This is a genomic window from Phosphitispora fastidiosa, assembly GCF_019008365.1.
Classification (GTDB): domain Bacteria; phylum Bacillota; class Thermincolia; order Thermincolales; family UBA2595; genus Phosphitispora; species Phosphitispora fastidiosa.
In genome coordinates, this window is the sequence record NZ_JAHHUL010000003.1 from 230687 (window position 1) to 288357 (window position 57671).

General features: G+C 47.1%; 50 protein-coding genes, 1 CRISPR repeat array and 1 riboswitch (2 of these 52 running past the window's edge). Of the genes, 38 read left to right on the forward strand and 12 right to left on the reverse strand.

Going from position 1 to position 57671, the window contains the following annotated elements:
• The 7 genes from Ga0451573_RS05075 to cas2 all read left to right on the forward strand — a co-directional run.
• Positions 1-214, forward strand: the 3' portion of a protein-coding gene (locus Ga0451573_RS05075; protein WP_231682801.1) for a hypothetical protein. 1490 nt of this gene lie to the left of the window's left edge; only the last 214 of its 1704 coding nucleotides appear in the window; its start codon lies off the left edge, out of view; it ends in the stop codon at positions 212-214.
• A gap of 67 nt (positions 215-281) precedes the next feature.
• A complete protein-coding gene (gene cas7i, locus Ga0451573_RS05080; protein ID WP_231682802.1) occupies positions 282-1148 on the forward strand; it encodes a type I-B CRISPR-associated protein Cas7/Cst2/DevR in 867 nt (288 codons plus the stop codon).
• Positions 1149-1168: 20 nt separating this feature from the next.
• Positions 1169-1906, forward strand: a complete 738-nt coding sequence (gene cas5, locus Ga0451573_RS05085) for a CRISPR-associated protein Cas5 (protein ID WP_231682803.1) — start codon at positions 1169-1171, stop codon at positions 1904-1906.
• A gap of 9 nt (positions 1907-1915) precedes the next feature.
• Entirely contained in the window at positions 1916-4237 is a 2322-nt protein-coding gene (gene cas3, locus Ga0451573_RS05090) for a CRISPR-associated helicase Cas3' (RefSeq protein WP_231682804.1), read from the forward strand.
• 26 nt (positions 4238-4263) lie between these two features.
• Positions 4264-4764 carry a CRISPR-associated protein Cas4 gene (gene cas4 / locus Ga0451573_RS05095; protein ID WP_231682805.1) on the forward strand — a complete coding sequence of 167 codons (501 nt, stop codon included), beginning with the start codon at positions 4264-4266 and terminating at the stop codon, positions 4762-4764.
• An 11-nt stretch (positions 4765-4775) separates the two neighbouring features.
• A complete protein-coding gene (gene cas1b / locus Ga0451573_RS05100; protein ID WP_231682806.1) occupies positions 4776-5768 on the forward strand; it encodes a type I-B CRISPR-associated endonuclease Cas1b in 993 nt (330 codons plus the stop codon).
• Between the two features lie 21 nt (positions 5769-5789).
• Positions 5790-6053, forward strand: a complete 264-nt coding sequence (gene cas2, locus Ga0451573_RS05105) for a CRISPR-associated endonuclease Cas2 (protein WP_231682807.1) — start codon at positions 5790-5792, stop codon at positions 6051-6053.
• 197 nt (positions 6054-6250) lie between these two features.
• Positions 6251-10577: a CRISPR direct-repeat array (repeat unit 30 nt; unit sequence GTTTTCAGCTTACCTATAAGGAATTGAAAC).
• A 39-nt stretch (positions 10578-10616) separates the two neighbouring features.
• On the opposite strand, the gene Ga0451573_RS05110 is transcribed toward cas2, so the two are convergent.
• The 3 genes from Ga0451573_RS05110 to Ga0451573_RS05120 are packed head-to-tail and all read right to left on the reverse strand — an operon-like array spanning position 10617 to position 12824.
• Entirely contained in the window at positions 10617-12212 is a 1596-nt protein-coding gene (locus Ga0451573_RS05110; protein ID WP_231682808.1) for a putative ABC exporter domain-containing protein, read from the reverse strand.
• Positions 12205-12402 (reverse strand): ATP-binding cassette domain-containing protein, encoded by a 198-nt coding sequence (locus tag Ga0451573_RS05115; RefSeq protein WP_231682809.1) that lies wholly within the window; start codon positions 12400-12402, stop codon positions 12205-12207. Before Ga0451573_RS05115 ends, Ga0451573_RS05110 begins: the two co-directional genes overlap by 8 nt.
• Positions 12399-12824: an ABC transporter ATP-binding protein gene (locus Ga0451573_RS05120; protein WP_231682810.1), complete on the reverse strand. Its 426-nt coding sequence runs from the start codon at positions 12822-12824 to the stop codon at positions 12399-12401. Before Ga0451573_RS05120 ends, Ga0451573_RS05115 begins: the two co-directional genes overlap by 4 nt.
• A gap of 249 nt (positions 12825-13073) precedes the next feature.
• Positions 13074-13245, forward strand: a riboswitch (cobalamin riboswitch).
• 203 nt (positions 13246-13448) lie between these two features.
• On the opposite strand from Ga0451573_RS05120, the gene Ga0451573_RS05125 reads away from it, so the two are divergent.
• The 9 genes from Ga0451573_RS05125 (at position 13449) to Ga0451573_RS05165 (ending at position 23731) form a co-directional block, all read left to right on the forward strand.
• A complete protein-coding gene (locus Ga0451573_RS05125; protein ID WP_231682811.1) occupies positions 13449-15014 on the forward strand; it encodes an ABC transporter ATP-binding protein in 1566 nt (521 codons plus the stop codon).
• Complete coding sequence (locus Ga0451573_RS05130) at positions 15001-15762, forward strand: energy-coupling factor transporter transmembrane component T family protein (protein ID WP_231682812.1); 762 nt, start codon at positions 15001-15003, stop codon at positions 15760-15762. The genes Ga0451573_RS05125 and Ga0451573_RS05130 overlap by 14 nt, the downstream gene beginning before the upstream one ends.
• A gap of 12 nt (positions 15763-15774) precedes the next feature.
• Positions 15775-16341: a hypothetical protein gene (locus Ga0451573_RS05135; protein WP_231682813.1), complete on the forward strand. Its 567-nt coding sequence runs from the start codon at positions 15775-15777 to the stop codon at positions 16339-16341.
• Between the two features lie 204 nt (positions 16342-16545).
• The gene (locus Ga0451573_RS05140) at positions 16546-17922 is read left to right on the forward strand and encodes a UbiD family decarboxylase (RefSeq protein ID WP_231682814.1); all 1377 of its coding nucleotides are present in this window, start codon (positions 16546-16548) and stop codon (positions 17920-17922) included.
• A gap of 36 nt (positions 17923-17958) precedes the next feature.
• Positions 17959-20133, forward strand: coding sequence for a hydantoinase/oxoprolinase family protein (locus Ga0451573_RS05145; RefSeq protein WP_231682815.1), 2175 nt, complete (start codon positions 17959-17961; stop codon positions 20131-20133).
• The gene (locus Ga0451573_RS05150) at positions 20130-21851 is read left to right on the forward strand and encodes a hydantoinase B/oxoprolinase family protein (RefSeq protein ID WP_231682816.1); all 1722 of its coding nucleotides are present in this window, start codon (positions 20130-20132) and stop codon (positions 21849-21851) included. Before Ga0451573_RS05145 ends, Ga0451573_RS05150 begins: the two co-directional genes overlap by 4 nt.
• Before the next feature lie 90 nt (positions 21852-21941).
• On the forward strand, positions 21942-22634 hold the full coding sequence (gene uppS / locus Ga0451573_RS05155) for a polyprenyl diphosphate synthase (protein ID WP_231682817.1): 693 nt from the start codon (positions 21942-21944) through the stop codon (positions 22632-22634).
• Between the two features lie 48 nt (positions 22635-22682).
• Entirely contained in the window at positions 22683-23192 is a 510-nt protein-coding gene (locus tag Ga0451573_RS05160; RefSeq protein ID WP_231682818.1) for a DUF3231 family protein, read from the forward strand.
• Between the two features lie 23 nt (positions 23193-23215).
• Complete coding sequence (locus Ga0451573_RS05165) at positions 23216-23731, forward strand: DUF3231 family protein (RefSeq protein WP_231682819.1); 516 nt, start codon at positions 23216-23218, stop codon at positions 23729-23731.
• On the opposite strand, the gene cls is transcribed toward Ga0451573_RS05165, so the two are convergent.
• The gene (gene cls, locus Ga0451573_RS05170; protein ID WP_231682820.1) at positions 23732-25207 is read right to left on the reverse strand and encodes a cardiolipin synthase; all 1476 of its coding nucleotides are present in this window, start codon (positions 25205-25207) and stop codon (positions 23732-23734) included.
• 195 nt (positions 25208-25402) lie between these two features.
• Between cls and Ga0451573_RS05175 the strand changes: the two genes are divergently transcribed.
• The 6 genes from Ga0451573_RS05175 (at position 25403) to Ga0451573_RS05200 (ending at position 34664) form a co-directional block, all read left to right on the forward strand.
• Complete coding sequence (locus Ga0451573_RS05175) at positions 25403-29140, forward strand: EAL domain-containing protein (protein ID WP_231682821.1); 3738 nt, start codon at positions 25403-25405, stop codon at positions 29138-29140.
• Positions 29141-29207: 67 nt separating this feature from the next.
• On the forward strand, positions 29208-29753 hold the full coding sequence (locus Ga0451573_RS05180; RefSeq protein WP_231682822.1) for an outer membrane protein assembly factor BamB family protein: 546 nt from the start codon (positions 29208-29210) through the stop codon (positions 29751-29753).
• Positions 29754-29978: 225 nt separating this feature from the next.
• Positions 29979-30212: a hypothetical protein gene (locus Ga0451573_RS05185; RefSeq protein ID WP_231682823.1), complete on the forward strand. Its 234-nt coding sequence runs from the start codon at positions 29979-29981 to the stop codon at positions 30210-30212.
• A gap of 259 nt (positions 30213-30471) precedes the next feature.
• The gene (locus Ga0451573_RS05190; protein ID WP_231682824.1) at positions 30472-31686 is read left to right on the forward strand and encodes an S-layer homology domain-containing protein; all 1215 of its coding nucleotides are present in this window, start codon (positions 30472-30474) and stop codon (positions 31684-31686) included.
• Between the two features lie 70 nt (positions 31687-31756).
• Entirely contained in the window at positions 31757-33937 is a 2181-nt protein-coding gene (locus tag Ga0451573_RS05195) for a DNA topoisomerase III (protein WP_231682825.1), read from the forward strand.
• Positions 33938-34037: 100 nt separating this feature from the next.
• Positions 34038-34664, forward strand: coding sequence for a peptidylprolyl isomerase (locus Ga0451573_RS05200; RefSeq protein WP_331459380.1), 627 nt, complete (start codon positions 34038-34040; stop codon positions 34662-34664).
• Positions 34665-34707: 43 nt separating this feature from the next.
• Here Ga0451573_RS05200 and Ga0451573_RS05205 read toward each other — a convergent pair whose 3' ends face one another.
• Entirely contained in the window at positions 34708-35460 is a 753-nt protein-coding gene (locus Ga0451573_RS05205; RefSeq protein ID WP_231682826.1) for an acyl-[acyl-carrier-protein] thioesterase, read from the reverse strand.
• Positions 35461-35594: 134 nt separating this feature from the next.
• Here Ga0451573_RS05205 and Ga0451573_RS05210 point away from each other — a divergent pair, with 134 nt between their 5' ends.
• Entirely contained in the window at positions 35595-36467 is an 873-nt protein-coding gene (locus tag Ga0451573_RS05210) for an aldose epimerase family protein (RefSeq protein ID WP_231682827.1), read from the forward strand.
• A 305-nt stretch (positions 36468-36772) separates the two neighbouring features.
• Here Ga0451573_RS05210 and Ga0451573_RS05215 read toward each other — a convergent pair whose 3' ends face one another.
• Positions 36773-37249: a metal-dependent transcriptional regulator gene (locus Ga0451573_RS05215; protein WP_231682828.1), complete on the reverse strand. Its 477-nt coding sequence runs from the start codon at positions 37247-37249 to the stop codon at positions 36773-36775.
• A 235-nt stretch (positions 37250-37484) separates the two neighbouring features.
• Here Ga0451573_RS05215 and Ga0451573_RS20220 point away from each other — a divergent pair, with 235 nt between their 5' ends.
• A complete protein-coding gene (locus Ga0451573_RS20220; RefSeq protein ID WP_353740063.1) occupies positions 37485-37580 on the forward strand; it encodes a zinc finger domain-containing protein in 96 nt (31 codons plus the stop codon).
• 1 nt (position 37581) lies between these two features.
• Here Ga0451573_RS20220 and Ga0451573_RS05220 read toward each other — a convergent pair whose 3' ends face one another.
• Positions 37582-38247, reverse strand: coding sequence for a SanA/YdcF family protein (locus Ga0451573_RS05220; RefSeq protein WP_231682829.1), 666 nt, complete (start codon positions 38245-38247; stop codon positions 37582-37584).
• 216 nt (positions 38248-38463) lie between these two features.
• Here Ga0451573_RS05220 and Ga0451573_RS05225 point away from each other — a divergent pair, with 216 nt between their 5' ends.
• The gene (locus tag Ga0451573_RS05225) at positions 38464-38796 is read left to right on the forward strand and encodes a cupin domain-containing protein (protein ID WP_231682830.1); all 333 of its coding nucleotides are present in this window, start codon (positions 38464-38466) and stop codon (positions 38794-38796) included.
• Between the two features lie 103 nt (positions 38797-38899).
• Here Ga0451573_RS05225 and Ga0451573_RS05230 read toward each other — a convergent pair whose 3' ends face one another.
• Both Ga0451573_RS05230 and Ga0451573_RS05235 read right to left on the reverse strand, forming a co-directional pair.
• Positions 38900-39460, reverse strand: coding sequence for a hypothetical protein (locus tag Ga0451573_RS05230; RefSeq protein WP_231682831.1), 561 nt, complete (start codon positions 39458-39460; stop codon positions 38900-38902).
• A 98-nt stretch (positions 39461-39558) separates the two neighbouring features.
• Positions 39559-40443, reverse strand: a complete 885-nt coding sequence (locus Ga0451573_RS05235) for an HD-GYP domain-containing protein (protein ID WP_231682832.1) — start codon at positions 40441-40443, stop codon at positions 39559-39561.
• Between the two features lie 156 nt (positions 40444-40599).
• Here Ga0451573_RS05235 and thrC point away from each other — a divergent pair, with 156 nt between their 5' ends.
• The 7 genes from thrC to Ga0451573_RS05270 all read left to right on the forward strand — a co-directional run bounded on the left by thrC (position 40600) and on the right by Ga0451573_RS05270 (position 48771).
• Entirely contained in the window at positions 40600-42099 is a 1500-nt protein-coding gene (thrC, locus tag Ga0451573_RS05240) for a threonine synthase (RefSeq protein WP_231682833.1), read from the forward strand.
• A 142-nt stretch (positions 42100-42241) separates the two neighbouring features.
• Entirely contained in the window at positions 42242-42931 is a 690-nt protein-coding gene (locus tag Ga0451573_RS05245) for a response regulator transcription factor (protein ID WP_231682834.1), read from the forward strand.
• Positions 42932-42946: 15 nt separating this feature from the next.
• Positions 42947-44347, forward strand: a complete 1401-nt coding sequence (locus tag Ga0451573_RS05250) for a sensor histidine kinase (protein WP_231682835.1) — start codon at positions 42947-42949, stop codon at positions 44345-44347.
• A 107-nt stretch (positions 44348-44454) separates the two neighbouring features.
• Entirely contained in the window at positions 44455-45060 is a 606-nt protein-coding gene (locus Ga0451573_RS05255) for a GerMN domain-containing protein (protein ID WP_231682836.1), read from the forward strand.
• 229 nt (positions 45061-45289) lie between these two features.
• Positions 45290-46237, forward strand: a complete 948-nt coding sequence (gene uvsE, locus Ga0451573_RS05260) for a UV DNA damage repair endonuclease UvsE (RefSeq protein ID WP_231682837.1) — start codon at positions 45290-45292, stop codon at positions 46235-46237.
• A 106-nt stretch (positions 46238-46343) separates the two neighbouring features.
• Positions 46344-47711, forward strand: coding sequence for an RsmB/NOP family class I SAM-dependent RNA methyltransferase (locus tag Ga0451573_RS05265; protein WP_231682838.1), 1368 nt, complete (start codon positions 46344-46346; stop codon positions 47709-47711).
• Between the two features lie 340 nt (positions 47712-48051).
• A complete protein-coding gene (locus Ga0451573_RS05270; RefSeq protein WP_231682839.1) occupies positions 48052-48771 on the forward strand; it encodes a pseudouridine synthase in 720 nt (239 codons plus the stop codon).
• Position 48772: 1 nt separating this feature from the next.
• Here the strand turns inward: Ga0451573_RS05270 and Ga0451573_RS05275 are convergent, their stop codons facing one another.
• Positions 48773-50179, reverse strand: coding sequence for an ATP-binding protein (locus Ga0451573_RS05275; protein WP_231682840.1), 1407 nt, complete (start codon positions 50177-50179; stop codon positions 48773-48775).
• A 196-nt stretch (positions 50180-50375) separates the two neighbouring features.
• Between Ga0451573_RS05275 and Ga0451573_RS05280 the strand changes: the two genes are divergently transcribed.
• Positions 50376-51254 carry a diacylglycerol/lipid kinase family protein gene (locus Ga0451573_RS05280; RefSeq protein WP_231682841.1) on the forward strand — a complete coding sequence of 293 codons (879 nt, stop codon included), beginning with the start codon at positions 50376-50378 and terminating at the stop codon, positions 51252-51254.
• A gap of 69 nt (positions 51255-51323) precedes the next feature.
• Here Ga0451573_RS05280 and Ga0451573_RS05285 read toward each other — a convergent pair whose 3' ends face one another.
• Together Ga0451573_RS05285 and Ga0451573_RS05290 are read right to left on the reverse strand one after the other, a co-directional pair.
• Positions 51324-51953 carry an SdpI family protein gene (locus Ga0451573_RS05285; RefSeq protein WP_231682842.1) on the reverse strand — a complete coding sequence of 210 codons (630 nt, stop codon included), beginning with the start codon at positions 51951-51953 and terminating at the stop codon, positions 51324-51326.
• A gap of 19 nt (positions 51954-51972) precedes the next feature.
• Positions 51973-52227 (reverse strand): autorepressor SdpR family transcription factor, encoded by a 255-nt coding sequence (locus Ga0451573_RS05290; protein ID WP_231682843.1) that lies wholly within the window; start codon positions 52225-52227, stop codon positions 51973-51975.
• A 312-nt stretch (positions 52228-52539) separates the two neighbouring features.
• Here Ga0451573_RS05290 and Ga0451573_RS05295 point away from each other — a divergent pair, with 312 nt between their 5' ends.
• The 5 genes from Ga0451573_RS05295 to Ga0451573_RS05315 form a co-directional block, all read left to right on the forward strand.
• On the forward strand, positions 52540-52737 hold the full coding sequence (locus Ga0451573_RS05295) for a cold shock domain-containing protein (protein ID WP_231682844.1): 198 nt from the start codon (positions 52540-52542) through the stop codon (positions 52735-52737).
• 390 nt (positions 52738-53127) lie between these two features.
• Positions 53128-53925 carry a putative porin gene (locus Ga0451573_RS05300; protein ID WP_231682845.1) on the forward strand — a complete coding sequence of 266 codons (798 nt, stop codon included), beginning with the start codon at positions 53128-53130 and terminating at the stop codon, positions 53923-53925.
• A 198-nt stretch (positions 53926-54123) separates the two neighbouring features.
• Positions 54124-54801, forward strand: a complete 678-nt coding sequence (locus tag Ga0451573_RS05305; RefSeq protein ID WP_231682846.1) for a response regulator transcription factor — start codon at positions 54124-54126, stop codon at positions 54799-54801.
• Positions 54798-56267 carry a sensor histidine kinase gene (locus tag Ga0451573_RS05310; RefSeq protein ID WP_231682847.1) on the forward strand — a complete coding sequence of 490 codons (1470 nt, stop codon included), beginning with the start codon at positions 54798-54800 and terminating at the stop codon, positions 56265-56267. Before Ga0451573_RS05305 ends, Ga0451573_RS05310 begins: the two co-directional genes overlap by 4 nt.
• 64 nt (positions 56268-56331) lie before the next feature.
• Positions 56332-57671: the 5' portion of an efflux RND transporter periplasmic adaptor subunit gene (locus Ga0451573_RS05315; protein ID WP_231682848.1), read on the forward strand. It continues 460 nt past the right edge of the window; the window shows 1340 of its 1800 coding nt (coding positions 1-1340); the start codon lies at positions 56332-56334; the stop codon falls past the right edge of the window.

Below are 57671 nucleotides of genomic sequence, written 5' to 3' on the forward strand. Positions count from 1 at the left end.
AGATATGTTTGTGTTACGTAAAACGCGAACCGTTACAGATTTTCTTGAACAATTAAACCGTATCCAGTTCAGGTATAATTTTACCGTTTCTAATCAGATTCTAAATGGTGTTTTACATGAACCTGCAGTCGAATTTGAAGATTTTAAAGCTTATTGTCTAATGGCAGCCTTAAATACTTACAATAACTTTAAGCGTCCACAGATTAAGGAGTAAAACTAAAGGAAGAATGTGAACACGGCTAGAAGTTTTTAAAATAACGATTGAAAAGGAGTGGCTTTTTATGCAGGCAAAATGTTTAACTATTACATACCTAACAAAGGCATCTTATGCGTCATTAAATGGAGGGGACAAAGAAGCTGACAATATTTCCAGCATAAAAAAAATTCAAATGAGTGATGGCAAGGAGTATCCATACAAGTCCTCACAGGCTATCCGCCGCGACTTGCGGGAGCAATTGGCCGTATTAGGTGAAGAGCTTTCTGAAACAGAAACTGCAAAGCAGGATAAAGGGGCTGCCACTACGCAGGGTAAGCCTCAGCAGTTTATTGACGATGATTTATTTGGTTTTATGCAAGCTGATAAAGTGACCATCAAACGGACGAGCCCGGTACGGGTATCACCTTTGATTGCTTTAGAGCCTTACCGGGGAGAACTGGATTTCGCTACAAACTATATGGGAGTTAAAGCAGGAGGGAATCCAAATATTTTTGAGAGTGAAATACACTCCGGTTTTTATCGCGGTACTATTTTAGTTGAGCTTGATCGAGTTGGAATTGCTGATGCAAGTAATTATGAACTAAATCTATCAAACAATGAAAAAAAGCGGCGGGTTTCAGTGTTATTAGATGCGATTCAGACCTTATGGGGTGTGGGGAGACAGAGTCGTTTCTTAGCAGATATATCTCCTAAGTTTATTTGTGGAGCATTATTAACGGTAAAAAATCCGATTTTCCTGGAGTGTTTGACTACTAATGACAGCTTGGTTAATATGCCACTAATTGAGTCAACAGTAAATGATTTTAAGAACGTGGTTAAAGATTGGGTTTTAGGAGAACGTAAAGGGTTTTTTGAAAAAGATTTAGAGCAGGCTTTACCAATGGGTGAAGCTTTTGTGAAAATGAAAAAATGGTTAGACGAAGTTTATTAATTTTGAAAGGAGGCAGAACAATGTACGGTTTTTCTGTCGTTCTTTCTGCTGAGACGGCATCCTTTCGTGATCCATCCGGACAACTTTATCATGCCACATTTCCATTACCACCTTTATCTACTTTGATAGGTATTGCCGGGGCCGCAATAGGTATGGATTTTCAACAGATATGGGAATTTTTCAAAAAGAACGATATCCGATCTGGGGTTAAAGATATTAACGAAAAAGTCACAGGTAAGGGGATAGACCTTTGGAAATATCAAAAAATTGTTAGCAAGGAAACCAGAGGAGATATTTTAAAAAGAGAATTCCTTTTCCAGGTAACTTATGGCTTATATTATGGGTGCAATATTTTAAGTGTTTTGGAGGAAATGCGTAAGGGATTTGTTTCCCCGGCATGGGCTTTATCACTGGGCAGTAGTGATGATATAGCCATAATTAAGGCGGTGTCAGAAATTCAGGTTGTATCTGAAGGGACGGTAGATGTGACAGGTATCAAAAAAACCTTGATACCCGGTGATTATTCGAAAGATTATTCTTTTGACTGGCAGACTATTAAAAACACTCCGGTTCGTACTACCCTCGAATTGCCTGTGGTAAAACAACTCCCTGTCGATTACGTATTCACTGAAGATGGAGAACGAAAAGGAAGTAGTTATAAACCATTTACTTTTCTTACCGGTGTACAGCAGTTGAAAAGCCCTTGTCAGGTTTTTAATTTTGAAAATAAAAAAATACCTTTGATTCCGGTTGGTTAGGTGCTGTGTATGTATATTTATTATGCCAAACCAAATAAGGACGAAACTGGTACGTATAAGTATCATGTGGGTGAGTGTTACCGGATATGGGAAGAGTTGACATACAGCCGGGTGCAAGCCCTCACTTACATTTGCCGTGCCTTGGATGTTTCGCTTGCTGAATTTCAAAGTAAAACAAAAAGAGCCATTTTGTTGCATGATGCGGGTAAATTGTTGCCTCCTTTTCAACAACAAATGAAAAGGCTAATTGCAGAGAAAACCGTTGATGCGAAATTATTTTTCCGTCATGAATTGGCCTCTGCCTGGATTATGTTTATCTCTGGTTTTAATGATTTTAAGAAAAATGAATATTTGATTCCCTGGGAATTGTTGGCGGTATTAGGACACCATAAGAATTTACAATTGGACTGGCATAGTTTTGACCGTGAAAGGGCCATGGGCAGCCTGCCTGGCTTAAATGAACAAGAAATTGCGTATGTGATTGAAGTTGCTCAGTGTTTTGGAGTAAACCTTGAAATTGATATTGCAATGGTAGCAAAAACTTTTGCCAAAAACAAATGGCTTAAAAAATTATTATATGAACTACAGGGTCGATTAATTTCAACAAAAATAAGCGAAAAGCCTTTTAATGAGAGGCAAAAAGTAAGGGTGTTGTATTCTTTAAGCCGAGGTCTATTGATGAACTGCGATTGGTTAGCTTCTGCGAAAGAGACTGAAAAGTTACCTGTAAATCATCAAATGACCAGTGATATTTTAAAGGGAAGAATCAAAGGGAAGGTTACTAAAGAGGGTAAGGACTATTATGAACGGCCTTTTCATAAGAAGTGTGAAGAACAAGATGGGCATATTTTGGCAATTGCTCCAACCGGTACAGGGAAAACGGAAGCCTCTTTGTTATGGGCGACAAATGGTGAACCGACTAAAATAATCTTTCTTATGCCCACCATGGTAACTTCTAATATTCTCTATGAGCGGATCAAAACACATTATTTTTCTGAAAATGAGTGTGGATTAATTCACTCCAGTGCGGATACCTTTTTTGCACAACAAAAGGGTGTAGAAGAAGCAGATAATAAGACTGAAAATGCACGAAGGATGTTATCCTATTTCAGGGCATTTATGGCTCCTGTTATGGTGGCTACGGTAGACCAAGCGTTGACAAGTGGTTTTAATACGGGACACTGGTGCCAAAAAGAGTGGGCCTTTGTTGGTAGTCGGGTAATATTTGATGAGATTCACGCTTATCAGTCGTATACTCTTGGTTTAATTACAGCTACTATAGAAAAAGTGAAATTGTTGGGTGGCAAGGTTTGTGTGATGAGTGCCACAATGCCTGCCTTCCTGCGCCGGCATTTTCAAAAAATGCTGGGATTAAGTAACCCTATCGTTGCAGAAGAAGTTATGGGACGGAAAAAATGTCATTGGGAATATAGAGATGATGATGTTGATAATATGACAGAAGAAATCCTTGGATATTTAGAAAAAGGTAAAAAAGTAGCTGTTGTATTTAACAATGTCCAGGCTGCTCAAATTGCCTATCGAAAGTGGGAAAAAATATGGTTAAAAGATAAGGTGCTCTGTTATCACAGTAACTATACTATGAAGGACCGCCAGGAGCATGAAGGTAAATTATTAAGAGAAAAGGATGGTGAAGGCAGGTCCATTGACTTTGATTTGGTTATCGCTACTCAGGCTATTGAAGTTTCATTAGATATTAGCTTTGATATCATGTATAGTGAATGTGCTCCTTTAGACAGCTTAATTCAGCGAGCAGGTCGTTGTAACCGTCTTAACTTGGAAGGGGTTTATAAGTTTATTGTTTTTCCGGCTTCGAAAATTGCCCGAGATTTTGTTTATAATAGTTCGTTACAAATACTCGAAAGGACTGTTGAAGTGGTTAAAGATAACCAGGAACAATTAAGTGAACAAAAACTTCAGCAAATGTTGGAATTCGTATATGATGGTTTCGAATTAGGTCTTAATAATAAAGAATACATGGAAGGGTACAAAATTACTAAAGAAATTGCCGGTGCAGTTGATCCACAAGGATTTATTTTTGATTTGCCCATTAGTGATGATAAAGTAACTCGTAAATTTGATTTAATTAAAGTAAGTATAATCCCCCTGTGCTACTATGATGAAGTGAAAGAACTTTGGGAACGTAAAAAATATTCCCGGTTGCGTTTATATGAAGCGCCAATTACTGAGTGGAAAAGGAAAAAGTTAAAATGGAAAGACAACCCCATGGGTTTGCCAATCTATGAAGTCCCTTATAATAGAAATGAGGGGATTATTGACAGCGATGATGACCTTACCACTCGAATGATTTAACATGGGGGAAAAAAAGGGGTGGTTATGTGAATGACCTCCACGTCACCGGTACTCTCATCTGGTACTACTATATCTGCCACCGCGAAGTGTGGCTGATGGCCCGCAATGTCGTGCCTGACCAGGATAACGCTAATGTTGATTTAGGCCGTTTCATCCATGAAGATACATATCAGCGTGAGAAAAAGGAAATCAGTTTCGGCAACATCAAGCTTGACATAGTAAAAAAGGGTAAAGACGGCCTGGTCATCGGTGAAGTAAAAAAGAGCAGCAAATTTGAGGCCAGCGCCCGGATGCAGTTAGCATATTACCTGTCGGAACTGGACAGAGCTGGTCTTAAAGCCAAGGGTGAACTTTGTTTTCCCAAGGAAAAGAAGCGGGAAACAGTTGAACTGACTGTTGAACTAAAAACCCGGTTAGATTCAGCGGTACGGGATATTTTACGGATTGCTTATCTTGATCGGCCTCCTGAGCCGGTCAGGATAAAATTCTGCAAAAACTGCGCCTATGCTGAATTCTGCTGGTCATAGCAGGTGATTAGATGAAAAAAATTATTTACATATTTTCGAATGGGGAGTTAATGAGGCAGGATAATACCCTTAAATTTCACTGTGAGGAAACCAACCGGTTTCTTCCGATTGAGGACATCAGTGATATATTTGTTTTCGGGGAAGTGAACATCAACAAAAAGCTTCTGGAACTACTATCACAGAAGGAAATTGTTATGCATTACTTCAATTACTATGGCTACTACATGGGTACTTTTTATCCGCGGGAACATTTGAATTCCGGGTATATGATTCTGAAGCAGGCTCAAGTTTACCAAGATACTGAAAAAAGAATGGAAATTGCCCGAGCTATCATAAGAGGAGCTTTAAAAAATATCAGGCAGGTATTGAAATATTACAGTAACCGGGGCAAAGACCTGGAAAAAGATATTCAGCGAATCGGGGAATTTGAACAGCAGATTGACGATTGTTCGGATATTTGTGGGCTTATGGCTGTAGAAGGCAATGCCAGGGAATGTTATTACAAAACTTTTGACATAATCATTGACAACAAAGATTTTATTTTTGAACAAAGGACAAGACGTCCACCCAAGAATCACCTAAACAGTCTAATCAGTTTTGGTAATTCCATCATGTATACTATAGTCCTCAGTGAGATTTACAAGACCCACCTTGACCCAAGGATTGGCTTCCTTCATGCTACCAATTTCCGCAGGTTTTCACTCAACTTGGACATAGCAGAGATTTTTAAGCCTATCCTTATAGACCGGGTAATATTCTCCCTGCTCTCAAAAAAGATGATTGCTAAGAAAGATTTTGAAAGTGGGTTGGAGGGAATTATGATCAAAGATAAAGCAAAAAAACTGTTTGTGGAGGAATTGGACAATAAGCTGAAAACTACAATCAAACACCGCGATCTGGGGAGAGAAGTCTCCTATAGAAGGTTGATCAGGTTGGAATTGTACAAACTGCAAAAGCACCTGATGAGCGAAAAGGAGTATGAACCCTTTGTAGCCAGATGGTAAAAATAGCCGGTAGGTGATGGAATGTTCGTTATTTTGGTATATGATGTAAATACAAAGCGCGTCAGTAAAGTGCTGAAGCGGTCCCGGAAATACCTGAACTGGGTGCAGAACTCCGTCCTGGAAGGGGAAATCAGTGAAGTGAATTTTAAAAAATTGAAGACGGAACTGCAAAAAATCATTAACATTGAAGAAGATTCCTGCTTGTTTTATACCTTTCGAACTCTCAAATATTCTGAACGGGAAAGTATTGGAATAAAAAAAGGGGGAGAGGGAGTTATCATCTGAATTAAAAATGTCGTCTAAGTGCAATAACGTATTTTTTCCGGAGGATCGACGACAAATGTAAATATTGGATCAAGCCTTGATATACGAAGACTTGCATAAATGTGACCATCATGAAATACCTGTAATATAAAATATGACAAAATTATCCGGTGACGCATAAACCGTACTGTTACTGAATTTTTGCATCCCCGGAACGGGTTTTCAGCTTACCTATAAGGAATTGAAACTTTTATAAGGTGGTCTCACACCATCAACTTTAACACCAGTTTTCAGCTTACCTATAAGGAATTGAAACACTAAAGCCGGGGTGATACCTGATGATAGCTGGCAACGTTTTCAGCTTACCTATAAGGAATTGAAACGATGATCAGTGATATCAAAAAAGTAACATCTGAAGAAGGTTTTCAGCTTACCTATAAGGAATTGAAACTCCAGAGTGCTCCGATTCATGAAGTAGGCCTGGACTGTTTTCAGCTTACCTATAAGGAATTGAAACGCCCAGTGATCCGCGATATCTGCAAACTGTTCCTCCGTTTTCAGCTTACCTATAAGGAATTGAAACATCAAAACTATAACTATTTCAAACGTAACCTCGCCAAGTTTTCAGCTTACCTATAAGGAATTGAAACCGTGAAACAATTAACCGGGAAGAAGTACCGGCTAGAGTTTTCAGCTTACCTATAAGGAATTGAAACCTGTAATTCTCCGACCCAAACGCGGCCATTTCGGTTGTTTTCAGCTTACCTATAAGGAATTGAAACAGCAGCGGCCCCCACGTTTTAAACTCTTCCACGTTTTCGTTTTCAGCTTACCTATAAGGAATTGAAACTGCAACCAAGTCCTTAACTTACCTGCCGACCTACTATTGTTTTCAGCTTACCTATAAGGAATTGAAACTCCTCGGCGAAGGCCCCCTGCGTGATGACTTTGGTTTTCAGCTTACCTATAAGGAATTGAAACCCCTGGACCTGGACAACATCCAACCTGGTCAGACCCAGTTTTCAGCTTACCTATAAGGAATTGAAACCTTTACATATTGCTTCAGGTGCTGTTTTACCGTTAAGTTTTCAGCTTACCTATAAGGAATTGAAACAGTCCATCCAGTACTCAGGTAATAGATGCCACTGGTTTTCAGCTTACCTATAAGGAATTGAAACTTGAAAAAGACAGCACCGAAACCACTGGAACAGTAGGTTTTCAGCTTACCTATAAGGAATTGAAACCCGGAAATTCCGCCACAAAGGCACCGACATACACCGTTTTCAGCTTACCTATAAGGAATTGAAACATACCTTCAGACATTGAAGACTTACAGGAGGCTTTACGTTTTCAGCTTACCTATAAGGAATTGAAACATCGCAGTCAACAGCGCCTCAGTATCACCCATAGCCACAGTTTTCAGCTTACCTATAAGGAATTGAAACAAGACAATTCTTCCATAATGCCGATAAGACAGGCTTTAGTTTTCAGCTTACCTATAAGGAATTGAAACAAGCATTTGCAATTTGCTTCAAGGGTGTTTCGTCGGGTTTTCAGCTTACCTATAAGGAATTGAAACTTTGAGAATCCACCCGTCACTCTTGGGTCAGCTACGGTTTTCAGCTTACCTATAAGGAATTGAAACGGATAAACAGCACGGTATCTGTTTCATAAAGAGCTAAGTTTTCAGCTTACCTATAAGGAATTGAAACCCTTTGTAATCCAGTTTATAACTTCTGCTTTTGTAGCAAGTTTTCAGCTTACCTATAAGGAATTGAAACCCAAATGGGGGGCCGCTGCTGCCGCCGCAGCCGGTACAGTTTTCAGCTTACCTATAAGGAATTGAAACTTTGGAGCGGAAGATAGAGGACCTGAACATGTCTCTGGGTTTTCAGCTTACCTATAAGGAATTGAAACCTGAAAAAGAAGTAGATTTTCCAGACCCTTCTTTAGTTTTCAGCTTACCTATAAGGAATTGAAACTGGCCCGCTGTCGAACTACATGCTCACCATTTTCTCCGTTTTCAGCTTACCTATAAGGAATTGAAACGGATAAACAGCACGGTATCTGTTTCATAAAGAGCTAAGTTTTCAGCTTACCTATAAGGAATTGAAACCCTTTGTAATCCAGTTTATAACTTCTGCTTTTGTAGCAAGTTTTCAGCTTACCTATAAGGAATTGAAACCCAAATGGGGGGCCGCTGCTGCCGCCGCAGCCGGTACAGTTTTCAGCTTACCTATAAGGAATTGAAACTTTGGAGCGGAAGATAGAGGACCTGAACATGTCTCTGGGTTTTCAGCTTACCTATAAGGAATTGAAACTCAGCACAGGTATTGATATCACCAAAAAAAATGTCACAGTTTTCAGCTTACCTATAAGGAATTGAAACTAGATTATATGCCACAGATAGAAATAATTTTTGAAACGTTTTCAGCTTACCTATAAGGAATTGAAACAGTATTAATGTTCCTGCAGCTGCTGTAACGGTCATAGTTTTCAGCTTACCTATAAGGAATTGAAACGGCAGCGCATCAAGCCTTTGCCTAATTTCGGCTATGTTTTCAGCTTACCTATAAGGAATTGAAACCGAAGCGGACAAGCGTCTTGAGGGCTATTCCCCATGGTTTTCAGCTTACCTATAAGGAATTGAAACCCAAAAGGAGGCTGGTGTGGTGGTTTGGTCAAACGACAAGTTTTCAGCTTACCTATAAGGAATTGAAACGCTGATAAGCGTTGTGGTCAGCGGCAGAAACCAAATCGTTTTCAGCTTACCTATAAGGAATTGAAACGTTGGTGCTAAAAGGAGTCTTGCAACAAAATATCCGTTTTCAGCTTACCTATAAGGAATTGAAACTTACAAAATCAAAGAGGAGCAGCACAAAAACGCTGAGTTTTCAGCTTACCTATAAGGAATTGAAACACGAGGGCCGCCTATCCACCAGTACCTATGCCACTTATGAGTTTTCAGCTTACCTATAAGGAATTGAAACCCTACTAGATACGCAGCGCCGATGAGCAGAAACATGGTTTTCAGCTTACCTATAAGGAATTGAAACTCGTTCCTGTAATCCTGAATCATCTGGAACACCTGGGTTTTCAGCTTACCTATAAGGAATTGAAACATGCTGCACGGGTCAGTATTGCAGCCCGCGACGGTTCGGTTTTCAGCTTACCTATAAGGAATTGAAACATCTTCCTCGGGCAGTAATATTGTTGTAGCCGACCTGTCCGGTTTTCAGCTTACCTATAAGGAATTGAAACATGCTCTTGTTACGTTTTGTCAACAAAAATGTAACATTAGTTTTCAGCTTACCTATAAGGAATTGAAACGATGAAGGACAGGCCACACTTGATAGCAGGAGTTTTTGTTTTCAGCTTACCTATAAGGAATTGAAACCCGGCAATTACTACATTCCCCGCAATGCCCCCAACATTGTTTTCAGCTTACCTATAAGGAATTGAAACGTCAGCCATGCCTCACATACAGCACAAACTGCCTTGTTGTTTTCAGCTTACCTATAAGGAATTGAAACGCGAATTTTGTCAATGCTTATCGCAATATTTATTTGATTGTTTTCAGCTTACCTATAAGGAATTGAAACATCACAACAACGCAGCATCTAAATCATGCTATGATGCACATAACCGCGTTTTCAGCTTACCTATAAGGAATTGAAACAACTCAGCTTTAGACTCTCTGGACAGGATGGTTAAGTTTTCAGCTTACCTATAAGGAATTGAAACTGGTCTTTGAACTTCACCACATTAACACTTTGTTTAAAGTTTTCAGCTTACCTATAAGGAATTGAAACCTGGTCGGGGTGTAGACCTTGACCTCCTGGCCGTGAGTTTTCAGCTTACCTATAAGGAATTGAAACTTTTCATTAATCTGGCGGCTTCACTAAAAGAATATCCCTGTTTTCAGCTTACCTATAAGGAATTGAAACTTAGATGACCTTGTGGATGTGCCAAAACAACCGAAGGTTTTCAGCTTACCTATAAGGAATTGAAACCAGGCCAACGGTGAGCAAGCCGATAAGGCACTCAAGTTTTCAGCTTACCTATAAGGAATTGAAACTTTTCCATTAATCTTCATCCTCCTGTTCTCCGCATTCGTTTTCAGCTTACCTATAAGGAATTGAAACATCCACCAATATCTCCCATCTCTCAAATTGTCAAAGTTTTCAGCTTACCTATAAGGAATTGAAACCGGCGAAGCTCAACTTTCAACTGATAATGGTGTTGCGTGTTTTCAGCTTACCTATAAGGAATTGAAACTTTTTTCCAGTATATGAGCCTTCCTGGTAGTCACCACGTTTTCAGCTTACCTATAAGGAATTGAAACACGGCATCGATTGAAATAACGGCAGAGGCGGTGAATGCCGTTTTCAGCTTACCTATAAGGAATTGAAACTGGGAGATGTAAGCAGGATGAGAAAAAGTTTTTAGTTTTCAGCTTACCTATAAGGAATTGAAACTTGTGTTTTGTATTGGCCAAATAACAAAGGATATTATGTTTTCAGCGTACCTATAAGGAATTGAAACCGAAAAGTGAGAGCGTTCGCCTCACTATAATATTCGCAATCACCGCCATTCGACGTAATTGTAAATTTTACTGCTCAGGGCCAGCATGATAAGGATAATCACCGCATTTGCCAGGACGACACCCTGGAAAAATGCCAATGGAGTGCGGAATATAAAGGCCATAATCCCCCCGGCGGCCAGACCGGGCAGCAGCAGTAATATAATCTGCAGCATCATAAAGAGGGGAAATAATGCCTTCTGGTCAATGGCATCAGGGAATACCGCCCGGGTAATGAACCCTGACAGGAGAGTAATAGCATAGAAACTTATCACAAATAAGACCATAGTGCCCACTGTTACAAGATCTGCCTTTATCCATAACAAAAGGGCTAGATTTAATACCAGCACATTGATAGCCATTCTGATGATATCCTGCAGGTTTACAGCGGTTATTTTTTGGAGCGGGCTTCCGGGCATCAAATAGATGTAAGGCTTACCCCATTCGGTGAACCTGTTCTGCCAGGCTGAAAAAATAAACAATAAATAGGCAGCAATACCGTTGGTAACATAAAGAGGAACGACACCGGCCGGGAACCTGCCGGCCATATATCCCACCCCAAGTCCTGTGGCCAGTGCGGCTATGGTAAGAAAGCCAAAGTATCGGTGCAGGTCAACGCGGCTTGACTCCACCCTGGCCTTCCAAACCAAAGCCTGTGGCCCGGTGCCTGCTTCCCTTACGGTGACCTGCTTCTTTTTGTAAAAGGAAAACATCTCCCTCTTTTCCAGCCCTTTTTTCTGTCTCTTCCTCAGCTCCCTCTTTTCGGTTGCGCCCAGGACATCCTCATAATAATCATCAGCTGTCCGGTATGAGAGCAGTATTAACGCCGCGAGCAGGATTAACTGCATTATTACGGCAATTGTACTAAAAGGACTGTATCTTGTCAGGGGAGCCATAAATGCGGCCTTACCCCAGCCGACTATAGGGAGATAATTAATAAATGGGGCATTTAATCCCCGGAGCAGTCCGGCGGCGGTTCCCCCGGATTGAATCACAATGATTGCTATATAGAGCAGGGCGGCAGCTGCCAACCCCAGAATTCCCTTTTGCAGTCCGGACTGTAATTTATACTTGCTGCCGATAAGAAAAATTAAAAAATTCAGTGGCGCCATCAATAAAATAGGTGTAATGTAACCCAGGTAAAATAAATGAACGTAATGCAGGTTTAGCCTGGTTCCCTGCAGTATGGTCGGTGTCAGGGCGAAAATAACTATCCCATACAGGAAAAACTGCTGCAGGGTTTGCTTAAGCATACTGTAGAGCAGAATCTTTTTTGGCGGCACAGGTGCGGGAAACAGGAAGTGAACATCACCCATTGAGAAAAAGGTGGCTGACTCCACTGTGCCACGGTAGGTATTATATAAAAGCAGGACTGTCATCAAGACCGTAAAGACGGCTCCAGTTACCTGGGGTCCCAGGGAAACCTGGGTTTCTGTGGGGCCATGCTTTATTCTTATCATAGTGGAAAAAACCAAAGAACCTATCCATAACAATCCCAACAGGTATGGTATGAGACGCTTGGGATTGTTTTTTATTTCTTTGATATGATTTTTTACTGTCCAAAGGTCTTTTTTTATCAGGAGACTGTAGTCATTCATCCCCGGTCACTCCCAAAAACAACTCTTCGAGAGAGTAATTTGCACCGTCCGCTAATTGAGAGCGCAAAGCATCAATATCCCCGTCAGCGATAATCTTGCCGTTTTTCATTACAAGTACCCGGTGACAGAGATTTTCAATACTGTCCAACAGGTGTGTGCTGACAAAAACGGTTTTCCCCTGTTCACTCAACTCCCGGAAAAGCAGTTTTGTTTCATCCCTTTGGAAAGCTCTTTGGCCAGCTTATCCTGTTTATCGAGCAGATCATATCTGGCAAAGAGTTTGGTCACTTTTTCGGCCCAGTCAGGGACATTATAGGCATAGGCAATAAACTGCAGGTGTTCCCGGACTGTCAGCATTTCATAGAGTTCCGGTGTTTCCGGCACATAAGAAAACCTTTTTTTAGCCTCCGTAGAGGTATTTACATGGCCGGCAATGGTAATTTCACCGCTATCCTTGCGCAGAAGTCCCGCTATGGTTTTCAGAGTAGTGCTTTTCCCAGCGCCGTTAGGCCCCAGCAGACCCACAATGGTGCCTGGGTCAAGGGTAAAACTGATATCATCTACCGCTGTGGTGTTTTTAAATTTCTTAGTCACATGGATAACTTTTAGCATTGGGTTCATTACATCCTTTTCAATAACAGTCCGGTGAATAAACGCTGCATAATAAGGCTTCTGCCATTTAATATGGCTTTCGAAATAGCCGTTGTCATTAATATTCTATCTAAAGTAGTTTTTTCCCTTTGAATTATACTATTTACATTGCCGGAAAAAGGCGGATGAAAGTGATGAACTTTTGTTTTTATTGCAAAAAATACGTTGACACAACCAGATGATATTTATAAAATAGAGACAAAGACAGTTAAATATCCAAGTGTTCCAGGTGCCCGCAAGGGAGAATAGGGAACCGGGTGCAAATCCCGGACGGACCCGCCACTGTGAAGGTTAGCCGCTGCCATACCACCCTTTAAAGGGGGAAGGGGCAGGAGAGGTGTTGACCCTGAGTCAGGAGACCTGCCCGGAACATACTAAGCCGTGTCTCGAGAGTAAGGCCGGCCTGGGTTGAGGGATGATGGAAAAATCCGCGCCAGTAGTTTATGGCGTGGTTTTTTGTTTATAATCAGCATTTTCCCTGCCAGGTCTGCCGGACACGGTTCAGGCCTGGATGAAGGTAAAGTCCGCGCTCATTTGATGGCGTGGATTTTTTCTGTTTTTAAGCATGGTGCAGGGGGGTGTGTTGTGTCCAAACTTGTTGACGTTTCTATTAAAAGCCTGGTTTTTGCAGGGCAGGATGTGCCGGCGCTCTCTGATATAGAGCTGGTGGTCACCCATGGGGAGTTTGTGGTAATTTCCGGGCCGGTGGCTTCCGGGAAAACAGCGCTGTGCCACTGCCTGACCGGGGCGGTACCTCATTTCTTCCCGGCACATATGGCAGGCAAGGTTACAGTTGCCGGGATCAACCTTGCTGAGGCTGTCCTGCCCGAAATGGCCGGAACAGTCGGTTATATGATGCAGGACCCGCAGAACCAGTTGTTCAGCACAACTATTGCTGAAGATGTTGCCTTTGGCCCTGGAAATATGGCCCTGGACAGAGCAGAGGTGAGCAGGCGGATTGACGAAGCGCTCGATTTCGTTGGATTAAGCGGGTTTGAGGACCGTTCCCCGGAGACGCTGTCCGGCGGAGAAGCACAAAGGGCGGTACTTGCCGGAGTGCTGGCAATGAAGCCAAAAGTGCTGGTTCTTGACCAACCGGCAGCCGAGATGGACCCGCCGGGAAGGAGGGATATTTATAAGAGGCTGGGCAGGCTGAGCCGCAGCGGTGACTGTGGTATTATTCTGGTCACAGACCATCCGGAAGAACTAAGTGAATACGGGACTCGTTTTATACTTATGCATGACGGGTGTATAGTTCAGGATTCGGCAAGGCCGGCACCGGTTATGTCTGGTGCTGCTGCGGGTTTTTCCCCAGGGTTGTTACAGGTCAGCGGTCCCGGGGAAACGGCAGCCTCTCTCGAAAACTGCAGTTATTCCTATGAGGGTTCTCTGCAAGGCTGCAGAGATGTCAGTCTTGAGATCAGGATAGGGGAAGTGGCCGCATTGGTCGGGCTAAACGGTTCGGGAAAGACTACCCTGGCGAAACACTTTAACGGCTTGGTTTCCCCACAGCAGGGTGTAGTAAGGGTGCTGGGCCGGGAGTTGAATAAAAACAGTATCTGGGATATTCGCCGGGAAGTGGGTTTTCTCTTCCAAAATCCCGACTACCAGATATTTGCCAACTCTGTTGAGGAAGAAGCTGCTTTTGCTCTGAAGATAAGGAAAATTCCCCGCGATGAGGTTATGCAAAGAGTGAACCGTGTCCTCAGGTTTACCGGACTTTTTGAGTACCGCAGCCGGCATCCCCAAAGGCTGAGCAGCGGTCAGAGGCAGCTCTTGGCTCTGGCCTCTATCCTGGCTGCTGAACCCAAAATCATTATTGCCGATGAACCCACTTCAGGACTTAACCGTGAAACAGCCGAGCTTATTATGCAGTTGTTGTCACAGGTGGCGGCAGAGGGGGGGGCTGTCCTTCTGGTGACTCATGACCTGGGCCTGGCAGCTCAATATGCCCACCGGATAGTGGGGATGTTCAAACACCAAATTTGTATCGATATCCCTACTGCCCAATTGAGTTCTCACCTGGAGGAGTTCCGCAGTATTGGGCTGGACTTTGGAACGGGGAGTAGTTTTGCAGCCGGGCGTATTTTGCGAACCGAGAGTAATCCCGGGGACGTTTTGGAGGGAGGGGCAGCCATTGGCGCTGTTTGAAGGATATAAAAACAGGGGTACATGGATTGACCGGCTTGACCCCAGGACTAAGCTCTCCTGGCTGACCCTGATTGTAATTCTGGCGGTGTTGAATTCCAATTACGGAGTTCTGGCTCTTTTGCCTGTAGTCGTTTTGCTCACTTCACTGGCGGCAGGGATATCCCTGCGGACCTTTTATCATCCCTTTGTGGTTCTGGGTCTGGCAGCGCTGCAGCTACTGGTTATCCAACTGCTTTTCTGCAGGGAAGGTTACCCAATATTGGTTTTAGGTCCCCTGGAAATATACAGCGGCGCTGTCCCGCTTGCTTTAACCGCAGTGCTGCGCCTCGCTGCAATTGTACTGGCGGGGATGCAGTTTTTACATTGGACTTCCCCGTCCGACCTGGTGCTGTTTCTGGTTAAGGTCGGTGTTCCCTACCGTTTTGCCATGCTGGCAGGATTGGCGATGAGGTTTTTGCCCCTGATGGAACACGAATTGGCATCAATCCTGGAGAGCCAGTCTGCCAGGGGGGTGCCAATGAAAAATCCCTTCCAAAAAATTACTGCCCTGCTGCCGGTGACCATGCCATTTCTTTTCCGGTCCTTCAGGAGAGCAGGGGAAACCGCTCTGGCCATGGAACTGCGCGGCTTTGGGCGACACCGGGAGAGGACCTTTCTTGACGAACTGAGAATCACGCGGGGGGAAACCCTTGCAATTCTTCTGATGGCTGCAGCCGGTTTACTGATAATTTACCATAATAACATTTAGGAGGTTGTCGTAATGAAAACAAATTCACAGGAAGTTAATGTATCTATGTTGGCCAAGTCTTTTTGGAGGACTGATACCAGGGCTCTTGTTGGAGCCGTGGTTTTGGGTGTGGCATTTGTGTTGGTCCAGCAGATTGCCCACCACATTGATGCCGTGGTATGGCCGCCGCTGGTTATCATTGGCGGGATTACCTGGGCTACCTTTACCGGACTGATTACCCTGGTATTCCGCCAGCCGGCAGGAATCATTATGGGAGAAATCCAGGCATTGATCGCAGTGGCTTCTGGGCTTTCCCCACTGGCCGTGTTTTTTATTCCTGCCAACGGGCTGGGTTCCCTGGCTTATTCCCTGGCAGCCCAAAAGTTGTCCATGGAAAAATGGAGCCATCATTTTATCGCCCAGTGCCTGGCCAATATTTCCGGGAATATATGTGTTGGAGCCGGGTTGTATGTTATCCTGAAGCTTCCCCTGACAGCAGTTTTGGTTTCTTCCGCTGTTACTGCAGCGGTTGGAATCATTGGAGCAACAATACTGACAAAAATGATTTACGATTCCCTGAAGAGGGCCGGATTGATATAACCGGCAGGCTTCCGGAAATGACCGTGGGTGCATATGGTGAGGCATTGTAGCGGTTTTCCGCACTGCCGCCTATGAGTCTAAACTGCAATCCCCCGGCAGCAAGACTCATAACGGCATCAGTGCAAGGAAAATCTCATACAACACCTCACCATATGCCACGGTCATTTCCGAGAAAGATTTATTTGTTAAATAAGGAGGCGGATTATGAACCAGGATTGGCGTGATCTGATTGAAAAACTTGAAGCAAAGGGTGAAGTTGTGCGGATTCCCGGTCATGTTTCCCGGGAATATGAGATTAGTACCCTGATGATGGATCTGCAAAAGAAGCACCGTTATCCGATGGTGATTTTTGAAAATGTTGCTGACAGTAGTTTCCCCGTAGTTACCAATGCCCTGGCTCCCCGCAGCCGTCTGGCGCTGGCTATGGGAGTGGCCGAAAAAGACCTGGCTGCGGAATATGGCCGCAGGATTCAGCTGCGGCCGGGTGTCAAGCGGATCGACAAGGCTCCTTTTCAGGCTAATCTCCTGGAGGGGGATCAGGTTGACCTGACCCAGCTTCCCATTCTGACCCATTTCCCTATTGATGCCGGACCGTATATCACTTCCGGTCTTTGTGTGGCCCGTGATCCGGAGACAGGGGCTGAAACCCTGGGGTTTCACCGCATGCAGCTTAAGGGGCGCAATAAACTGGGCATCAGTTTTCACTCCCGGCAGCGGCTTTGGGAGTATTTCCGCCGTTCCGAAGAGAGGGGCCAAAACCTGGAAGCAGCCGTAGTCATCGGGGTGCATCCTAATATTGCGCTAGGCTCAATGGCCCTGATACCATACCATGAAGGCAAGTACAGCGCCATTGGCGGCTTATTTGAAGCTCCTTTGGAAGTGGCCGGATGCCGGTCGGTAAACCTGGATGTCCCTGCCTGGGCAGAAATTGTGCTTGAGGGTGAAATCCTGGCCGGGGTTAGGGAGCAGGAAGGGCCTTTTGCCGAGTTCACCAATTATGCCTGCTACCGCAGTACGGAAAACGTATTCCGGGTCAAGACGATCCAATACCGGGAAAGAGCTATGTTCCATGACATCACTCCCGGAATGAGTGCAGAACACATCACTATTGTGGCTGTTCAGAGGGAAGGAGATGTCCTGAATGCCCTCAACCGAACCCTGCCAAATATTAAGGCTGTTCATGCCCCCTTTTCTTCCTGCGGCCTTTTTCACTGCTACATATCCATGAAAAAAATTGCCGAGGGTCAGCCCCAGCAGGCTATCTTTGCGGCTTTGGGTGTAGACCATAATATCAAAATGGTGGTGGTTGTCGATGAGGATGTAGATGTCTTTGATGAGCGGGAAGTCCTCTGGGCCATGGCTACCCGCCTGCAGGCAGACAGGGGGGTAACAATTGTTCCCCAGCACCTGGGGATGGGCTGCACCCTGGACCCGTCAACTGATGAACTGAGCCGGACGGCCAAAATGGGGATTGATGCTACCAAGCCGATGAGCGGCTATGTGCCTACAATTGAAATTGATGAAAACGTACGCAGCCGGGTCCGGAGGTTCTGGCCTGACCTGGGGCTGGCAAATGAATGACGGAGGACCGGCAAATGAATGACGGAGGACCGGCAGATGAATGATGGAGGACCGGCAGATGAAAGACAGATTGGGGGGAAAACCATGTTTCGGGTAGCCATTGACACTGGAGGGACATTTACAGATATTGCGGCTGTGAGCGAATCCGGACAGATGATGATGCTTAAGAGTCCAACTGACAGGGAGAACCCGGCGCAAGGGATAATTCTAGCCCTGGCGGAAATGGCAGGCTGTTGGGGACTGGACCTGACCGCTTTTCTGGAACAAACCGATCAGATTATTCACGGGACCACCCTTGCCCTGAATGCACTGCTGGAAGGACGCGGTTCCCGGACTGCCCTGCTGACCACTGAAGGTTTCCGGGATGCCCTGGAGATAAGGCGGTCACGCAGGGACAACCAGTGGGATTTGCGGGCTCCGGGACCCAGGCTCCTGGTGCCGCGTCGTTTGCGCCTGGGTATCAGGGAACGGGTGGACTACCGGGGGGAGGTTGTTATTCCCCTCGACCGGAAACGACTGCAGGATACGGCTGCCCTCCTTCAGGCAGAGGGCGTGGAGGCAGCAGCGGTTTGTTTCTTGTTTTCTTTTCAGAACCCGGCCCATGAGGAGGCTGCTGCGGCAGTACTCCGGGAGTTTCTGCCGGGGGTTTTTATTACCACTTCAGCTAAGGTGTCACCCCGGATCAGGGAGTATGAACGTACTTCCACGGTGGTCCTCAATGCTTATCTGACCCCCGTTGTGGCCGCCTATTTGAATATACTTGAAGAAAAACTGGCTGCTTACGGCTGGTACAGGCCTATTTATCTGATGCTTAACAGCGGCGGACTGACTGATGCCGGGACGGTAAAGAACTTTGCCGTAAAAACCCTTTTGTCAGGTCCGGCAGGGGGAGCACAGGGAGGACAGGGCTTGGCACAGGCCCTGCAAAAGCCTGATCTGGTGGTCGCTGATATGGGAGGAACAAGTTTTGATGTGACCCTGGTAGTGAACGGTAAGTGCAGGCAGGTGCCGGAAGCTGAGCTGGCCGGTCATCCGGTTACGTTACCAATGACTGATATCAGGTCCATCGGGGCCGGAGGAGGCAGTGTGGCTGCAGTTGATGAAAGCGGCCGGCTCATGGTGGGGCCGCGTTCGGCCGGCTCAGTACCCGGACCGGCCTGTTACGGGCGCGGGGGAACAGAACCGACTGTTACGGATGCCGCCCTGCTGCTGGGTTTGCTTAATCCGGAAAGTTTCCTGGGCGGCAGGCTTAGGCTGGATTATGACAGGGCTTTCGCTGCTGTCAGGGACATGGTGGCTGCTCCCCTGGGGCTGGACACAGCTAAGGCTGCCCTTGCCATATATCGCATTGCTGCAGCCAGAATGGCTGATGCCATCCGGCTGGTTACAGTCCAGCAGGGGCTTGACCCCCGGCAGTTCGCCCTGGTGGCTGCCGGCGGCGCTTTTCCGCTGTTTGCCGGTCTGATTGCCAATGAACTGGAGATGAGAGAAGCTATTATTCCCCTGCAGGGTCCTGTTTTCTGCGCTTGGGGCATGCTGGGGGCGGCCCGCCGGTTGGATATGTCCAGAACCTGCCTGGTATCATCAGAGGCTTTTGACTGCGGAAATCTGAATACTCTGGTTGGGGATATGCTGGCACAGGGGAATGCAGACCTGGACAGGTATGGGATTCCCATTTCGGAACGGGAAACGGAACTGACCCTGGAAATGAAATATCTGGACCAACATCACGAGATTAGTATCAATCCAGGGGAATCGAGGTTTGATTTATCATCTGTGAAAAAAATAAATAATACTTTCCATGAGCGCCATCGGGAACTCTTCGGTTATGACGAGCCCGGCAAGCCGTGGGAAATCGTCAATGTCCGGCTGGTATGCCGGGAGAAGGCCAGGGAATATGTGTACCCCGGTCTCAGCCATTTGACAGGGGATAACGGTAAAAGTCAGAAATGTCCTGTAACGGGGTCCCGTGAGATTATGATAGACCCCGCCGGATGGGAGACGGTAAAGGTTTATGGCGCTGCGGAGCCGCCGCTGGAGGTATCAGGTTCTGGCCTGCCGCCGGAGGTGCCTGGTCCGGCCCTGCTGGAGTTTACTTATACCACTGTCCTGGTCCCTGCCGGTTTTACTGCATTGGCTGGGGGGCATGGCTGTATTTCGCTGCAGCGTGAAGCAAATAATGTAAATAAGCGGAAGGAGGGTGGCCAATGAGCCCAGATACCGATACCCGTACAGAACGTATCATCCTCCAGGCGGTAATAGCCAACCGCCTGGACAGTATAGCCGGGGAAATGGGCCTGGTCCTGGAACGGTCGGCCCGTTCGCCTATTTTTGCCGAGGCCTGTGATTTTGCCTGTGGGATATGTAATGCCAGGGGTGAACTGGTGTCCCAGCTAAGCGGTATCCCTATTCTGGCCACAGCAGGTTCCTTTAGCGTCCAGGCAGTATTGGAACGTTATGGGGACACGATAGCGGACGGGGATGCATATATCGTTAATGACCCCTATTACGGAGGCAATCACCTGCCTGATATAGGCATAATCACTCCTGTATTCGCCGGGGGAGAATTGCTTTTTTTCTGTGTCAGCCGGGCACACCACGGGGATATCGGGGGATCAGCGGCAGGGAGCTATAACCCCAAGGCCACGGAGATTTTTCAGGAAGGGCTGCGCATTCCGCCCCTCCGGCTGGTCAACAGGGGCGTCATGGTGGAGGAAGTCCTGGACCTGATAACTTATAATACCCGGAATCCCGGGATGCTGCGGAGTGACCTGTTAGCCCAGACGGGGGCCAACCGGATAGGCCGCCGGCGCCTTCTGGAGATGCTTGAGCAATACTCGGCAGGCGTCATCTGCCGGACAGTTGAAGAGATCCTGGACCAGGCTGAAAAGCTGGCCAGGGAACGAATTGCAGCTTTGCCGGAGGGGATTTTTACCGGTGTTGAGTTAGTAGATGACGACGGTTTTCAGGAGGAGCCCATTCGTATCGAAGCCAGGGTCATAAAAAAGAGTGACAGCCTCACGGTGGATTTTTCGGGGACTGACTCCCAGGTCAGGGGGTTTGTGAATACATCAATTGTAACTACCACAACTGCAGCCTGTATAGCTGTATTATGGGTTCTGGGGCCTGATGTTCCCAGAAACGGAGGGGCTTTTCGGGCTATCACGGTTAATGCCCCCAGGGGCTCCCTGGTAAATCCACTGCCACCTGCCCCGGTCACCCTCTGCACCCTTACTCCGGCCGGAGAGGTTATTGCCGCTATTTTCAAAGCCCTGGCGGCAGCAGTTCCGGAGCAGATACCGGCAGGTTTTGGCCGGTACTGTGGTCCGTCATTTTACGGAGTGGACCCCCGTACAGAGAGGTTCTATGTTGGTTTCGCTTTCTGTGCCCTGGGGTCGGGCGGCGCTATGGACGGGTTGGATGGCAGTCCCTATATGGCACCGATATCCAATTACGGGGGAGTAAGGACACCAAATATCGAGTCCAATGAAGTGCAGTATCCGCATATTACCCTCTGTCACGAAATGGAGCCTGATACGGCAGGACCGGGACGTTATCGCGGCGGGCCGGGCATCAGGTATGCCATCCGGTTTTATGACCCCAAGCCGGGAATTGCTATGTTTGGTGATGGGATGAAGATTCCCCCATATGGCCTGAAAGGGGGAGAAACCGGGAGCCTTAACAGGGCATCCCTCTATACATGTGAGGAGGAGGTCCCGCTGCAGAGCAAGGAGAGTCCGCGGCAGCTGCAGCCCGGAGACTCAGTGATGCTGGTATCTTCAGGGGGCGGCGGCTGGGGCAGCCCTATGGAACGGGACCCTGAGCTGGTGCTGCAGGATGTGCGGGATGGCATTGTGTCAATTGAGGCAGCCGGGAGAGTTTATGGTGTGGTCATTGAGAAAACAGGCGGTCTGACTCCTGAATTCTGACTTCTTTTTGCAGCTTTGCTGTGGTATGGTATAACGTCAGCCAACCGGTAAATACTATATTTACTTAAGCATATCCATTGGAGGAAGGAAATGACCTGTTTGCAATTACCACAGTTTAATCGTCTGCCTAAGCACATTGGTATTATTCCGGACGGTAACCGCAGGTGGGCGGAGAACAATGGGCTGACCAAGGAATGCGGTTATGAAAATGGTATCGGGCCGGGGCTCCAGCTTTATGAGTTTTGTCGTGCCTTGGGTATCAAAGAGCTGACCTTCTATGGGTTCACCCAGGATAATACCAAGAGACCGCTTCCCCAGAAGAAGGCTTTTAAACAGGCCTGTATAGATGCTGTCCTCAAACTTTCAGAGTGTGATGCCGCGTTAAGGGTCATCGGTAATGCTGATTCCCCTTCGTTTCCACGCGAATTGATACCATACACCAACAGGGTTTCATTCGGCAAGGGTTCCATCAAGATTAATTTTCTGGTAAATTACGGCTGGCAGTGGGACCTGAATCATGGACTGAGCGGTGCGGCCGGGAAAGAGACCAAGGGGAAAGGCGTCCAGAGGGGTTTTTATAAACATCTGGCATCTTCCGATGTCTCCAGGGTGGATTTGATTATTCGCTGGGGAGGCCGCAGGAGGCTGAGTGGATTTTTGCCGGTGCAGTCGATATATTCGGATTTTTATATCATCGATGATTACTGGCCGGACTTCACTCCGGAACACCTCTTTGAAGCCCTCAGGTGGTATGAGGGGCAGGATATCACTCTTGGAGGATAATCAAAAGTGCATCTGACGTTAGGACTTTGTTAATAAGGGGCGTTTTTCATGGTTCAAATCGGTAATTTTCATGTCGGTGCAGCCGATGCGCTTAAACCGCCTGTGCTGAGCACAGGGGAAGTATATATCCTGTGGGATATGTTAGTGTCAAGATATGATGCCATAATGATAACCCAGACTTACCAGAACCTGGCCCATGACCCGGAGTTCCGCATGGTACTCACACAGGGGCTGGGCCGAATGCTGGAAAAACAGGTTGACAAACTGGAAGCGGAACTGGACAGGTACATGATCACATTGCCTCCGAGGCCTCCCAAAAGTGTTAACTATGAGGCCCAGTCCGGGGTTTTTCGCGATGAGTTTCTCTTCAGGAGAGTTTTTACAAGCATTCAGGACTTCCTTGACCATCATATCTGGGCAATAAGGGTAACTGTTATTAATGACCCACTGAGGCAGATGTTCATTCAGTTTGCCATTGATGAAGTTGAAGTCTTCGATGACCTGTGTAAATATGGTAAAGTGAAGGGCTGGCTTAGTATACCGCCAATGTCAAATTAATCGCACTGCAAAGGAGACCAGTTATGCAGATAGGCAACTTTCATATCGGACAGGCAAATAAGGCAAAAGAACCGGTAATGGCAGCTGGGGAGTCATATCTGTTGTGGGACAACCTGGTTATCAGGTATGACCTTGTTGAGATAATGCAGATATATCATAATGTTGCCCATGACCCTGACTTTAGAAATTTGCTGGCAGGGGACCTTCAGGTCTGGGAAAAGCAGATTAATGAGATTGAACAGGTGATGAACAAATATAAGCTGCCTATGCCTGAGAGATACCCTAAAAGCTCCAACTTTCCGGCTGACCCCGGCATCATTAAGGACCAGCTTCTGTTCAGAAGAGTTTTTACCACAGCCCAGGATGTTCTGGAATTGTGCATCCGGTCATTAAGGGCTTTTGTCGTTAATGACGAACTGAGAGAAATGTTTGCAGATTTTTTCATAAAAAAACTGCATGTATATGATGAGTTATGCCGATATGGCAAGCTGAAGGGCTGGATGGCAATACCGCCAATGATGCCAGGACAGAAAAATTGATTATAACAGTGGTGACAGGAGGCGGGCTGCGGATTGGCGAATTTTGCTCCAAAGCGGTCTGACGGCAAATTCTGCCGGATTGACCTGCTTTGCCAGGGCCAGGTCCCTGGCAAAATCTGTGTCCAGTTTGGCCACCAGCGCCCGGTCATAAATCATCGCATTAACCTCGAAATTGAGCTGAAAGCTCCTCATATCCAGGTTGGCTGAACCAAGAGATGCCACTTCCCCGTCAACAGAGATTATTTTGGCATGGATGAACCCCGGTTGGTAGAGATATACCTGGATGCCGGCCTCCATAAGTTCGTCAAAATAGCTCTGTGATGCCCAGAAAACAATTTTATGGTCAGGTATGCCAGGCAGAATTATTTTGACATCAACCCCGCTTAAGGCCGCTGTTTTCAGGGCCAGAGAAATACCCTCATCCGGGATAAGGTATGGAGTGGTAATTTTTATAGATCTATGAGCTGAGTTAATCAGCGCAAAATATGACTGGCGGATGGATTCCCAGTCAGAGTCCGGACCGCTGGCGGCAATCTGAATAGGCTGGCCGGCAAAGCTTTTCATCTCCGGGAAATATGAGGAATTGGTTTCGTCAGCAAGTTTCTCGTGACTGACAAACTCCCAGTCCAGCATAAAAATGACTTGCAGGAACTGTACAGCTGACCCCTCCAGCCGGAGGTGTGTATCCCGCCATTTCCCCAGCCTGGGGTGGTAGCCCAGGTATTCGTCGCCCACATTAAGCCCGCCAAGGAATCCAACCCTGCCGTCTATTACAATGATTTTCCGGTGGTTCCGGTAATTCAACTTATTATTGATATATGGCATGATTACAGGCATAAAGGGTTTGATTTCGATGCCGTTTTTCTGCATATCCCGGGTATATTTACCCGGAAGATACCAGCTTCCCACGGCATCATAGATGACCTTCACAGTGACTCCTTCCCGGGCCTTGCGTATCAGGGTCTCTTTTAATCTCCGACCGGTCTTGTCATCACGTATGATATAGTATTCCAGGTGGATATGATTCACTGCCTTTTCCAGTGCGGCAAAAATATTTTCAAAAGCCTCGGTGCCGTCTGACAGGACCTCAGCCGAATTGCTCCTGGTAAACGGCGCGTTTGCATTGTGAAGCATAAGATTGACCAATTGTTTCTTTGAATTCAGTTCCCTGGCAAATTCACAGTCGTTTTCAATACAGTCTATCTGGCTGTTGACGATGCTTCTAAGGTATTTCATTTCATTGATATACTTGGTGCGCACGGCTTTTCTTCTACGGAGGTTTTGTCCCAGCATCAGGTATACTATGAAGCCGAGGATAGGGAAAATATTGAGCACCGCCAGCCAGGCAATTGTCTTATAGGGGTTTTTCTTTTCCATAAAAATCAGGAAGCTGACCACTATGATAAGAATTGTGGTAGATGCCGAATATGCCCAGACAATTCCTTCACCATAAAGAGACCAAAAATCTGTTAACATAAGTTACCTCCAGGGCTTTTAGAGTGCTGTTTTTTTAATGTTACCAGAAAACCCGCAAAATTTCCATAATTCTTGATGCCATCTTTTGCTAATCGCAAATCATTTGTTGTCGAAAATTACCAATTCGCGCAGGAAGAATTATATAAATGTCGTATTTATAATAATAATGATTTGTATTATTTTGCGGAGGATATTATGACCGGATCCAACAGAGCCAACAGCAATAACAGGCCTATAAAGGCAGCGCTTTTTTTAGCAGCTCTTGCTGCCCTCGGTATTGCCGGTAATTTTATGAGTCTCTCACTGGCGTTAGGAGTGGAGTTCTTTTTTGGCAGTATTGCCGTCCTCCTGGCGCTTCGTATATACGGACTCGGGTGGGGCCTTCTTACTGCTGTTGCTGCTGCAGGCTGCACCTTATACTTAAGGCAGCCGTTATCATTTCCGATTTTCATGTTAGAAGCCCTGTTTGTTGGATATTTCCTGAAACGAAGAGCGGAAACCATCATTATTCCCGGAGTTATTTTCTGGGTCTGTATCGGTTTTCCGACAATTTGGCTTTTTAATATTAAGGTACTGGGAGTGGACTTTCAAATTGCTTTGCTGATTTCTCTGAAGGCAGCAGTAAACGGTATTTTTAACGCCCTGGCTGCCAATGTGTTGTATACACACCTGCCTTTAGGCAAGTGGGCCGGTATTGACCGGGAACCCAACAAGGGAAACTCTGCCAGCTTGAGACAGCTTTTGTTTAATGTTCTGGTTGCTATTGTGCTTTTTCCAGCCCTGTTGTTAATGGTCGTTGATAATCAGCGGGAACAGGCAAATATGCAGCAGGAGATTGAGACAATCATTAAAACTTCATCTGCAGGAATAGTCAACAATCTTAAGATTTGGGAGCAGGAACATTTAGGCGCTCTTACTGAACTTGCCAGCCTGTCTGCCGGGGATGACCTGACAACAGAGGAGTTACAGCTAAGCGCCGCCATATTAAGAATGTCACACTTGGACATTATCCGGGTTCATATAGATGATGCGGAGGGAACCAGCAGAGTCTTTTCGCCGGATATTGATGAAAACGGGAGACCGGCAGTCGGGCTGAACTTTTCCGACAGACCTTATTACAGGGAACTGAAGGAAACTCAGCAGCCGGTTGTATCCGACGTGTTTATGGGCCGTGTGGGCAACCCTGTTCCCATTGCAACGATGGGTGTCCCCATAATTGTGCAAAACCGGTTTGCGGGTTATGTTATAGCATCATTGGATATTAGCTATGTTAGTGCCCATCTGCTGGATATAAACGGCCCGATGAATGAGTTGGATGCCACTATTGTTGACAGCAAGGGGAAAGTGGTAGCCAGTACCTGCAGCGGAATCAGCCCCACACAGGTTATTGACCGTAAAGAGGGCGGCCGTAAAGCAGCTTTTGGAAACAACATTTTTCATTGGATACCGGGTTCTTCGGGGCGCCAGCCGGGACTGGCGCGCTGGCAGGAATCATTTTATATAACGGAAATACAGGTTGGCAGGTACACTCCATGGACCTTGGTTACCGAAGTTTCCATGGCGCCTTTCCTCCAGGAGGCTATGGGCACGAATATTAAAAATATGGCCGGAATACTGGTTTTGGCTATACTGGCTTTGATTTTTGCGGACGTTATCTGCCGCGGGCTGGTGGGACCTGTTTCCAGCCTGGCCGGAGTCACCACAAATCTTCCGGAAAAGATTCTCCATGGGCAGGCTGTTGCCTGGCCTGCCAGTTCCCTGGCGGAGATGACCTCCCTGGTAGATAACTTTAAATCCATGGCAGCCACGCTTCGGGAGAATTTCAATGAGCTGCAGGCAGCCAAGATAAAAGTAGAAGAGGAAAAAAACACCCTTGAGGCCATTATAGCTGGGATAGGTGATGGTATCAGCATTCAGGATACTAATTTAAAAATCCTGTTTCAAAACAGTATCTGCAAGGACCTCATAGGTGATTATATGGGGGAATACTGTTATGCCGCTTACGAAAACAAAGAAGATGTCTGTGTAGGCTGTCCTGTACAGATGTCATTTCGTGACGGGGTTATCCATACCACAGAGAGGCATTTCACTGCCCAGGGCGGCAAGGGTGAAATACATGTAGAAATTACATCCTCGCCACTCAGGGATGCTGCCGGAGAAATTATCGGGGCCATAGAGGTTATCAGGGATATCAGTGAACGCACCAGGGCTGAGGAGGTACGCAGAAGAACAGAACAGATGATATGGGAAGAGAAGGAACGTGCCCTGGTTACCCTGCATTCCATCGGTGATGCGGTTATCAGTACAAATGCCCGGGGAGACGTTGAATACCTTAATCCGGTGGCAGAAAAACTTACCGGCTGGACCAATGAGGCAGCCAGGGGGAAACCCCTCCTGGAGGTATTCCGGATAGGCAGTGAAACCGGCGAGAAGCTTGAGAATCCTGTTGAATACTGTATGCGTGAAGTGAATGGCGGCGGTTTTTCCTCCCATAACGCTGTTTTAACTGACCGGGTGGGGAATAAATATGTCATCGAATGTGTTGCCTCACCTATCAAAGAGCGGGCAGGCCGGATTATTGGGGCTGTCCTGGTTTTCCGTGACATTACCGAAAGGCGTAATATGATGCAGCAATTGGTATATCAAGCTCACCATGATTCCCTGACTGATGTGCCCAACAGAATACTGTTTGTTGAACGGCTTACTTTCGAACTGTCACGGACAAGGTACCAAAACGGCCAGCTGGCTGTCATGTTCCTGGACCTCGATAGATTCAAACGTGTTAACGATATGCTGGGTCATGCTTTCGGTGATCAGCTGCTGCAAAATGTGGTTAACAGGCTGCAGACCTGTGTGCGCGACTGTGACACTATTTCCCGGCTGGGGGGTGATGAATTTGCCATTTTGCTGCCTGAAGTCTCCGGCAGGGAGGATGTGGAAATTATTGCCCTCAGCGTGCTTTCAGTGATGCGAGAGCCATGGATAATGGCCGGTCAGGAGTTTCATATTACCACAAGTATCGGAATTTCCCTGTATCCCTTCGATGGTGAAGACCCTGACACACTCCTGAAAAATGCTGATATGGCCATGTATCGGGCCAAAGAAAACGGCAGAAACAATTTTTGTTTCTATACTCCTGCTATGAACATCATGGTGCATGAACGGCTATCCCTTGAAAACAGCCTGCACCGTGCCCTTGAGTTGGAGCAGTTTGTAGTCTATTATCAACCCCAGGTGGATATTAACTCTGGTCAGATAACAGGCATGGAAGCCCTGGTAAGGTGGATGCATCCCAAACTGGGACTGGTTGTTCCGGACAAATTTATCCCGGCGGCTGAGGAAACCGGATTGATTGTTCCTATTGGGGAATGGGTGCTGCGCAGGGCCTGTGCCCAAAACAAGGCATGGCAGAAGGCCGGTTTCACACCGGTGCGGGTTGCAGTTAATATCTCCGGAAGGCAGTTCATGCAGCCTGACCTCGCGGCAAAAATAGCCGAAATACTGCAGGAAACAGGTTTGGAACCCCGCTTTTTGGAACTCGAGATTACTGAAAGCGTTGCCATGCAGGATGCTGAATTTACTGCAGCCATTCTGAGTGAACTTAACAACATGGGAATCAGAATAGCTATAGACGATTTTGGCACCGGTTATTCTTCACTCAACTACCTGAAACGGTTTCCTATCAGCGCCCTCAAGATTGACAGGATGTTCCTGCGGGATATTCCGGAAAACAGGGATAATGCTGCTATTGTTAATACTATAATTGTTTTGGGACATAACATGGGTATGGATATTATTGCTGAAGGTGTGGAATCACAGGCACAGCTTGATTTCCTTAGAAAGCGAAGCTGTAATAAGATGCAGGGATTTTTATGCAGCAAGCCTGTTCCTGCTGATAACGCGGAAAGGCTCCTGCAAAAAACGATTTCGTAAAAAATGGCACACCTGCCGGGCTTGATGAGTATCTTTATATTAAGAACTCTGAAGGGGCGTGTCCGGTATGGCGGTTCGTACGGTGAAGTCGCGTACTGAGAGAACGGTTATGCAGTTTCAAAGAATTAAGGGCCAAATAACTCACAAGACTGATGAGCGGAAAACCTGTGAGGCTCTGGCTGCTCCTCTATTTGATGGCCGCATTTTTGCAGGGAGTAGTTCGGGGGTCGTGTACTGTTTTGATGCCCTTACCGGACAGCAGTTATGGAGCGCTGCTGTGGAAGGGGCAGTCAGGAACCGGCCTGCAGCAGACCATGAGCGGGTCTATGTTACTGATGAGGCATCTAAGCTGTATGCATTTGACAAGAATTCCGGGAAACTTATCTGGACAGCTCCTGTCAGCACAGAACAGAGCCGGGTTTATGGAAGAGATGGGGCAGACGATGTGCCTCAGCCGGTGGTTACGGGAAATAGGGTGCTGGTGTTTGCCGGAGAGAGGGAAGAAACTGTTTTGCTGGCCTTTGCGGCGGAAACCGGAAAACTGTTGTTAGAGACCGCAGTTCCGCCTAAAGAGGCACATTACATCAGAGGCTATCGCCTGCCGGCATTGTAAGACGAATTAAGATTACTTCGGGATTCTTTCTTTGACATTTAATTAGGCTTAAACAATAATAGTTCTGCAAACGAAATGCCCCAAATTAAATATTTGGGGTATTTAATATTGCTTAACTAATTTAAAAGGGATGAGCCTTGCAAAACAGGCATTTCTAAAGCGTAGTAATGAAAAACCAGAATGGGAGAGATATTAATGATATATTGAAGGAGGTGTTAGCATAAAATGGTTCGCAAGGCACCCGCTACAACCAAAAACAAGGGCAGTCACAAAGATGAAACCCGCATACCGGGGGTTACTTCAGGCTCAGATATGATCCAGCAAATGGGAGATGCAGCCGGGATAGCGCTGGATAATGCCATTGCCGGCGCTGCCAGTGAAAAGAGGGCAGAAGATGTTATGGCTCTCCCTTTGGGCGGCCTGAATAACGAGATCGCCGATCGAATTAACAGTGAGTAAGCGAAGGAGGTAATGCCGCTGAGGCAGCTGAACAGAAAACTCCTGAAAGGCCTCCGGAGAAATAGAGGATGATATCAAAAGGGATTGGCCCATTAAAATAAGTACTTTATGGGCTAATCCCTTAATATTACAGGTCCTGACCACCTTTGTAAATAATGATGGCTGCCGGAATTTGCAGGAATCAGTATTATTGGTGGAGTATAGATAAATATGTAAAAGTTGGGAAGTGAAGATTTTTGTATTGAAGGGATTGATGACAATGAAAAGGTTGTTTTTAAAATTGGTTACTATTTTACTGTTTAGCCAATTTGCTTCCGTTCCAAGCTGGGCCGCCAGCTCTTTGCCAGGCCATAATTTTAGCGATGTACCCGCAAACCACTGGGCACATGAAGCGGTTTCAGAATTAGCATCCAGAGGCATTGTTAAAGGATTTCCGGATGGTATGTTTCGCCCTGATCTGAATGTAACCCGAGAGCAATTTGCGGTAATGATAGTACTTGCTGCAGGGTTAGAAACCAGTTACTCGGATACACCCAAGTACCGGGATGTACCACCTGACTATTGGGCCTACCCATACATCGAAGCGGCAAAACCGTATTTTTCAGGGTATACCTCCGATAGTGGCTCATATTTCAAACCTTCATCGGTAGCTGTTCGGGAAGATGTGGCAGCAGCACTGGTAAGAGCAAAAGGGTACGCAGATGATGAACCCAACCTTGCATTGCTTGAAGAAAAATTTGTGGATAGAGATCAAATATCACCTGAAGCAAAAAAACTGGTTAGCATTGCTGTGGAAAAGGAACTGATCAAGGGGTATCCTGACCATACCTTCAGAGGTAAAGGGAATGTCACAAGGGCAGAAGCAGCAGCAGCTATCTATAGTGCGGCTTTCTTTAAGCCTAACGAACTTGCCGGAATAGTTGCATCGGTTAATGGTGAAGAAATTACCCGGGAAAAACTTGATTCGGATTTTGAGAAGGCCAGAGTTGCTCTTAGTGAACAGGGAGTGACGTTTGATGGTGCAGATGACCAAAAGCAGTGGCAGGAGCTTGAAAGACAAACACTCCAAAGAATAATAGAACTTACATTAATTAAACAGGCGGCTAAAAGAGAGGGGTTGTTTCCTTCAGATGAGGATATTGCGGCAAAAGTCGAAGAGATTAAGTCTTCATTCGGAAATGAGGCCCAGTTTCAGGACGCCTTGCAGCAGTATGGCTATACAATTGAGGAACTGGCAGACAGGGCATGTGATGAGATGGTATACGAAAACCTTTATAAAAAGGTTACTGACAATATAAACATTGATGAAGAAGATTTTCAAGAACATTATGACAGCGTAGTGTCTTTGGATGGCCAGCCTATTTCATTGAATGAAGCAAGGGGAAATTATATTCTTATGATTGAGCAGGAGAAGTTTAATGAATATCTGGAAAAACTTCGCAGTGAAGCAGAGATAGACATATACCTGGTATGAGTTTTGCCCCCGATTGTTCCGGTATGCTATAATGAAGTGATTGACAAATAGCCATAACGGAGGAGTACATATGAAGTCACTGGTACTGACAGAAAAACCCAGCGTGGGGCGTGAAATTGCCCGGGTTCTGGGATGCCATACCAAGGGTAAGGGATACCTGGAAGGCCCAAAACATGTAGTTACCTGGGCTCTGGGACACCTGGTTACCCTGGCAGAACCCGAGGATTATGACAAGAAATACAAGACCTGGCGGCTGGAAGACCTGCCCATGATGCCCAGGCAGATGAAACTGAAGGCCATTAAGCAGACATCCCAACAGTATGGCGCCGTGAAGAACCTGATGAAGCGGGGTGATCTGGGGGAACTGATCATTGCCACAGATGCCGGGCGGGAAGGTGAGCTTGTGGCCAGGTGGATTATGGAATATGCCGGCTGGAAAAAACCGTTCCGCAGGCTGTGGATTTCATCACAGACAGACTCTGCCATTAAAGAGGGATTTGCCCGGCTGCAGCCCGGGAAGGCATATGACAATCTGTATGCTTCAGCCGTATGCAGGGCTGAGGCCGACTGGCTGATTGGTCTTAATGTGACCAGGGCCCTGACCACCAGGTTTAATGCACAGCTATCGGCAGGGCGGGTACAGACCCCAACCCTGGCGATGATGGTAAACAGGGAAGCGGAGATTAAGAAGTTTATTCCCAAGGACTATTGGACTGTACGGGCTGATTTCGGGGACTATTTTGGCGACTGGCGGGATACTTCGGGTCAGGGCAGAATCTTTGATTTCAGACGGGCCGAAGGCCTGCTCGAGAAAACAAAGGGCGCTGCGGGTAAGATTACGGACCTGAAAGTGGAACAAAAAGCGGACCCGCCGCCCCTGTTGTATGACCTGACCGAGCTGCAGCGGGATGCCAACAGGAGGTATGGCTTTTCGGCACAGAAGACCCTGTCAGTATTGCAGGGATTATATGAACGCCATAAACTGGTTACCTATCCGCGCACAGACTCCCGTTACCTCACCAAGGATATTATACCGACACTGAAGGACAGGCTGAACTCTGTGACCATCGGTGAATATGCAGAATATACCCGCCCATTAACGGGCAAGCCCCTGCCGGTTAACAAGAGGATTGTTGATGACAGCCGGGTCAGTGACCACCACGCCATTATACCTACTGAAGAACCGGTGCGTCTTAGTGTCCTGGAAGCTGATGAAAGAAAACTATATGACCTGATAGTGAAAAAATTTATTGCCGCATTTTACCCGCCGTTCAAATATGAACGGGTTACTGTGATTACTACCGCGGCAGGTGAGAGCTTTTATTCCCGCGGTAAGGTGGTCAGGGATCAGGGTTGGAAGGCTGTTTACGGAAGAGGCGCTGATCAGGAAGGTGAAGAGCGGGATGATGCTCTGCCTGAGCAGGTGCTGCATTCCCAGAAAAAGGGCGCTGTGAAGCAGGTTAAGGATTGTAAGGCAAATAAGTCCCAGACGAAACCCCCGGCGCGATACACCGAGGCTACCCTGCTTTCCGCTATGGAGAGCCCCGGTAAGTTCATTGACGATGAGGAACTCAGGGAAGCACTGAAACAGAGCGGTCTGGGGACACCGGCTACCAGGGCGGAGATTATTGAGAAACTTATTAATACTGATTATGTGGAACGCCGGGGCAAGGAACTCGTACCGACCTCGAAAGGGATTCAACTGATCGGCCTGGTTAGTGAAGAGCTGCGGTCACCGGAGCTTACCGCAAAATGGGAACAGTCCCTATCTGAAATGGCCCGGGGGAGGCAGAGTAAAGCCGTTTTTATGACCGGGATTCGCGAGTACACTGTTAAGCTCGTTAAGGAAGTCGCCACCAGCGGGGCTCAGTTTAAGGCGGATAATATATCCCGCGTCAAGTGTCCCGACTGTGGTCAGTACTTAATCATGATCAAGGGTAAAAAGGGGAAATCCCTGGTTTGCCCGGACCGGTCATGTGGGCACAGGGAAGCCGCCGAACCACAGGTTTCCAATTTTCGCTGTCCGGACTGTAAAAAGAAAATGGTCATTCTGGATAAGCAGGGTAGTAAAATGGTGCGCTGCAAAAACTGCGGTTTTACCGAAAAAATGGCGGATTTCAAGGAAAATCTGTCGGCTGCCCGTGGTAAAGGAGCAGTTAATAAAAAGCTGATAAACCAATACAGTGACCAGGGAACTATTGGCACTAACCTTGGCGCTCTCCTAAAAGAAGCTATGGAAAGTAAGGAGTAAATCGCTAGTGACAGGAGCGGCGAAATCTGTTATCTTTAAATATGGGCAGCATTTTAGCCACCAATAATTGTATAAATAAAAGGGAGAGTGAACAGGAAAAATGACCAAGCGGACAGCGGTATTCACAGCAATTATTATGGTACTGCTCCTGGCTGTCACCGGCTGTGGAGGGAACACGGAAAAGGCTGCCGACACTTCAGGGCAAACGGACCAAACCGGACAGCAGGCCCAAACCGGACAGCAGGATGGTGAAAATCAGGAAAGCGCTCCTTTTGACGAATCAGTCCTGGAGGGTAAGAGAGTAGGTATTATTGAAACAAAATATGGCAAGATATATATTGAGCTGTTTAAGGATGAAGCTCCCAACACGGTGGAAAACTTTAAGAAGCTTGCCGAAAAGGGTTTTTATGACAGCCTTACTTTTCATCGCTATGAGCCCGATTTCGTAATTCAGGGGGGAGACCCCGAGGGTAACGGGAGGGGCGGTCCCGGGTATACCATCAAGGCTGAGATTAATTCCCACAAGCACCTTAAAGGGGCTGTGGCCATGGCCCGCAAGGAAGGTGACCTGGACTCTGCCGGTAGCCAGTTTTATATTACTCTTGAGGAAACACCGTTCCTTGATGGGCAGTATACGGTTTTTGGCCAGGTAGTCGGGGGCATGGATGCAGTTATCCAGCTCAGAGCCGGTGACAAGATGGACAAGGTTACAGTAAAAGACTTTTAGGGAATTTTCCGAATCACCAAACCCGTGGCTGAAGCGCCGCGGGTTAACTTCTGGGCAGCCATACGGTCCGTGCCCTGACCAGTTCCGCGCCGGTATCGGAGTCAAGAATACGGTGCAGCAGGGTTTCCCCTGCCTCGGAGGATTCGGCTGTGGCATATTCGGAAAGCACTGAGGAGCCATAGCCGGTTTCTTTTTTATAGGCGATTTCCATAGTGGACAAACGAAAGTCCCTGTGCAGGCAAAGGGGCGCTGCTTCCAGCATCCATTCAACATAGCGGGTATTATTAACATGGTCGTTGGAATCAATATCGCTCAACCTGACCCTAAAGGAAAGACTGCCTTCAGGCTTGTCCAATTCAGGGATATCGGAGAAATCGTCATCAATCATGCGGTCCGGGTTTGCCCCATAGGCATTTTGGATAAAGTCCGGTATCCTTACCGGACGTTTCCGGTTTAGATCCAGAAAAACCCACAGGGATGTGGCCCTGCCCAGCAGAGACTCTCCGGCCCCGGTAATCCTGAATTCCCTGGTGGCGTAAAAACGATGGAAGCTTGATGGCCAGGTTTCAATAACTGCAGTTTCATTCCGTGACGGGTATTTTTCTATTTTTACCGACCAGCGGGTAAGTACCCAGCCCTTATTATCCTTCTGCAGCCGGTCGATTCCGCAGCCGACTGTATCAGAGTGCCTGATGGCGGTCTCCTCAAGGTAGTTCAGGACTGCCACAGGTGAGGCTTCGCGGTGGTTGTTAAGTTCATAATAAGGGACAGGGATTATAGTTTTAAAGGAATTCATAGGGTCACTCCTTAAATGATATAATAAAAATCCACCCAATTAAACAAGTATATAATAAAAATCCACCCAATTAATAATTATAACTTATCGGGAGGCTAATTTTAAGGCAAAATATTTTGGGGGAGGTGTTTTGTTTGTTCAGCTTCAGGAGACTTGTTGAAAAAGGTTTGGAAATCTGCGAGATTTTCAGTGATAATGGCATCACAGCCAGGTTTATCCCCGGAAGGGGAGGGATGCTGACGGAGTACTTTATGGGAGATGTGCCGCTTTTTTACCTGGACAGCAGCACTCTATATGACAATGCCAAAAATGTCCGCGGGGGTAATCCGGTTCTTTTTCCCATCTGTGGTCCTTTGGAGAATGGCAGGTATACCCTGGATAACGGCCGGGAGTATGAAATGAAGCAGCATGGTCTCGCCAGGAATCTTCCGTGGCAGGCTGAGGAGCCCGAATGCCTTAGGGACAGCGCCAGGATTAAGCTGTCCCTGGAAAGCAGTGAAGCAACCCGGAAGGTCTACCCCTTTGATTTCAGGCTGGAGTTTGCTTACTTTATAACAGAAGGGACTGTTACCATTGAGCAGAAGTACATTAACTGCTCAGATACAGACATGCCTTTTTATGCCGGCTTCCACCCGTATTTTTATGCTCCGGGGGTAAAGGCCGTTAAGCTGTACATTCCGGCGAAAAGCTGTGATGATATTAAAAAAGGGGCAACTCAGGTGTTTCATGGGATTCCGGATTTTAACTCTGTTCCGGAAACGAACCTGGTCTTTGGCGGTCTGCAGGCAAATGAGGCCTGGTTTGACAGAAGCGACGGCTTCCGGGTTACTGTCAGGTATGATGATGCTTTCAGGTATATTGTTCTGTGGGCGCTGCGGGACAGGGAGTTCCTGTGTCTGGAACCATGGATGGGAAGCAATTATGATCTGAACAGGGGCAGGGCTGTCAGGGTGAAACCCGGCTGCGAGTACCGTGCGGTGGTATCGTATTCGGTCAGGAGCCTTTAGGGGAGTTCCTTTTCTGGATGCTGGCAAACCTGGTAATTTTGAGCTTGAAATGTTATAAGACAGGGGTAGATGTGTTCCGGATGGCGGAGTCTGTCGTCCGACCGGCCAGCGACCCGCAGAGCGGGAGCTGCTGCCGGCGGAGATGTCGGGGGTCCCCCCAATCCGTCGAAACGGCGGCCTTACCGAAAGGCCGGGGTTTCGGTAACGGATTGGGGGCCCCGCCGGAGGAATTCATCTACCCCTGTCCATATTACTTTTTAATACTTGAAAAACATGAGGTTTGTCAATAATCTGAACAGGAGCCTTTAGGGGGGTTCCTGTTCCGGCTTGCGATACATATGATAAGCATCTATGAAATCCTGGCGCGATTTAAAAAAACTGACAAAACCGGCAATACACATAAGGGTCTGGGGACCAATAGTATGCTCGATTTTTTCGGTTTCTTCCAGTACACCTTCCTCAAGCCCCAGCAGGAGCAGGAATTCTTCTATGGTTCGGTGACGGTCCAGGAGGGCCCTGCCTTTTTTTTGACCGGCATCATTTAGTAAAATGATACCATATTTTTTATAGTTGACGAGATTAATATCGGCAAGCTTCTGCACCATTTTGGTGGCTGAGGGCGGCTGCACATTCAGAGCCGCTGCCAGGTCCTGAATCCTGGTAAAACCCGAAGTCTCTGAAAGCCGGTAAATCATCTCCAGGTAATCTTCCATTGAGGCTGTCAGCGGGCCTTCATCCTTTTTCATATATTCACGGAAGGTAAAAAATTCCCGGTCAGTCACAATACTCACCTACTTTATGGATAGTAGTCAGCCTAAAAGAAGGGGGTCGGTAAATTATATGTTCGGGCAGGGGGAAATATCCTGCTATCTTCCTCTAATATATTATGTAAACGTTGGTCAATAGGTTAATGATTTTTTGGGATACTCCCGGCCAAAAAAATTGCTGAAATTGGTCCGGACGGGCTGGAGAGGCTATGGGGGGTGATTCCCCGGATATTGAGGGAAGCTATCGATAATGGGAGGGGAACCGTGCAGCGTCTGCGGGAATCCGATTGGTGAAACAAAACTGAATGGCAGGTGGACATACTTCTGTCCTACCTGCCAGCACTGAGTCATATTTTAGTGTCTTTGGTGGCTCGTCCGTCACCCCAGATGGGTATTTCGGGACCAAGATATGTAGGCCGGTCATGAATAGCCAGCTGTGCGGCTGCCTTAGTATTTGCCAGGAGTTCGCGCAGCCTTAAATAGTCTTCACCTAAATATTCCCTTTTATCTGCTTTTACCCCTGAAGCTTTAAGACCGAGTGATCTGGCCAGGTACAACGCCCTGGGGAGATGGAATTCCTGTGTAACGATAATAGCTTTTTTTACTTTAAATACGTCTCTGGCCCGGTACATACTTTCATAAGTGCTGAAACCGGCATGATCCATGAAAATGTCTTCTTCAGGAACGCCCTGCTCCAGGGCATAGAGGCGCATATTGTTGACCTCATCATAAGTTGTCTGACCGTGGTCACCTGTCAGGAGGAGCTTTTTAACCTTACCTTCAGTGTACAGTTCGATTCCTGTAGCAAGGCGGTCAGCAAGTACCGGGGACAGGGATCCGCTTTTGTAAACCCGGGCGCCCAGCACAATAGCTGCATCTGCCTCCGGGCTGTTTGTTACCGTTTGGACACCGGACTTTCCAGATATATATATGGCGAGATTGGAGTATAAGGCAAAGGTGATCACCAAAATAGCGGCTGCAGCACAGAATTTTAAAATTTTTCGGAGTTTCATTTCTTAATTCCTCCAGTTTACCCCAGGAGTCTGGAAACATCCTTTGAAGTTATCTAATAGATTTCAACAGGTTATATTCTTTTTCCTTCAGATATTGGTGATTTTTCGGGTGTATTTATGTGATACAAATCAACGAACCGGAGAAAAATAAGGTGTACAATAGTGTGAAAGTAAAAGCGAAAAAACAAAATGGGAAGAAGAAAGGAAGGGATACATATGCAGGTAATTAAGCTTGAAGACCTGACAAAGGCAGCAACTCCGCGGGGGGTGACCGGAAGAAAGGTATATGAATCTGAACACGTAAATATTATGAATCTGCTGCTTAAAGCCGGGGAAGTTGTGGATACTCACGTAACTCCGGTTGATGTGTTTTTCTATGTCGTCAGGGGAAAAGGGAAAATAGTTGTCGGGGATGAAGCTGCAGTTGTTGAGGCGACAGATATTGTCATAAGTCCTAAGGATATTCCCCATTCAGTTCATGCTTCTGAGGGAGAGTATCTTGAAATCCTGGTGGTCAAGACCCCAAGCCCTGCAAAGGGCGGCAAATAGGGCCGGTAAAAAGAAAGTGAAACTCCACCGGAGGGAGCGTCTGCCTGGCGGCAGGCTGCGAACCGGTGGAGTTTTTTCAATATAAGTATGTTATTGGTTCAGGCTATTGTCCATAACCTATGGCTGCGCCCATTCCGGCGGCTCTGCCCATTCCCATACCACGGCCCATACTCTGGCCTATTCCGGCGGCTCTGCCCATTCCTTTGCCACCTCTGCCGTCACGCGGTCCCACAGTGGTTCGTGCAACACTTTCTGTTACTCTTTGTTCCATGTTTTCCTCACAATACTCAGCCTGTTCCTGTGAGATGGTCCCATTGGCAACACTCTGATCAAGCTGGGATTTTCTCTGTTCCACAATGCTGTCAACCAATTTGTCCTCGGTAACACCTTTGCTTTCTGCAATTTGGCTCAGAGATTTGCCGCTCTGTCGTTCAGTCCTTACTTCTGCGGGCTCCATCCCAAGCAGTTTGCTGACAGAATCCATCATGTTCCCATATACCCGGCCGAGCCCTGCGCCCGGGCCATAAACATTTGCTGTCTGAGTGGCAGCGGGTTCGGCTGTTGCGGCATTGGCATCAGGTAGTGTGAATGGCTGCCCGAAGACGAGCATTCCCCCAAGCGCCAGGACCGCTGCTGTACCTCCCAAGGTTTTTTTGATATTCATTACAATCATCCTTTCTTTTTTTGTACCGGCCTCTGGTTATATAGTAACTGATATTTGTGGTGATTCCTTGTTGAGATTATAAACAGTTTGTGAACTGTTTATGAAGAAAATGTGAGGGGAATTGACAGAAAAGCACCGGCTATGTCCGGGTCAAGCTGGATGCCACTGACTCTTCTGACTTCTGCAAGGGCTGTTTGGGGAGCCATGGCTTTACGGTAAGGCCGGTTTGAGGTAAGGGCATCAAAGGTATCTGCCACACTGATGATTCTGGAAATTAGAGGGATTTCCGGACCCCGGAGTTCATCAGGGTAGCCGTTTCCGTCAAATCTTTCATGGTGATGGCGAATAGCCGGTATCAGGTGTTCAAATATTGCCAGAGGGGTCAGAATGGCGGCCCCCATGGCAGGATGCTGCCGGATATGCTGGATTTCCTGCATGGTCAGCGGCCCCGTCTTAGTTAGGATTAATTCACTTATCCCTATTTTCCCGATATCATGAAGTTTGGCTGCAATTTCTATGTCCCGGGCTGAACATTCCGGGTCCAGGAGTCCTGCCTCGTCCAGAGTTTCTGCTATCTTCAGAGACAGGGCAGCCACCCGGTCCGAGTGTCCCCTGGTATACCTGTCTTTGGCTTCAATTGCTTTGACGGCGCTGTTCAGTACCCCCATGCCGCAGTTGAGATTATGATAGTTCTTTTCCAGGAGCCGGATTTTGGTTATCAGGTTGTCAACCAGGAGTTCATTAATGGTTTGCTGGTGAGGACTTAAGTTACCTATCCAATAATAAATTCCTGCCTCTTTATTGTCCCAGCAGAGGTGTATCCTTCCCGTAAAAGAAAGGTCTTTAAGACGGTTTCCCGCAAGAGGCCATTCCAGTAAATGACCGCCTATATTTAGCACGATTTTGTACCTGAGGTCAAGGCTGTACTTTTTTAATTGTGACTCGTACTCTTCGATAGTTTCCAGGAAATCGGACCTTATCATAAGTAACCTCCCTGTAAAATTTACTATATACCCTATAGGGGTATATAGTAAATTTTACCTTTAGACAGCGCTTTTGTCAATGTTGACTTATTAATGTTGAACACTTGTCCGGGATGCTTTATAATTAGGAGATACAATAAATGAAGGAGAATTTTTATGAAGTACGTCAGTACAAGAGCTAATTTCAACCGCGTTAACTCTGCAGAAGCCATTAAACTTGGCATGGTGCCTTCGGGAGGTTTATTTGTCCCTGAACAAATCCCGCTTATAGATGCTGAAAAACTTGTTGGGCTGGTGGGGCAGGGTTACCGGGAAGTAGCCCGGGAGATACTGGGGTTGTTCCTGACAGATTATCTTCCCGAGGAGATTGATGAGTGTATTCAAAGAGCCTATAATGACAGCAATTTTGACCATCCGGATATGGCGCCGCTAAGTAAACTTGGTGACAGTTCCTATATTCTTGAGCTTTGGCACGGCCCCACTGCAGCCTTTAAGGATATGGCCCTGCAGATTATGCCACATTTCCTGTCTCAGGCAATCAGGAAACTGGGGGCAGAGAGGGAGACAGTTATCCTGGTGGCGACATCAGGAGATACCGGCAAAGCCGCCTTGGAAGGATTTAAAAATGTTCCGGGGATAAAGATTATAGTATTTTATCCACATGGCGGTGTCAGCAGGGTACAGGAACTCCAAATGACCACCACTGATGGTGACAATACATTTGTGGTGGCAGTCAGGGGTAATTTCGACGACTGTCAGAATGCCGTGAAACAGGTTTTCGGGGATGAGGCCTACAACAGGTTCCTGGCTGAAAAGGGATATGAATTGTCTTCTGCCAATTCAATTAATTGGGGACGACTGCTTCCTCAGATTGTGTATTACTTCTGGGCCTACCTTGATCTGGTTGGCAAAGAGGCTGTTTCACAAGGGGACAAGGTCAATTTTGTGGTCCCCACCGGAAATTTCGGCAACATCCTGGCCGGTTATTATGCCTTCAGAATGGGGCTTCCGGTTAATAAACTAATTTGCGCCTCAAATGAAAACAGGGTGCTGACCGATTTCTTTGCTACAGGGAAGTATGACCGTAAACGGGAATTTATCAAAACAGTCAGCCCTTCCATGGATATCCTGATATCAAGCAACCTGGAACGCTTTTTGTTTGAAGTGACCGGCCATGACGGGAGAAAAATCAGTGAATGGCTGGGGCAGTTGAATACAGAGGGGCAATTTCAAGTTGATGAAAATACCCGCAGGGAAACAGGGCATATCCTGTGCGCCGGCTATGCAGGTGAGGAGGAGACTCTGGAAACCATAAAAACTGTCTTCGAAAATTATGGCTATACAGTTGATACCCATACTGCCGTAGGGGTTAAGGTCTATGAAGACTATGTCCGGCGGACCGGTGACAGAACTGTAACTGTCCTGGACGCGACAGCAAGTCCCTTTAAGTTTAACCGCGCGGTACTGAAGGCTTTAAGAGGGCCGGAGGCCGATACCGGTAAAGATGAATTTGAAATTCTGCGGGAACTGGAACAGCTTACCGGGATGGAAATCCACCGGGGACTGCAGCAACTTGATGCCAAGCCTGTAAGGCATGATCGGGTTTCCGATAAAGGTGAAATCAAAAGAGACATCGAAGAGATATTGGGACTTTAATTTCATGATTGTCCCTTACCAATTAATCCTGCCTGGAAGAACACCGGGCAGGATTTTTGTTTGCTGAGAACCTTTCATTGCGGCTTACCGTCCAAATACTGTGGTATAATACGAATAACTACCGTGAGGACGGGGGGATATCATGCCTGTAAAAATCCTGATTGTTGATGATGAAAAGCTTTTAGTGAAAGGCCTGGCCAAGAGCCTGAATAATGAAGGTTACCTGACTGAGGCGGTATTTGACGGTGAGGCTGCCAGGGAGATGGTCAGGAAAAACCGGTTTGACCTGATAATTCTTGATGTTATGCTCCCCGGGGTGGATGGCCTGACCCTGTGCCGGGAGATTCGGTCTCAGTTCGAGGTACCCATTATTATGCTTACTGCCAGGGGTGATGATATTGACAAAATCATCGGCCTGGAAATGGGGGCAGATGATTACCTGGCCAAACCGTTTAACTTCAGGGAACTGCTGGCCCGCATTAAGGCGGTCCTCCGGCGTTCCACACATGAACCGGGAAAAGGGTCCGGGCAGCTGGTTCGCGGAGGAATAATCATTGATATTTCTAAAAGGAAGGTCTCAGCCGGCGGAAGGGAAGTTGACCTAACCGGCAGGGAATTTGAGCTGTTGCTGCACCTGGCCGGCGCGCCGGGCAGGGTCTTTACCAGGGAAAAGCTTCTGGAGGATATCTGGGGTTATGACTATATCGGGGAAGACCGTACCGTTGATGTCCATATAAGGAGACTAAGGGAAAAAATCGAACCTGAACCTGGAAAGCCGCAATATATTCAGACCAAATGGGGTGTGGGTTATTATTTCAGTGAGGAAGACTGATTAGGAGATGTGCGGATGCGCCTAAAACTGGGACTCAAACTGGGTTTTACCTACCTGGTACTTATAGTTCTGTCAGTTGCTGCCTTTGGTTATTTTACTATGGATTTTTTTCAGCGGAGTTTTCTTGACGAAAAAAAGGCGGCGCTTTTTACTCATGCCAATATTCTCGCCAACAGTTCAGCGCCATATCTTCGGGACCGGGAGCAGAGGCCCTACCTGAATTACCTGGCCAGGAATCAGGCCGAAAGGGTAGGCTGCCGTTTTCTGATACTTGACCGGACAGGATTGGTTATGGCTGATTCGGCCGGGGATTTTCGGGGCCGGGCCCTGGGTCACCCGGAGATATTAAGTGCATTAGAAGGGAAAAATACTGCTGCCCCTTACCGGGAAGCGGAGTACGGCTGGGTCCTGTACCTGGCCGTCCCGGTATATTCAGGCAAACAGGTTATCGGCGCTGTTTTTGTGTCTGCCGACCTTAACCCAATGGTGGCCCGTCTTGATGAAATCAGGGCCAGGCTCTTGTGGTTTTCGGCTGCCAGCGGGGCGGTTGTTTTTGTGATCAGCCTGTTTATGGGTACGTTTCTTACCAGGCCGGTAAAGAGGCTTATTGTCGCTGCCGGGAGGATTGGGTCGGGAGATTACGGATACCGGATAAAGACACCTCCCGGAAATGACGAATTTGGGGAACTGACAAGGGTATTTAACGATATGAGTACCAAAATACAGGCTGAGGACAATATTCGGAAGCGTTTTGTTGCCGATGCCTCCCACGAATTAAAAAGCCCGGTTGCAGCTATAACAGCCCTGTTGGATTCATGCCCCCGAAAGGAGGCGTGTTCCCCCGAGGAGTATCACGAAATGGTGAAGGATCTGCGGTTTGAGGCAGGCAGACTTAAGAATCTGGTGGAGGATCTGCTGGTACTCAGCCGGTTAGAAGGAAACCGGAGGCAGCTTAAAATTGAAAATACCTCTGTGGGTGAAATTGCGGAAGCGGTCCGGAAGGCCGCTGCCCCCACAGCCCGGTCTAAGGGAGTAGAAATAAAGACCGTTCATCCGGGGGACATATACTGGCAGCTGGATGGGGAAAAGATATTCAGGGTCCTGGTTAACCTGGTTGACAATGCGGTGAAGTATTCCCCTGCAGGTGAAAAGGTAACCCTTGGATTCAGGGTGCAGGATGAAAGGCTTCACTTCTATGTATCCAACAGGGGAGCGGGCATTCCGTCAGAGGAGATACCTCATATTTTCGAGCGGTTTTACCGTGTTGACAAAGCCCGGTCACGGGGGACCGGCGGCTGGGGCCTGGGGCTGGCAATTGTTAAGGAAATAGTGGAGCTCCATGGTGGTGGCGTGGTGGTTGACAGCGAACCAGGAGGAGAGACCATATTCACAATTGGATTGCCAAAATTAACTTAAAACATTTGTAACAACTTCGTCATCTCTGTGTAATTAATAAGCGGTATATTTATAGTGAGAAAACAAATGAAGAAAATGTAAAGAAAATGTAAAGGGAGGTGAACAGGATGAGGTGGAATGCGATGAGAGGGAACAGATATTTTCTGTTAACAGCCCTGGCTGTGCTGCTTGTATTTGTCATTGGCTGCGGCCTGACAGGCAGCCAGGATAAGAAGGATGTGGGACAGGAGCAACCGCGTGTTGAGGAACAGGACAATTCTGAAACTCCTCCGGTAAGCCCACAGCCCACTGAGGAACAGGTCGAAATAACCCTGTATTTCAGTGATGACCAGGCCATGTACCTGAAACCGGAAAAACGCACAGTAGAAAAGGGCGGTAAACCTCTTGCAGACCTGCTTGTCGAGCAGTTGATTGAGGGACCCCGGACTGAAGGATTGCACCGGACTATCCCTGAAGAGGCTAAGCTTATTTCCGTTGAAGTTGTGGATGGGGTTGCTTTTGTGAACTTTTCCCGGGAGATGCAAACAAAGCACTGGGGCGGCAGCACAGGTGAGAGGATGACCTCACAGTCGGTAGCCCATACCCTGGCACAGCTGCCGGAGGTAGAGAAGGTACAGTTCCTGATTGAAGGCCAGAAAGAGGAAGCCATCTGGGGTCATGGCTATACAGGTGAACCCATAGCCCCGGAAAAGGAAATTGTTTCCCAAGAATAATTCGGAACAATTAGCGGATCAATTCAGTCAATAATTATGTGGAAGCAAATTTGCGGAAAAGATTTGCGGGTACAATTAAATAAGGGACAGATTCATTTATCTAGGGGCTGCCGTTTGACCGGCGGTCTCTTTTTAATTGTTTGGCGGCTTTTTTGTTTCCTAATCAGGATAAAGTTTTTGGCTGCCAGGGAACATTAATGAAAAAAGGCAGAATGAACGGGGTGAAGATGTGCTGGTAAGATTGGGTTATGTGGCTATGTCGATGGAACTGGAGAACTGTTCGTCCTCCAAGACCATTACCGTAAAAACTTATGAACACATTGCGGGGGAGGAGGCCCGCATCGGCAGGCTGCGCAGGATTACAGCCGAAAACCTGAATAACCTGGCCAGGCTGCTGTATTACAATGCTGCAAATGGAGTCCACCTGTTCCGGATTACCTCCAAACTGGTCCCGCTGGCAACCCATCCGCTGACCGCCGGATGGGACTATATTGCCGACCTTCAGGACGAATTTGCCAAAATAGGGTCAATAGCAAGAGAAAATAAAATGCGCCTTAGTTCTCACCCGGACCACTTTACCCTTATTAACAGCCCCCGGAAGGAAGTTATCGCAGCTTCTCTCCGGGACCTGGATTACCATGAAAAGGTATTTCAGGCGATGGGTCTTGATAATGCGGAAATGGTAATGCATGTAGGTGGCATGTATAGTTCCCGGGAGCAGTCTGTAAAACGGTTCGCGGATAATTTCCGAAAACTTCCCGATGGTATCCGGAAGCGGCTCCTCCTGGAAAATGATGATAAGACATATGGGGCAGCAGAGGTACTGGATATCTGTGGGGAGCTGAATATCCCCATGGTGCTGGATGTACACCATCATATGTGCTGCAACAAGGGGGAGGATCTTGCTGATATTATGCAAAGGGTATATAATACCTGGGGTGAGCGAGTGCCAAAGCTGCACTTTTCCAGCCCCAGGAGTGAGAAGAACTGCAGGGCTCATGCGGATGATATTGACTTTGACTCTTTTTACAGGTTTCTAATAACTGCCCGTGAGTTTGGCAGGGATATAGATATAATGGTAGAGGCCAAGAATAAGGACCGGGCCCTCTTTAACCTGATAGGCCGGTTAAAGGAGACGGAGGGAATTGAAGTAGTCGGGGGCGCTTTTTTAGTGTGAACCGGATTCAATTTTTGTTTTACATTCGAGAGTTTTGTTTTGCATTCGAGAGGAATTATTTGCTATAATTAGATTTACGGCATTACGAATATGAAGGTGGAAAGTTATGAAGCTTCCTGAGGAATTTTTAAAGCGGATGAAAAATATGCTGGGAGATGAGTTGGAGGATTTCCTGGCATCTTACGACCAGCCCAGATATCATGGGCTGCGGGTGAACACACTGAAGGTATCTGTGGAAAAGTTCCGGGAGATTTCTCCCTTTGCCCTGGAACCTGTGCCCTGGACAAGGGAGGGTTTCTACACAGACAGTGACGACAGGCCGGCAAAACACCCCTATTACCATGCGGGCCTTTATTATATCCAGGAGCCCAGCGCCATGGTCCCTGTTTCAGTCCTGAATCCCCAACCCGGTGACCGGGTACTTGACCTGTGTGCCGCACCGGGGGGCAAATCAACACATATTGCTGCCCGCCTGGCCGGGGCAGGGGTCCTGGTAGCCAATGATATCAGTGGGGAGCGGCTCAAGGGAATGGTCCGCAATATGGAGCTGTGCGGGGTCAAAAACTATATTATTCTAAATGAAATACCTTCACGGATGGCAGAAAGGTTTAAAGGCTATTTTGATAAGATTGTGGTTGATGCGCCCTGTTCCGGTGAAGGGATGTTTCGCAAAGACCCCGGTTCGCTCAAGAGCTGGGGTGAGTTCTCCGTGGAACGGTGTGTTCAGATGCAGAAGGGCATCATCAGGTTTGCCGCTGAGATGTTAAAACCGGGAGGGGCGCTGGTTTATTCCACCTGCACCTTTGCTCCCGAAGAAAATGAGGGTATCATTGATTTCCTGGTGAAGCTCTATCCCGAATTTGAGCCTGAGGGTATATATACCGTTCCCGGCGCCGCACCCGGACAGCCGCAATGGGCAGGGGCCGGGGAAAAGGTATCGAAAACCATCCGTCTTTGGCCGCACCGGATAAAGGGAGAGGGGCATTTTGTAGCCCTGCTGAGGAAAAGGGACGGTGAAGAGACCGGGTTTACCGAATATGTGCCTGAGCCCCCTTTGCCGGAAAATCTGGAGGCTTACCTGGCCTTTTTTGAACATGCCATGAACATTCCGCCATTTGAGAGGGGGCTGGTACAGCATCATAGCCGTCTTTATGTGATTCCGCCGGGGCTGCCTGACCTCAAAGGTCTAAAGGTATTAAGGCCGGGATGGTTCATCGGGGAAGTACGGAAAAGGAGATTCAAGCCGGTGGCGCCCCTGGCGCTGGCGCTAAGGAAGGAAGATGCCAGGCAGGCCCTGGATTTTGCTGCCGGCTCAGAGGAGGTCATCAGATACCTCAAGGGTGAAACACTCAATATTACCGGAGAGCGCGGCTGGCGCATGGTGTGTGTTGACGGTTTCCCACTGGGGTGGGCCAAACAGTTCCAGGATATGCTGAACAACTATTATCCCGTCGGCTGGCGCTGGATGGGATAGGCTCCGGAAATGACCGGGTATAGCATATGGTGAGTTGTTGCACCGATTTTCCACAGTGCCGCGAGAGAAATCTAACCTTGTTCCTGGCGAAGCCATGGACTAAACCCGCCAATTCGGCTCCTGCCTCAATGGCGGGCTCCGCCTTCCGTGGCTCCGGTCCATGGCTTCGCTTAGCGGAACTGCGGAAAGATTTCTCACGACGGCACTGCAAGGAAAAACTTGTACAACACCTCACCATATGCCGCGGTCATTTTCGGAGCCATACCGGGGAAAAAATAAAAGGCTCTGGGTGAAGACCCTGGGCGCAGAAAAACCTTAGATGGTTAATATGGAGGCAGTGGTGAAAGATAAAATACGGTTAGATAAGTTATTGGCCAATGCGGGCCTGGGTTCCAGAAAGGAAATAAAGAAAACTGTCCGGGAGGGTAAAGTTGCCGTTAATGGCACAACGGTCTCGGACAGCTCACTTCATGTACATCTTGGAAATGACACGGTTACGTTTGATGGGGTTGTGGTTGAATACCGGGAGTATGTCTATCTCATGCTGAATAAGCCTGCGGGCTGTGTGTCGGCAACTGTTGACTCAAAAGAGGCTACAGTTGTTGAACTTGTCCCTGACCGCTTCAGACACTTTGAATTGTTTCCGGTCGGCAGGCTGGACAAGGATACAGAGGGACTCCTCATCCTTACCAATGACGGTAAACTGACCCATGAACTCCTGGCGCCAAAAAAACATGTCCCCAAGACATATTTCGTTAAAGTCAAAGGCAGGTTAACGGAGGGCCACGAAAAACGTTTCGCTAAAGGTATTGTTCTGGATGACGGGTACAAGACAATGCCATCCAGGATGACCGTATTGCACTCAGATGATGTTTCCGAAGCAGAGGTTATCATCCACGAAGGAAAGTATCATCAGGTAAAGCGGATGTTTGGAGCCCTTGGGCTGCCTGTTGTTTACCTTAAGAGAACCGCCATGGGCAGCCTCAGCCTGGATGAATCCCTGGCGCCGGGAGCTGTAAGGGAACTAAGTGCAAAGGAACTGACCCTGCTGAGAAATTAACCTAAAAAATCCGCTTCTTTTTCTCCCCGGCCAGCCAGTCCACAAACTGGCGCGCTGTCCTCCCGGAACGGCCATTATAGCGCAATTCCCACTGAATCGCCTGGCGATGCAGCTCTTCTTTAGGAATGTTGATTCCGGCCTGTTTGGTGAGGCCATCTACAATTGCCAGGTACTCTGCCTGGGCAGGTGAGGTAAAGGTAACTGTAATTCCGAACCTGTCTGCCAGCGAAAGTTTTTCTTGCAGGGTATCCTGAAGCCGCTTTTCATCACTTGAGGCCGCAGCCTCCCTGTCACTAAACCTCTCTTTTATCAAATGTCTCCTGTTGGAGGTGGCATAGATCAGCACATTTTGCGGTTTGGCTTCCAGTCCTCCTTCCAGGAGCGCTTTCAGGTATTTGTACTCGGAGTCATTTTCTTCAAAAGAAAGGTCATCAATAAATATAATAAACTTTTGCACCCGTTGTCTGAGAAAGTGTATTATTTTGGGGAAGTCAGCCAACTCCTGTTTGGAAACTTCTACAAGGCGCAGGCCCATGGAACCAAAACGGTGCAGCAGGGCTTTAACCGAGGACGATTTTCCGGTGCCGCGGTCACCGTATAGCAGAATGTTATTGGCAGGCAGCCCCTGGAGAAGTTTTTCGGTATTATTAATAATGATTTTCCTTTCACTGCGATACCCGAAAAGGTTGGCAAAGGTAACCGGATCAGGCTCTACAATGCCCTGGAACCAGCCGGTCCCTTTGCTGCGGACCCACCTGAGGGCATGGTAACTGCCGAAAATTCCGGCCCCATTCTTCCGGTAAAAATCAGCCAGGTCAGGCAGGAGTGACTGCCAGTCCTCGGAAACGGCCAGCCTGCTGACCAACTCCGGGGTGTCATCAGGTGTAGAATTTACATCAGGTGTAGTTTCCGTGTTGGGGTCGGTTTTATCCCAGCCGGGCAGCATATTCAGGGAAGGAATATCTGTGAAACCGGATATCTGGTCCCGAATCCTGTTTTTCACCATGTGGCGGATGGTTCTCGGGTCCATTGCGGCAAGACTGTACAGGTTAGCCAGGTCTGCGCCTGCCGCCAGCTTCAGGCCGGCGTCGATTTTGTCAAAGGGAACCGATTCAGCTATCCGACTGAACGGGTTTTCATCCCTGAGGATAAAATCCGCCAGAAAATACTGCCAGGTATTACCGCTAAATGAGGCTGGGACATCGATTCCCAGGAGATTATGAACCAGATCGTAATAAGCCTCCAGCAGCTTTTCGGGTCCGGGGTCTTCCATATTGACCACATCAATAAGGTGCATGAATGAACCGAAGCTAGATTCGTTTTGCAGGCTGCGGTATACCGAAAGCTGCCTTCCGGCGAAAGCTGCGGCGGTAAATTTAAGTTTAAGTACAGAATCAGGACGAAACAATGAAAAACCTCCCTTTATAGAATAATTACCAACACTTTTATTATCGTCAAAAATAATTTTATTCTTGACAGCTAAATTTATTTTACCGATAGCCAACAACCTCTGGTGATGGAGGAAGTTGTGATGGGCCGTCGAATATAGAGAAGTGACAGGTATATAGTCAATAATTCACATCATGTCAGGGGAGCAAACAGTAATGGAAGCAGTATGCATTTTGAACCCAGCGGCAGGTCGGGGCACTGCTCCGCACAAGTGGAAGCAGGCCCGGAACGACCTTGCCGCCCGCGGCCGCATTATAGATACTCTGACTACTACCGGGCCGGGTGATGCCGCCCGGCTGACCAGACAGCTAATTGCCCAGGGGGCTGACACAATTATTGCAGCAGGCGGGGATGGCACTCTAAACGAGATAGCAGGGGCTGCCGCCGGCAGTGAGATTAAAGTTGCCCTGGCCCCGTTTGGCACGGGAAATGACCTGGCCCGGGGGTTGGGAATACCGCGCAGGAGTTCGGAATGGGCGGCAGGTTTTCTGACCTTTACCGCCAGACAGTTAGACCTGGGTATGGTGAATGGCAGGTATTTTATAAACCAGGCGGGTTTTGGCTTTGATGCCCGGGTCGGCTATAAAGTGAATACAGGGGTAGGGTTCCTGACCGGAAAGCCGGCTTACCTGGCTGCCGTTGCTTCATGCCTCAAGGATCTGAGCCCGGTAGAAGCGGAAATAGTGGTGGATGGTGTCCGGATAAAACAAAAAGTGATATTAGCTGCCTTTGCCAATAGTGTTTTTATTGGCGGCGGACTTAGGCTGGCGCCTCCGGCGATTCCTGATGACGGGCTGCTGGACCTGGTTGTGATAGGTGAGGTTTCCCGCCTTGAGCTGCTGAAAGCATTTCCAATGCTTTTCAGCGGGAGCCATTTAAATCACCCTGCAGTAAGTGTTTGGCGGGGGAAAAGTTTTTCCCTCCATTCCGACAAGCCTGAATATGCTCACACTGACGGAGAAATATACAAAACTGACAGACTGGAAGTCAACATCAAACCTGGGAGCCTGAATTTCCTGGCGCCTCTGTATTAAAAAAAACCCGCATGTTTTGGTATGCATGCGGGTTTTTCTGTCCGGGTTTTTCTATCAAGGCTTTTCAGTCTAGACCGCTTTTTTAAATGCCACGTAGGAATAAACCAATATTGATATCAGAAGGGCAATAGTTATGCCAAAGGTGATGTATGCACTGGCTGCTGAATGGAAAAAGCCAGATACAAAGAAGGTCAGACCTGCCAAAACGAAGGCGTATCCACCGAACCTGTGGGTTTTTCTCCAATTGTCTTCGTTGGCAAGGGTCCAGGGAGTCCTAATTCCCACAAAATAATTATGTCTCAACTTGGGCATTACATTGCCCAGGACAATAAACAGCAGGCCTACTCCAATTTTAACAAACATGCCGACATCAATATTGTATCCCATGGCCGCCACAATTGAGACCCAGTGGATTCCAATCATCATCAGGACAACACTGATGGTAATAATTTGATAACTTCCCATGTGTTTGTCATATGATGCCTTTTTAGGGTCAATTTTAGGAGCAAACTTCATTAACAGGTAAAGAGCTAGTGGTAAAAGTGCAGTGACAAACACGAAATTTTTGCCCCCGGTATTATCAACTTCACCTTTAATGTTCCAGTGCAGGGGGATGGTATCCGGCAAACTCTGGTAGATAAACAGAGTAGCAATGATAGATAACAGAATTAATGCAATAACAGTCTTACTGAGTTTCATTAAACCGCCTCCTTTAATATTATTCCTTAAATTCCAGAAACCAAGCCATCACATCCTGAAAAACAGATGTATTGAGTGAATAAATTACGTGCTGACCCTGTTTTTCGCTTAATACCAGCCCGGCATTTTTTAAGGCATCCAGGTGATGACTGATGCTTGGTTTGCTGATATCAAAACGGTCGGCAATTTCTCCGGCAGACAGATCCCGTTCCCTAAGGTCTCTAAGTATTTTACGGCGTGTTTTATCCGACAGAGCTTTAAATGCTTTATCCATTGCCTCACCCCTCCCTTGTTTAGACGTTTAAATAATTAGATAAACATCTAAATAACTTTAAATTAATGTTAGCACAGAGAGTGCCGCCTGTCAATAGAAACCAGTAAGTGAATAAGCAGTAAGTGAATAAGCAGTAAGTGAAGCAGAAGTTTTTTATTCAGAAAAACTTGCAATTTTTGCCACGATATGTTATTGTTAATTCACGTGTTAAAGGGTTGAAAACGCAAAACCATTTTTGGCCTCTACTCAGGGTTGGGCAAAAAGATTTTGAGTTTTAACTTTTTGATCAGTCTGTTTAAAGGAGGTTTTAAAATGGAAGGTAAAGTAAAATGGTTTAATGCTGAAAAGGGTTTTGGTTTTATCGAGGCTGAAGAAGGCGGCGATGTGTTCGTTCATTTTTCAGCTATTCAGAGCGATGGGTTTAAGACTCTTGACGAAGGTCAGGAAGTATCATTTGACATCGTTGAAGGTAATCGCGGTCCTCAGGCCGCCAATGTCGTCCGCAAGTAGTCAGGACAAATATTCAAAGGGCATTTCCTTAGGGGAGTGTCCTTTTTGTGTATACCAGGAATACCACTATGCAAAGGTCCGGGGCTTTGTGCCTGGACCTTTACATTTCTTCACATTTGCTTTGAATATGTTACGCCTCACAATTTTTCAAATGGAATGGAACTGTGGTTACAACAACATCAGTTTGAAATACCAGGATATTTTTGCAGCATTAGCCCGGTTTGGTTATGTAGAAACCTGTGCCACCTTCATTTTTTGTGTTTTTAGGTAAAAAATTTTTGGACATGACCGTAAGTATTCACAAACTTTCACCTAGTGTTCACAATATGGACATAAACATTGCGTATACTAAGTCCCGTAGACCAAAAAAATAATGGGAGGAGAAACACAATGAAGTACAAGAAAACCTTAAAGAGAGGGTTAGCCGGGGTCGTAGTTGGCGGAATGCTTCTCTCAGGCGGGATGGCTTTTGCCGATGATACCGGTAGTACCAAGGAACAAACATCTATAGGTGAACATTTTGCAGGAAAAATGATGCAAGGGAAGAAAGGTATTTTCCAGGGCAAACGCCTTTATATTGGGGACAGGCGGGAAGAGTTACAGGCAGTTCTGGAACAAATGGTAAAACAGGGGACAATTGACCAGGGCAAAGCAGATGAAATAACGGCATTTATTGAGAAGACAGATGCTGAAAGGCAGGCACAGTTTGAAGAAATAAAGAAACTCACTCCTGAAGAACGCAAGGCCCTATGGGAAGAACGCAAAAAAGATGATTCGGCAGTAAGACCTACAGTAAGACAGGACCTGTTCACACAGCTGGTTGAAAACAAAATAATCACTCAGGAACAGGCTGATGCCATCAGAACCGCCATGAAGGAAGCCGTAGTTGCAAAACAGCATCAGGATATGCAGGACGGTTTGAAGGCTATCGTGGAAAAGGGCGCTATAACACAGAAACAGGCCGACATGGTTGTTAACCGGTTTGATGAAATCCGGAAAAACCATGAGGCCCTGTTTGAGAAAACAAAGGACATGACCCCTGAAGAGCGCCGCGAATATTTGATTGATAACAAAGAGAAGATTAATCCATTAAATCAGCTGGTTACAGATGGTGTTATCACCCAGGAACAGGCTGATGCTATCAGAGAGGTACTGCCGCGCGGCAAAGGTCACAGAGGCGGCCGGTAACCGGAAAGTCTAAGGGCGGTTTTAGTTTGGCTGCAAAGCTGCAGGAGTGGCAGATATTTATATCTGTCACTCTCATAATATATCGCCAAAATATGATGATAAATAATGTCCCTCCATCTTTAGGGTTTGTTCACAAAATGGACACAAATATAAGTTAAACTAAATTATTAAGATGAGTCTTCACCAGGAGTGGAAAACATGGGTGTTAGGAAAATACTGATTGCTGATGATGAGGACAGGATGAGAAGGCTGGTCGGCGATTTTCTAAAAAAAGACGGGGCAGTAGTAATCGAAGCTGTAGATGGGATTCAGGCCCTGGAACGCTTTAATGATAATCCTGACATCGATTTGGTTGTTCTGGATGTAATGATGCCCGGATATGACGGATGGACAGTTTGCCGGGAAATCAGGAGGCTGTCTCGCGTCCCAATCATTATGCTGACTGCAAGGGGTCAAGAGTCTGATGAACTGTTCGGATTTGACCTGGGAGCAGATGAGTATATTTCCAAACCTTTCAGTCTGAAGATACTGTCTGCCAGGGTAAATGCCCTGCTGCGCCGGGTGGAAGATGACGATAAGGATGTCAAGGAGTTTGACGGACTGGAGATTGACACGAAAGGAAGACGTGTATATATAGATGGGACAAAAGTAGAAATGAGTCCCAAAGAATTTGAGCTGCTGCTTTATATAACTGAAAATGCGGGGAGAGCCCTAAGCAGGGACCAGATATTGAATGCAGTGTGGGATTACGACTATTATGGAGATGCCAGGACCGTTGATACTCATATCAAAAAGCTGCGGTTGAAATTGGGTCCGAAGAGCGATCTTATTCAAACAGTCAGGGGGTTGGGTTACAGATTTGAGGTGAAGAAATGAAGGTATCGGTAAGGACCAGACTCTTTTTCAGCATAACCCTACTGATCATATTTTTCGTGGCTGCTACACTTCTGTTGAACTCGCTGTTCCTGGGAAAATTTTATGTGTGGCAAAAGAGAGAAGCACTTCTGGAGAGTAGAGACAGGATTGTAGAAATATACCAGGGCGATCCCGGGAATATTTCCTTTGAACTGGAGAACCTGGAGCGGAATAAAGGCTTAAGCATTTATATTGTTGGGCCTGATATTTATGAATTTAAGTACAATTCGACAATAAGGATCTTTGATGCCGGCCACAGAAGAATCCTGGGAGAGCGACTGCCCCTGCCGCATCCTGTACAAAATGACCTGCAGGGTCTGGCTGTGGGAGACTACTTCACAAATGTGGTTACCGACCCCAGGCTGGAAACGAAATTCCTGGTTTTGGCCTCCAAAATGGATAACAGGGAAATTTTAGTCCTCAGTACACCTATTGCAGCTATCAACGAAAGTGTTGTCATCGCCAACAGGTTCCTGCTGTTAACCGGCATTGTGACAGCGGTTCTGGGAGGGATTGCCGTCTATTTGTTTGCCGGGAGGTTTACGAAACCAATCCTGGACCTAAGTGATATTGCCCGGAGAATGTCGGTCCTTGACTTCAGCAGGAAGTATCCGGTTAATTCAGATGATGAAATAGGGCAGTTAGGCAGCAGTATAAACTCTCTTTCCGACCAGTTGGATAAGGCGATTTCCGAATTACAGAATGCCAATGATAAACTAACGGAAGATATTGAGCGGGAACGCATGATTGATAAGATGAGGAAGGATTTTATCTCCAGTGTGTCTCACGAACTAAAAACCCCGATAGCTTTAATTCAGGGCTATGCGGAAGGGCTTAAGCTTAATGTCAACGAGGATGAGGAAAACCGGGATTTCTACTGTGAGGTTATAATGGATGAAACCGGTAAAATGAATACCCTGGTGAAAGATCTGCTGGACTTATCCCAGATAGAGTCAGGATACTTTAAGCTGGAAAAAAGCGATTTTGATATTTCGCTGCTGGTAGAGCGTGTCCTGGAAAAACACCAGCCGGTACTGCAGGAGAAAGGTATTCATACAGAAGTTGACAAAAGCGGCAGTCTTACTGTAAACGGGGATAAGGTAAGAATAGAACAGGTTTTGGTAAACTACCTTAATAATGCGATAAATCATGTTGATGATACAGGGATAATCAGGATTACCGCTGCGGGTTATGGCGATAAAGTGAGGGTAACGGTATTTAATTCCGGAAAAGGTATTCCGGAAGAAGCCCTTGATAAAGTCTGGAGCAGTTTTTATAAGGTTGATAAAGCCAGAACCCGTACTTATGGCGGTACCGGTCTGGGGCTTTCTGTTGTCAAGGCAATTATGGAACTGCACAACAATGGTTTTGGTGTTACCAACAGAGATAACGGAGTCGAATTTTGGTTTGAAGTAGATACTGCTTGACATGAAGCGGATACTGCTTGACAGGGCATCATGAAATCCTATGTTTGGGGAGGAGAGTTACACAGTGTTGGTTAAAATTTTGAATTTGATTAAGGGCAAGTGGAAATTGGCAGTTGGGATCAGTTGTGGTATTGTTTTGGCAGGATACCTGGGGACACGTTTTTTTGGCAGCGAAGAAACCGCTGCTGTTCAAGCAGCAACTATACCGGTGCAAAAAGGGGCTATAGAAGTTACGGTATCCGGGACCGGTTCCATAAAGCCTACCCGGTCCGCTAAGGTTACCCCAAATGTAAGCGGCACCATTACCGGTATCAATTTTAAAAATGGGCAGCAGGTGAAAAAGGGTGATTTGTTATTTGAATTGAACAATGACGGCCTCCGGACTGATTTAAGGAAGTCTGAGCTGGATTTGAAGCAGACTGAGCTCGATTACAGCTCCAGTATTGGTGACAGCAGGGAGCAGAATGTCGCTGCGCCTATCAGTGGTCAGGTTACCGCTATTGAGATGGAAAAAGGCCAGGATGTGCAGAAGGGCTCAGTAATTATCGTGATCACAGATACCTCTAAACTCATTTATAAGGTTCCGGTAAACAGCGCCCAGCTAAACAATATAAAACGGGGCCAGAAAGTTGATGTGACGATTCCGGCCTTAATGTGGACCCTTGAGGGCAGGGTGCAGGAAGTTGACTACGGGGGAACCGCAGGCACCGATGGTTCAAAGCTTTATGACATCACGATAGAGGTAAATAACCCGGGAACACTGGCCCCGGGGCTGGAAGCCCAGGCGGTGATTTATACCGGTAACGGACAGGAGTCCGGCTATCAAATGGGGGTAATTGAATGGGCGGAGACTGCTTCTGTGAGAGCAGGGGTCTCAGGGACGGTTCAGGAGCTCTATGTTGATGAAAAGGAATATGTGAAAAAGGGACAGAAGCTATCTTACATAAGCAGTGAGAGTACAGATAAACAGGTCACTTCGCAGCAGATCAGGCTTGAACAGGCCAGACTCAATCTGGAGACCCTGAGAACCAAGCTGGCAGACTGTAAGGTATATGCCTCTATTGACGGCGTAGCCGACCTGGGTTTGGCACAGTTTGATTCGGAAGGGACCGGCAGCAGTTCCAACAGTTCATCTGGTTCGGGAACAATAGGTCAGGATTACTGGCAGGTGGGTGATGAGGTTTCCCCCGGTCAGATTCTGGCAGACATCACCGGCGCCGGGATGACGGTAACTGTTCCGGTGGATGAAGTGGACATCAGTAAGGTAGAGGTGGGGCAGGCGGCGACGGTAACTGCCGATGCTCTTCCTGATAAGAGTTTTCAGGGTACTGTGGCCGAAATTGCCACCAAGGGGACAGAGCAAAACGGGGTGGCCAGTTTTGATGTAACCGTAAGCATCGATCA

What these genes read in the sequence shown, in the direction of transcription:
- Ga0451573_RS05200 (WP_331459380.1), top strand. Translation starts at nt 34,038, where the DNA reads ATGACCAAGCGGACAGCGGTATTCACAGCAATTATTATGGTACTGCTC.
- uppS (WP_231682817.1), top strand. Translation starts at nt 21,942, where the DNA reads ATGACCTGTTTGCAATTACCACAGTTTAATCGTCTGCCTAAGCACATT.
- thrC (WP_231682833.1), top strand. Translation starts at nt 40,600, where the DNA reads ATGAAGTACGTCAGTACAAGAGCTAATTTCAACCGCGTTAACTCTGCA.
- Ga0451573_RS05255 (WP_231682836.1), top strand. Translation starts at nt 44,455, where the DNA reads ATGAGGTGGAATGCGATGAGAGGGAACAGATATTTTCTGTTAACAGCC.
- Ga0451573_RS05195 (WP_231682825.1), top strand. Translation starts at nt 31,757, where the DNA reads ATGAAGTCACTGGTACTGACAGAAAAACCCAGCGTGGGGCGTGAAATT.
- Ga0451573_RS05150 (WP_231682816.1), top strand. Translation starts at nt 20,130, where the DNA reads ATGAGCCCAGATACCGATACCCGTACAGAACGTATCATCCTCCAGGCG.
- Ga0451573_RS05220 (WP_231682829.1), bottom strand. Translation starts at nt 38,247, where the DNA reads ATGAAACTCCGAAAAATTTTAAAATTCTGTGCTGCAGCCGCTATTTTG.
- Ga0451573_RS05135 (WP_231682813.1), top strand. Translation starts at nt 15,775, where the DNA reads ATGAAAACAAATTCACAGGAAGTTAATGTATCTATGTTGGCCAAGTCT.
- Ga0451573_RS05265 (WP_231682838.1), top strand. Translation starts at nt 46,344, where the DNA reads ATGAAGCTTCCTGAGGAATTTTTAAAGCGGATGAAAAATATGCTGGGA.
- Ga0451573_RS20220 (WP_353740063.1), top strand. Translation starts at nt 37,485, where the DNA reads ATGGGAGGGGAACCGTGCAGCGTCTGCGGGAATCCGATTGGTGAAACA.
- cas5 (WP_231682803.1), top strand. Translation starts at nt 1,169, where the DNA reads ATGTACGGTTTTTCTGTCGTTCTTTCTGCTGAGACGGCATCCTTTCGT.
- Ga0451573_RS05285 (WP_231682842.1), bottom strand. Translation starts at nt 51,953, where the DNA reads ATGAAACTCAGTAAGACTGTTATTGCATTAATTCTGTTATCTATCATT.
- Ga0451573_RS05140 (WP_231682814.1), top strand. Translation starts at nt 16,546, where the DNA reads ATGAACCAGGATTGGCGTGATCTGATTGAAAAACTTGAAGCAAAGGGT.
- cas1b (WP_231682806.1), top strand. Translation starts at nt 4,776, where the DNA reads ATGAAAAAAATTATTTACATATTTTCGAATGGGGAGTTAATGAGGCAG.
- cas7i (WP_231682802.1), top strand. Translation starts at nt 282, where the DNA reads ATGCAGGCAAAATGTTTAACTATTACATACCTAACAAAGGCATCTTAT.
- Ga0451573_RS05305 (WP_231682846.1), top strand. Translation starts at nt 54,124, where the DNA reads ATGGGTGTTAGGAAAATACTGATTGCTGATGATGAGGACAGGATGAGA.
- Ga0451573_RS05310 (WP_231682847.1), top strand. Translation starts at nt 54,798, where the DNA reads ATGAAGGTATCGGTAAGGACCAGACTCTTTTTCAGCATAACCCTACTG.
- Ga0451573_RS05250 (WP_231682835.1), top strand. Translation starts at nt 42,947, where the DNA reads ATGCGCCTAAAACTGGGACTCAAACTGGGTTTTACCTACCTGGTACTT.
- Ga0451573_RS05165 (WP_231682819.1), top strand. Translation starts at nt 23,216, where the DNA reads ATGCAGATAGGCAACTTTCATATCGGACAGGCAAATAAGGCAAAAGAA.
- Ga0451573_RS05205 (WP_231682826.1), bottom strand. Translation starts at nt 35,460, where the DNA reads ATGAATTCCTTTAAAACTATAATCCCTGTCCCTTATTATGAACTTAAC.
- cls (WP_231682820.1), bottom strand. Translation starts at nt 25,207, where the DNA reads ATGTTAACAGATTTTTGGTCTCTTTATGGTGAAGGAATTGTCTGGGCA.
- Ga0451573_RS05190 (WP_231682824.1), top strand. Translation starts at nt 30,472, where the DNA reads ATGAAAAGGTTGTTTTTAAAATTGGTTACTATTTTACTGTTTAGCCAA.
- Ga0451573_RS05145 (WP_231682815.1), top strand. Translation starts at nt 17,959, where the DNA reads ATGAATGATGGAGGACCGGCAGATGAAAGACAGATTGGGGGGAAAACC.
- Ga0451573_RS05290 (WP_231682843.1), bottom strand. Translation starts at nt 52,227, where the DNA reads ATGGATAAAGCATTTAAAGCTCTGTCGGATAAAACACGCCGTAAAATA.
- Ga0451573_RS05110 (WP_231682808.1), bottom strand. Translation starts at nt 12,212, where the DNA reads ATGAATGACTACAGTCTCCTGATAAAAAAAGACCTTTGGACAGTAAAA.
- Ga0451573_RS05280 (WP_231682841.1), top strand. Translation starts at nt 50,376, where the DNA reads ATGGAAGCAGTATGCATTTTGAACCCAGCGGCAGGTCGGGGCACTGCT.
- Ga0451573_RS05300 (WP_231682845.1), top strand. Translation starts at nt 53,128, where the DNA reads ATGAAGTACAAGAAAACCTTAAAGAGAGGGTTAGCCGGGGTCGTAGTT.
- Ga0451573_RS05120 (WP_231682810.1), bottom strand. Translation starts at nt 12,824, where the DNA reads ATGCTAAAAGTTATCCATGTGACTAAGAAATTTAAAAACACCACAGCG.
- Ga0451573_RS05295 (WP_231682844.1), top strand. Translation starts at nt 52,540, where the DNA reads ATGGAAGGTAAAGTAAAATGGTTTAATGCTGAAAAGGGTTTTGGTTTT.
- Ga0451573_RS05230 (WP_231682831.1), bottom strand. Translation starts at nt 39,460, where the DNA reads ATGAATATCAAAAAAACCTTGGGAGGTACAGCAGCGGTCCTGGCGCTT.
- Ga0451573_RS05180 (WP_231682822.1), top strand. Translation starts at nt 29,208, where the DNA reads ATGGCGGTTCGTACGGTGAAGTCGCGTACTGAGAGAACGGTTATGCAG.
- Ga0451573_RS05175 (WP_231682821.1), top strand. Translation starts at nt 25,403, where the DNA reads ATGACCGGATCCAACAGAGCCAACAGCAATAACAGGCCTATAAAGGCA.
- Ga0451573_RS05225 (WP_231682830.1), top strand. Translation starts at nt 38,464, where the DNA reads ATGCAGGTAATTAAGCTTGAAGACCTGACAAAGGCAGCAACTCCGCGG.
- Ga0451573_RS05245 (WP_231682834.1), top strand. Translation starts at nt 42,242, where the DNA reads ATGCCTGTAAAAATCCTGATTGTTGATGATGAAAAGCTTTTAGTGAAA.
- Ga0451573_RS05160 (WP_231682818.1), top strand. Translation starts at nt 22,683, where the DNA reads ATGGTTCAAATCGGTAATTTTCATGTCGGTGCAGCCGATGCGCTTAAA.
- cas3 (WP_231682804.1), top strand. Translation starts at nt 1,916, where the DNA reads ATGTATATTTATTATGCCAAACCAAATAAGGACGAAACTGGTACGTAT.
- cas2 (WP_231682807.1), top strand. Translation starts at nt 5,790, where the DNA reads ATGTTCGTTATTTTGGTATATGATGTAAATACAAAGCGCGTCAGTAAA.
- Ga0451573_RS05185 (WP_231682823.1), top strand. Translation starts at nt 29,979, where the DNA reads ATGGTTCGCAAGGCACCCGCTACAACCAAAAACAAGGGCAGTCACAAA.
- Ga0451573_RS05235 (WP_231682832.1), bottom strand. Translation starts at nt 40,443, where the DNA reads ATGATAAGGTCCGATTTCCTGGAAACTATCGAAGAGTACGAGTCACAA.